This window comes from Streptomyces sp. NPDC060000, assembly GCF_042737375.1.
Taxonomy (GTDB): domain Bacteria; phylum Actinomycetota; class Actinomycetes; order Streptomycetales; family Streptomycetaceae; genus Streptomyces.
Map to the genome: position 1 here is coordinate 1 of NZ_JBHWUU010000041.1, position 55,955 is coordinate 55,955.

Here is a 55,955-nt window from a genome sequence, read left to right on the forward strand (position 1 = left end):
CATAATACTTGCAGCCCCTCGACGTTCGACGTGGTTCGTATGTGGGTGGTGCCGCGGTGTCAGTGACCGCCCTGCTCGTCACGGCGGCGCTGCCAGCGCTGCTCGATCCGGTCCATCACGGAGCGCTTCTGCCGACCCTGACCGCGAGTGTGCACGGCGCCCGGGGCTCCTGCCGCCGGTTGCTCGCCCGGCTTGGGAGCCTTGCGCCAGCCGGTCACCGCGAGAACCGCGCAGCCCAGCATGACAAGGAAACCCATCACGCTCAGCCAGACCTGCTTGGCGACCATACCGGCCATGAGGAGCGCGATACCCACGAGGAAGCCTGCGACCGCCTGGTAGACCCGCCGCCGGGTGTACGTACGCAGCCCGCTTCCCTCGAGCGCCGACGCGAACTTGGGATCTTCGGCGTACAGCGCTCGCTCCATCTGCTCGAGCATGCGCTGCTCGTGCTCCGAGAGCGGCACGGAGTCCTCCTCATCGTGCAGTCGCCGGGGGCGACCCGGGGGGTCCCTTCAGGATAGGCAGGGAATCGCCCCCGTGAAACCCGCCCCTCTACGCCAATTGGCCAACCGATGCCCGCCATGGACGTCCCGGCTCGCTGAGGACTAGATTCCCCAGCGGCCGACCCGTCATGCCGGGCGGTCTCCCTCGATCATACGGCGCACAGCGCCCGAACGGGGGGCCTGTGGCGTACTCCATGCGCGGCCAAGCCCCTGATCAGCGGCGCGCCCCGGGAGGCACTCAGGTCCCGTCTGCCCCCCGCGTCTCCGCCAACACGTGAAGCTGGGTGGCCACGGAGTGGAAGGCGGGGAGTGCGGCGGCGGCCTCCTCGAGCTTCAGCAGCGCTTCCAGGGCGCCGGGCTCGGTGTCCACGAGCACCCCGGGGACGAGATCGGCGAAGACCCGCACACCGTGCACCGACCCGGCCCGGAGGCCCGCGCCCTCGACCAGCTCGGTGAGCTGCTCGGCCGTGAAGCGGCGCGGCACGGGGTCGCCGGCGCCCCACCGCCCGTCCGGGCTGGTGAGTGCCTGGCGGGCCTCCTTGAAGTGGCCGGCGAGGGCGCGCGCGAGCACGGCTCCGCCGAGGCCGGCGGCGAGCAGGCTGAGAACACCCTCCGAGCGCAGCGCGGCCACCACGTTGCGGACACCCTCGGCCGGGTCGTCGACGTACTCCAGGACGCCGTGACACAGGACCGCGTCGAAGCCGCCCCGCTCCACCACGTCGAACAGCCCGTGGGCGTCGCCCTGGACGCCCTTCACCCGGTCGGCGACACCGGCCTCGGCGGTACGGCGCTCCAGGGCGAACAGCGCGTTGGGGCTGGGGTCGACGACGGTGACCCGGTGCCCGAGGAGGGCTACGGGCACCGCGAAGTTGCCGCTGCCGCCGCCGGTGTCGAGGACGTCGAGCGACTCCCGCCCGGTCGCCTTGACCCGGCGGTCGAGGGCGTCCTGGAGGACCTCCCAGACCACGGCGGTACGGAGCGCGGCGCGGGGTCGAAGGGCGTCGGAGCGTTGCGACGTCGTGCCAGGGCGGTGGGGGGAGACGGGCGGGCGCATCGGGTCCGACACGGCAGTTGACTCCTCGGCGCGGCACCGCCTCTTGCGCGGCGGAGCGAACGGGCTGCCGCCCCCGCCCCCGGTCCGGCCCGCAGAGCGGGCGGGTGGGCGCAGGGAAGGCTTCAGGCGTCTTCCACCCTATTGCCTCCGCACCTTGCCCGGTCACGGTGGTGCGCCACGGCGGCGGCGCATGTCAGCCCGTGTCCGGCAGGTCGCGCACCGCACCGGAGCCGTCCGGCTCGTCCCCCTCCTGGCGCGGCTGCGGAAGGACCGGCTGGAGCACCAGCATGCGCTCGACGAGGCGGAGGAACATCGCCACGTCGCGTATCAGGTCGTCGGCGTCCCGGCGGGTGGCCGCGCCCTGGATGCCCGCCTCGGCCCGGGCGCGGCGCCGGGCCCCGGAGGCGAACAGCGCACTCCACTCGGTGAGTTCGGGCGTTATCTCGGGGAGCACTTCCCATGCGCTCCGGATCCGGGCCCGACGGCGGGGGGAGGGATCCGGGCGGCCCCGGGCGGCGAGCACGGCCGCCGCGGTGCGCAGGGCCGCGAGATGGGCCGTCGCGTAGCGCTCGTTGGGGGTGTCGAGGACGGCCGCCTCGTCCAGCCCGGCGCGGGCCTGGGCGAGCAGGTCGAGGGCGGCGGGCGGGGCCGTGGTGCGGCGCAGCACGGGGTGCACGTCGCTCGCGGGGCCGTTCAGTGAGGGGGCAGGGCCGGGGGCGCGGCGCCGGTTTGCGGCGGCTGCGTGGTAGGTGGCCATGACGAACCTCCTGTCGTCTGTGTGACGGCACGTCCGATACGGGCTGCCGTATGTCCCCATCGTGCGGTATGCCACTGACAATCCATTCTGACCTGGGCTTTTGCTTCGATCGAAGGTTCGGGTTAGTTTTTGCACTGACCAGTCAGTTCAAATTGTCGTCAACCAGGGGGACCTGTGGACGGAGTCGGTGTCACCGCCGACGGCTTCGGGCTCCGAGGCCCTCGCGGATGGGCGTTCCGGGGTATCGGAGTCGACGCGGAGCCGGGCTCGCTGATCGCGGTCAAGGGGCCCTCCGGCTCCGGCCGGACCAGCCTGCTGCTCGCTCTCACCGGGCGGATGAAGGCCACCGAGGGGACGGCGACCGTGGGCGGGGCACGGCTGCCGAAGCAGTTGGCCGCCGCGCGGCGGATCGGCGCACTCGCGCACGTCGCCGGCGTGACCGACCTGGACCCCGCCCTGACCGTCGGGGAGCATCTGCGCGAACGGGCCCTGCTTGAGCGGCGGTTCGGCGGCCCCGTAAGGGAGATGCTGCGGCCTCGCGCGGAGCGGGCGGCCGGGGTGGGGCTGCGGATCGACACCGCGCTCGCCGCCGCCGGGCTCGACCAGGAGGCCCTGCCCAAGAGGTCACGGACCGCCGTCCGCGACCTGGAGCGGCTCGAGGCGCTGCGGCTGTCCGTGGCGCTGGCACTCATCGGGCGCCCCGGGCTGCTCGCCGTCGACGACGTCGACCTGAAGCTGACGGACGCCGAGCGGGAGGAGGTCTGGGTATTGCTCAGGTCCCTCGCCGAGGCGGGGACGACGGTCCTCGCCGTGTGCGGCGAGGCCCCCGAGGGCACCGTCACGGTCTCCACGGGCTCGGACGCCGTCCCGGCGGACCGGAAGACCGCTGCCGGGCCCCCTGGGGACACCGTCACGGAGCCCGCCGACCGGACCGCCGCCGAGTCCGACGCGGCCGGCGAACCTGCCGGGTCTGCCAGGCGCGACGACGACGCCGCGGCCGCCGACCCCACCGGGGCTGCCGGGTCCGACTCGGCCGGCGAATCCACCGGGTCAGCCGTGGCCGACAAGGCCACCAAGGCCACCAGGCCCACCCGTTCCACCGAGGCCGCCGGGCCTGCCGAGTCCACCCAGGCCGGCGAGTCCACCAGGTCCGCCCGGTCCACCAGGTCCGCCGGCGTCGAGCAGGAAGAGGAGAAGTCGGATGCGATCGCCGAGACTGGCCGCGCTTGAGCTGCGGCGCTTCGGGCGGGGCAGGCTCCCCCGGGCCGCCCTCGTCGCGCTTCTGCTGCTGCCCCTGCTGTACGGCGCGCTGTACCTGTGGTCCTTCTGGGACCCGTACGGCCGTCTCGACCGCATTCCCGTGGCGCTCGTGAACGACGACAAGGGGGCCACCGCGGACGGGAAGCGGATCAGCGCGGGGGACGAGATCACCAAGGGCCTGCGCGACAGCAAGGTGTTCGACTGGCGCGAGGTGAGTGCCGCCGAGGCACGCGCGGGCGTGGAGGACGGCAAGTACTACCTGTCGCTGACCATGCCGGCCGACTTCAGCACGCGGATCGCCTCCAGCGCCGGCGACTCCCCCGAGACGAGCGCCCTCCAGGTGCGCACGAACGACGCGAACAACTACATCGTCGGGCAGATCTCGCGCACGGTCTTCAGCGAGGTGCGCACGGCCGCGTCCACCAAGGCCTCGCGGTCCTTCCTGGACAAGATCTTCGTCTCCTTCTCCGACATCCACGGCGCGACCGCGAAGGCCGCCGACGGGGCCGACGACCTCACCGGCGGCATCGGGAAGGCAGAGAAGGGCTCCAAGGACCTCGCCGACGGGCTGAGCGACGCAAAGGACGGCAGCGGCAAACTGGCGAAGGGCCTGAAGAAGCTCGACAAGGGCGCCGACGACCTGGAGGACGGGTCGCAGAAGGTCGCGGACGGCACCCAGAGGCTCGCCGACAAGGTCAACGGGGTCGCCGACACCCTGGGGCCCTTCGTCAGGGACAACGAGAAGACCATCGGGGACACCGCCCAGCTGGTGGCCGACTCCGCCAAGGTGATCCGCGACAACCTCGCGACCCTGGTCAAGAGGGCGCCCACCGCCGCCGAGGGCGCCCACACGGCCTCGGACGCGCTCGCCGTCATCTACGAGGCGCGCTGCGAGACGCCGGTGCTGCCCGACACCGCATGCGCCGACCTGAAGAAGGCCAAGGACGCGGCCGCCGACGTGGCGAAGGTCGCCGACGACCTCAACACCCTCGTCGCCGACCAGGACGGCGACCTGAAGACACTCCGCACGAACCTCGCGACCCTCCAGAAGCAGGCGCAGTCGCTCGCCGACAGCTCCCCGCACCTCTCCGAGGACCTGAACGCCGCCGTGACCCAGGTCAACGCGCTCAACACGGGTGCCGCGAAGGTCGCCAAGGGCGCCAAGACGCTGCACACCGGGATCGGCACGGCCAAGACGGGGTCCGTCGACCTGGACGCCGGCGTCACCAAGCTGGAGACGGGCGCCCAGGACCTCAACGGCGGCATCTTCAAGCTCTCCGACGGCTCCGGAAAGCTCGCCGACGGCCTGCACGACGGCGCCGGGCAGATCCCCGACTACGACGCACAGCAGCGCGACGCGCGCACCGCCGTCATGGCCGACCCCGTGCAGCTGGCCTCCCACGACCTGCACAAGGCGCCCAACTACGGCACCGGGTTCGCCCCGTACTTCATCCCGCTGTCGCTGTGGGTGGGCGCGATGGTGGCGTACATGCTGATCGCGCCGATGAACCGGCGCGCGCTCGCCGCAGGCGCCCCGGCATGGCGGATCGCGCTGGCGGGCTGGCTGCCGGTGGTCGCGATCGGAGTGCTCCAGACGACGGCCCTGATGGCCGTGCTGCACTGGGCGATCGGCCTGGAGATGACGCACGCGGCCGGCACGGTGGGCTTCCTGTTCCTGGTGGCGGCGTGCTTCGCGGCCCTCGTGCAGTGGCTCAACGCGCGCTTCGGGGCGGCCGGCCGGATTCTCGTACTCGCTCTGCTGATGCTCCAGCTGACCTCGGCGGGCGGTACCTACCCGGTGCAGACCAGCCCCAGCTTCTTCAACGCCATCCACCCCTTCCTGCCGATGAGTTACGTCGTCGAGGCGCTGCGCAGGCTCATCACCGGCGGCGGCCAGGGACCGGTCTGGCACGCGTGCGTGGTGCTCACCGCGTTCACCCTGGGGGCCCTCGCGCTGACCGCCCTGTCGGCGCGGCGCCGCCAGGTGTGGACCATGGACCGGCTGCACCCGGAGCTGAGCCTGTGAGGATCCGGCATCCGGCGGGCGGGGTTCCTGTGACAATCAGGACCATGGAAAGCAGCACCACCCCGGGCGGCCGCACCCGCCGCGAGGCCACCCGGCAGAAGCTCTACGAGGCAGCCGTCACGCTCATCGCCGAGCAGGGCTTCTCCGCCACGACAGTGGACGAGATCGCCGAACGGGCCGGCGTCGCGAAGGGCACGGTCTATTACAACTTCGCGAGCAAGTCGGTCCTTTTCGAGGAGTTGCTGAGGCACGGCGTGGGCCTCCTCACCGCCTCGCTGCGAGAGGCGGCCGAGCGCACGGACCGGGAGGGCGGCAGCAGGGTCGACGCCCTGGACGCGATGGTCCGCGCGGGCCTCGTCTTCATCGACCGCTACCCGTCCTTCACCCAGCTCTACGTGGCCGAGCTGTGGCGCACCAACCGGGCCTGGCAGTCCACGCTCATGGTGGTCCGGCAGGAGGCGGTGGCCGTCGTCGAGGGGGTGCTGCGCGAGGGCGTCGAGACCGGCGAGTTCAGCGACGAGATCGATGTTCAGCTGACGGCGGCCGCGCTGGTGGGCATGGTGCTGGTGGCCGCGCTGGACTGGCAGGCCTTCCAGCCGGAGCGGTCCCTGGACGACGTCCACGCGGCGCTGTCCCGGCTGCTCCAGGGGCGGGTCAGCGGTAACCGTTAGTCAGCGGTGGCCACCGGAAGTCATCGGCGCATGCGCCCCCATCGACGCCGCGGCAGGCCGGCCGTCGTGGTCGTCGCCCGCCGCGCATGCAACTCGCACGCGCGCGTTCGGCGACGACCGCACCGCACACGAAAGCGCCGGTCCGCGGTGGCCACGTCCCCCGTGGGCCGCCTCGGACCGGCGCTCTCTCGTGCTCCCCCGTTCCCCCCGTCCCTCCCCCGTTGTCCCCCGTCGTTCCCCCGTGCGGTCGTTCCCCCGGGGTGCCCCCCGCGTCTCGCTCCCGCCTGACCAGCCGGCGGAAGGAGCGGATCGAGGGCGGCTCCGTTCCGGCGCCCCGTGTCGCCGGTGCCGGAGCCGCGCCCCCTTCCGTGCCACCACTCTCCCGTCCGCGCAGGTCCGCCCCCATCCGTGCGCGTACTCAACTCACCCACTAGGTACGCATGCTCAGCGCTGCGCACTCATCCCCAGGACGCCGAGCGGCCGACTGGTTACGATCACGTCCGTGTCCGTACTCCCCCTCGTGTTCACCAGCGGCTGGGCCAGCGGCATCAACGCCTACGCGGTGGTGCTGCTCCTCGGCGTGTTCGGCGCGACCGGACTGAGCGACGACGTCCCCGAATCCCTGCAGCGCCCCGAAGTGCTCATCGCCGCGGGCGTCCTGTTCCTGTGCGAGGCGGTCGCCGACAAGATCCCGTACCTGGACTCGGCGTGGGACACGGTGCACACGGTCGTCCGGCCGGCGGCCGGGGCCTGGGTGGGCGCACTGCTCGCCGGGCAGAGCGGTTCGCTCTCCGATGTGGCGGCCGGCCTGCTCGGCGGTTCGACGGCGCTGGCCAGCCATGCCGTCAAGGCCGGCACCCGGATGGCGGTCAACACCTCGCCGGAGCCGTTCAGCAACGTGATCGTGAGCCTGGCCGAGGATCTCGGGGTCGCCGGGGTCGTGACGTTCGCGATCTTCCATCCGGTCGCCGCCTCGGTCCTCGCGGGAGCCCTGCTGCTGGCCGGGCTGCTGATCCTGTTCCTCCTCGTCTCACGGATCCGCCGGTTCCTGCGGCGCAGGGGGCAACGGCGCGAGGAACGCCGGCTCGGCCGGCACCCGTGGCCGCCGCCACCGGGCTGATCGGGTGACTGTCGGTGGCGGCCGATAAAGTCACGGGCATGGCAGGGATTGCGGTGATCGGCGCCGGGATGGGCGCGCTGACGGCGGCCGCCCGGCTGGCCGTCGCGGGCCACCGGGTGACGGTGTACGAACGTACGACGACGTACGGCGGAGCGGTGCGCCGCTTCGAGCGGGACGGCTTCGGTTTCGACACCGGTCCCGGTCTGCTGCCCCTCCCCGCCGTCTACCGCGACCTCTTCGTCAAGACCGGCAAGGAGTCGCTGGAGGACCGCGTCGAGCTGGTCCAGGTCGATCCGTCCGCGCGGCACGTCTTCGCGGACGGCACCGAGGTGGCGCTGCCGAACGCCTCGCGCGCGGGCGTCGTCGCGGCGCTGGACGAGGCGCTCGGGGCGCACGCCGGGCAGCGCTGGGGCGACTTCCTGGTCCGGGCCCGGGAGGCCTGGGACCGCACCCGCCGGCCGCTCCTGGAGGAGCCCCTGTGGCCCGACTGGTCGGTGCTTGCCGCCCGCGAGCCCTACCCGGCGGTCCCGCACAAGCGGCTGCTGCGCACCCGCGCGGCGGGCACCCTCGCCGAGGTCGGCGCCTGGGAGCTGCGTGACCCCAGGCTCGCCGCGCTGGTCGAGGGCCACGCGCTCGCGTACGGCCTGGACCCGCGGGTCACCCCGGCGAGCGCGGCCGTCCTGCCGTACATGGAGCACGCCTTCGGCATGTGGTACGTGCGTGGGGGGATGCGGGAGCTGGCGCGCGCGGTCTACGAGCGGTGCCTGGCCCGCCGGGTGGAGTTCGTCTTCGGCGCCGGGGTCGTCCGGATCCTGGAGAAGGACGGCCGGGTGGCGGGCGTGGAGCTCGCCGAAGGCGCGGCACGGGAGGCGGACTTCGTGGTCGCCCCCGGCGGCGTGGACGGCCTGCCCGCCCGCGCGGACGGCGAGGTCGCCCCGCAGGGAGGCCTTCCGAGCCGGCTGACCGTACTGCTCGCGTTGCGCGGCGCCCGGCCGGAGGGAGCCGCGCACCGGACGGTGGTGCACACACAGGACCGCGACGCGGAGTTGGCGAGTCTCTTCGGGGCGACGCCGTCGGTGCCCGCGCGGCCGACGACGACGGTGCTGCGGCCCGACGACCCGGCCCTGGTCCCTGACGCCGACCATGAGGCGGTCACGCTCAGTGCCGTGGTCCCCGCCGGGTCGGAGATCCACGACGAGCACGTGGACGCACTGGTGGCCGTCGCCGAGCGAGCCGTCCCCGGTCTGCGCGACCGCGTTCTGTGGCGTGAGGTGCGCACCCCCGCCGACATCGCGCGGGAGACCGGCGCGGCGGGCGGATCGGTCCCTGCGCCGACGCTGGCGGCGGCCGGGGGGCGCCTGCTGCATCCCGCCAACTCCACCGGTCTGCAAGGCCTGTTCACCGTCGGCGGCTGGTCGCACCCGGGCGGTGGGCTGCCGCACTCGGGCATGTCGGGTGCGCTGGTGTCCGGACTGATCGTGGAGGGCCCGCAGTTCCGCGGCTCACAGTGAACCGCGGCGACACCCGCAGCGCCCGGCAGGGCGCGTGCCGAGGGGAACGCGGCCGTCAGAACCGGTACTGCTCGTCGTAGCCGTTGCCCTGGTGCCCCTGCTGCTGCCCGTCACCCTGGTACGGGTACTGCTGCTGCTCGGGCGGGAGTTCACCGCCGAGCGGGTCGTCGGTGTTGCGCTGCTGCGGGACCCAGACGCCGCCGGCCGGGGTCTCCCCGTAGCCGCCGGTGCCGTACTGCTCCTGGCCGTAGCCCTGCTGTCCGTACTGCTGCTGGCCGTAACCGCCGTCGTAGGAGCCGCCGCCGTAGGTCTGGGTGCCGATGTACGGGTCGGAGTAGGCCGCGTACTGCTGCTCGCCGGTGGCGTCGTAGCCGTACTGCTGCTGGTGGTACCCGGCGTACGTGTTGTCGTACCCGTAGTTCTGGTCGGCGCCCTGGGCGGCCGTCGCGTACTGGTCCTGAGGCTGGCCCTGAGGCTGGTCCTGGGACTGGCCCTGCGACTGGCCCTGGCCGGTCGCGGCCGCGTACGCGGCATCGCTGTAGACGCCGTAGGAGCCGGTGTCGTCGGGCATGGGCTGCGGCTCGTAGACGGACGTGGACTCGGCGGCGCGGGCCGTGGGCGTGAAGACGTCGTCGCGGTCGTAGTCCTCGTCACCGAGGGCGCTCTTGTCGCCGAAGGCGTTCCCGTCCTGGCCGAACGCCAGGTTGTCGGCGCCGTACCGCGGGCCGGCGCCGAATCCGGCCTCGCCCGTCTCCAGGCCGGAGACCTGGAGTGTCGGGTCCTTGCGCTCGGCCTTGCCGCGGCGGCGCTTGGTGACGGCCCCGTCGTCACCGTCCGTGTCCGCGTCCCCGCGCCGGAAGGCCCAGCCCTCGGCGAAGCCGCGCCGGAACGACAGCGTGACGTAGGTCTGGCCGACCGCGAAGGCGGCCGCGCCGAGCGCGATGACGACGACCGACGGGATCAGGACACCGAGGACGACGCCGAGGAAGCCGACGAAGGCCAGCAGCCGCCAGCGCAGCCGCGCCTTGTACTGCAGCAGAACCTCGCCGAGTAGCCACAGCGCGACGAAGCCAAACGCGATGTAGAGGACCGTCCAGCCCATGTACGCCCCTCTCCCAGTGGCCGCTACGCAGTGTGTCGTATACCGGTGCGACCGGTCTAGGCCTGCGGCGGGTGGTGCAGGCCCAGGTTCTCGTAGATTTCCAGCGTCGCCGTGGAGTTGTTGAGCGTGATGAAGTGCAGTCCGGGCACTCCCTCGGCCAGTAGCCGAGCGCAGAACTCCGTGGCGAAGTCGATGCCAATGGAGCGTACAGCGGCCGGATCGTCTTTGGCTGTGAGGATCCGCTCTTTCAGGGCGGCCGGGAAGTGGGCGTTGCTGAGCCTGGGCAGGCTCTCCAGCATCTTCACACTCGTCACCGGGAGGACCTCGGGGATGACCGGAGTCACACAGCCGGCCGCCCCGACCCGGTCGCGCAGACGCAGGTACGACTCGGGCTCGAAGAACATCTGCGTGATGGCGTAGTCCGCGCCGGCCCGGCACTTGTCGACGAAGTGCGAGACGTCGGTGTCCCAGTCCTCGGAGCGGGGGTGCATCTCGGGGAAGGCGGCGACGCCCACGCAGAAGTCGCCCGACTCCTTGATGAGCTGGACGAGTTCGGCGGCGTACGTGAGGCCCCGGGGGTGCGGCACCCACGCGCCCATGGGGTCGCCGGGCGGGTCGCCGCGCACGGCGAGCATGTTGCGGATCCCGGCGTCGGCGTACTGGCCGATGATGTTGCGCAGCTCCGCGATGGAGTGGTTCACGGCGGTGAGGTGCGCGACGGGCGTGAGGGTGGTGTCGGCGACGATCTGCTCGGTCTCCCTGACCGTGGTCGCCCGGGTGGAGCCGCCGGCCCCGTACGTCACCGAGACGAAGTCGGGGGCGACCGCCTCGACCCTGCGCAGCGCGTTCCACAGGCTCCGCTCACCCTTGGCGGTCTTCGGCGCGTAGAACTCGAACGAGTACGTCGTCTTGCCGGTCGCCAGGATGTCGCGCACGGTACGCGCGCGGTCCGTCCTGGTGGATGCGGTTCCTGAGGCCATACGGGCAGGTTAGTCAGGGGTGGCCCGTCCCCCAACCGCATGCGGGACATTTGCCCGGATTGTCGACTTGTTGTCCATCCCTTGGACAGCGGTACGGCCTGGTCACGCGGCGCTCAGCCGCTTCGCGAACTCCGTGGCCGCGGCACCCGGGTCGTCCGCGTCCGTGATCGCCCGGACGACGACGACCCGGCGGGCGCCGGCCGCCAGCACCTCGTCCAGGTTGCCGAGGTCGATACCGCCGATGGCGAACCAGGGGCGGTCGGTGGCGAGGGAGGCCGTGTGCCGGACCAGGTCCAGGCCGGGGGCGCTCCGGCCGGGTTTGGTCGGGGTGGGCCAGCACGGGCCGGTGCAGAAGTAGTCGACCCCCTCCTGGACGGCGGCCGCCCCGGCTTCCGCCTCCGCGTGCGTGGAGCGGCCGATGAGGATGTCCTCGCCGAGGATGGCGCGGGCCGCGGGGACCGGCAGGTCGCCCTGCCCGAGGTGGAGTACGCCGGCGGCGGCCGCGTGCGCGACGTCCGCGCGGTCGTTGACCGCGAGCAGCTTGCCGTGCCGGGCGCAGGCGTCGGCGAACACCTCGAGGTGCTCCAGCTCCTCGGCGGCCTCCATGCCCTTGTCACGCAACTGGACGATGTCGACACCGCCCGCGAGGACAGCGTCCAGGAACTCCGGGAGGTCACCCTGGCGGGTGCGGGCGTCCGTGCAGAGGTACAGCAGGGCGCCGGCCAGCCGGGCGCGGGCGGTGTCGGGCATACGGAAGTCCCCCAGGGCGGTGGCGTACGGGAGCGAGCGCCCCCGCACACCGGATCGGTTCGAATACGCGGGTCAGACGGCGAGCGCCTGGGCGCGGCGCTTCACCTCCGTGCCGCGATTCTCACTCAGGGCCTGCGCGGGCGTGCCTGGCAGGCTCGGGTCGGGGGTGAAGAGCCACTCGAGCATCTCTTCGTCCTTGAAGCCGTCGTCCCGCAGCAGGGTCAGGGTCCCAACCAGGCCCTTCACCACCTTGTCCCCGTCGATGAAGGCGGCGGGGATGTGCAGCGCGCGGTTCTCGCCACGGCGCACGGCGATGAGCTGGCCGTCCTTGATCAGCTGCCGGACGCGGATCACGTCGGAATCGAGCATCTCCGCGATGTCGGGCACGGTGAGCCAGGCGGGGACTAGAGCATCGGTCTTTGCGTCAATCTCGGTCACGGGAACAAGCCTGCCATCTGCCGCTGACAGTCGGAAGCCGGGACGGTCCGACCAGGGGTTCAGGCCTCGGCCGTCGCCGCCTTCATCGGCCGCGCCGGGTCCGCGAGGAGCCGTGGGTTCATGGGCGTGCCCGCCTCGATCAGCCGCCTGCCCTGGGCGAGGTCGCGCGGCCGCCCCACGGCCAGCAGGGCGACCACCCGGTCCTCGCGCAGCCAGCAGACCGTCCAGGCCGGACCGGACGGGTCGCCGCGCCACAGGACGCGGTCGGCGTCGGCGTGATGCCCGGCGTACTGGACGAAGCGGCCGAACTGCTCGGACCAGAAGTACGGGACGGGGTCGTAGACGGCCGGGGGCTCGTCGGTGGCCGTGCCGATGATGTTCGCCGCGACCGTGCGCGGTCCCTGGAGGGCGTTGTCCCAGTGGTGGACGAGGAGCCGCTCGCCGTACCTCCCCGAGGGGAAGGAGGCGCAGTCGCCGACCGCGTACACGTCGGGCAGGGAGGTGCGCAGGTGGGCATCGGCCACGACTTCCCGGTGGGCGCCCAGCGCGATGCCGGAGCCGGCCAGCCAGGCGGTGGCGGGGCGGGCGCCGATGCCGACCACGACGGCGCCGGCGGGCAGCCGCGAGCCGTCGTCGAGGACGACCGCGCCGGGTTCGACGCGCTCCACGCGTGCGTGGGTGCGCAGCACGGTGCCGTTGTCGGCGTACCAGGCGGCCATCGGGGCGGCGACCTCGGCGGGCAGCGCCCCGGCCAGCGGCCGGTCGGCGGCCTCGACGACGGTGACCGCGCAGCCGGCCTCCCGCGCGGCCGTGGCGAACTCGGCGCCGATCCAGCCGGCGCCGACGACCACGACGTCGTGCTGCTGGGCGAGGACCGGCCGTAGCCGTTCGGCGTCGTCCAGGGTGCGCAGCAGGTGCACGCCGGGCACCCCCTCGGCGCCGGGCAGCCGGACCGGTTCGGCTCCGGTGGCGAGGACGAGGACGTCGTACGGGACGGGCCCGGCCCCGGTGTCCAGCTCGTGGTCGGCCGGGCGAAGGCCGTCGACCTCGCGGCCGAGCACGAGGTCGATGCCGAGGCCCTCGAAGTCGACGTCGAAGGCGGAGCCCTCGGCGTTGCCGAGCAGCACGGCCTTGGACAACGGGGGCCGGTCGTAGGGCTGGTGGGGCTCCGCGCCGATCAGCGTCACCGTGCCGTCGAAGCCCTGTTCGCGCAGGGCGACGGCGGTCTGGACCCCGGCCATGCCCGCGCCGACGACCACCACGCGCCGCCCGGACGGGCCGCCTTCTTCCTGCCTCTGCTCACTCACCTGATCACCTTAGGCGGCTGACGAATCGTCAGTCAGCCGTCGTGCGCCGTGACCTGCTCCACAACGCTGGTGCCGCTGCCCTCCTGCGACTCCCACGCCCAGGCCTCCTCGAGCCGTACCCGTCCGTCCGCGAGCTCCACGACCGTCGACACACAGTGCCCCGAGGACGTCGTCCCGTCGTGCTTGAGCTGTACGTACCGGAAGTCGAGGCGGTCCCCCTCCCGGGTACCCACAAGATGCCCGCGTACGACGTCACCGCCCGTGTACTCCGCCCAGATCTCGCCGCCGCGCTCGTGGTACGTGAAGCGGGTGCGGGTGCCGACCTGGCCCGGCGCCTGGTCGGCGACGGGGGCGAGGACGAGGCCGTCGAGCGAGACGGGCCTGGGCATGGGTATGGGCATGGGCAAAGGCTCCCTTACCGAGGTGCGCGGCGTCCGGCTAGGGTGGCCAACGTAGAGCACTCGCGGGAGTCCGGACGCACCGGGCTGAGAGGGAGGCTGGCGGCCTCCGACCGTACGAACCTGATCCGGGTCATGCCGGCGAAGGGAGGGGCTGGACGCCCATGTCGTCTCCGCGTACGTCAGACGTCCTCGTCATCGGGGGCGGGATCATCGGCCTGGTCACGGCCTGGCGGGCCGCGCAGCGCGGCTTCGCCACGGCGGTGGCCGACCCGGCGCCGGGCGGCGGGGCAGCCCAGGTGGCGGCCGGGATGCTGGCCGCCGTCACGGAACTGCACCACGGCGAGCAGGGTCTGCTCGGCCTCAATCTGGCCTCCGCCCGCCGCTATCCGGACTTCGCGGCCGAGCTGACGGAGCTGACCGGACACGGCCTCGGCTACCGGCGCTGCGGCACGCTCGCGGTCGCGCTGGACTCCGACGACCGCGCCCATCTGCGCGAACTGCACGCCCTGCAGCAGCAGTCGGGACTGGAGTCGGAGTGGCTGTCCGGTCGGGAGTGCCGGCGCCTCGAGCCGCTGCTCGCGCCAGGGGTGCGCGGCGGTCTGCGGGTGGACGGCGACCACCAGATCGACCCGCGGCGGCTGACCGGGGCGCTGGTGGCCGCGTGCGAGCGGGCCGGGGTGGTCTTCCACCGTGTGTGGGCCGAACGCCTGTCCGTGGTGGGCGAGCGGGCCGCGGGGGTCGTCACACGGGACGGTACGGCGCTGGAGGCGGGGCAGGTGGTGCTCGCCGGTGGCAGCCTGAGCGGGCGGCTCGCGGGGGTGCCGCGGGACGTGCTGCCTCCCGTACGGCCGGTGAAGGGCCAGGTGCTGCGGCTGACCGTGCCACCGCGCTACGCGCCCTTCCTGAGCCGGACCGTGCGGGCCGTGGTGCGCGGCAGCCAGGTCTACCTGGTCCCCAGGGAGAACGGCGAGCTGGTGGTGGGCGCGACCAGCGAGGAGCTGGGCTGGGACACCACGGTGACGGCGGGGGGCGTGTACGAGCTGCTGCGCGACGCCCATGAGCTGATCCCGGGCATCACCGAGCTGCCCCTCACGGAGACGCGCGCGGGGCTGCGGCCCGGGTCCCCGGACAACGCGCCGCTGCTCGGGCCGACGGCGCTGCCGGGGTTGCTGCTGGCCACCGGTCACTACCGCAACGGCGTGCTGCTGACGCCGGTGACGGGTGACGCGATGGCGCATGTCCTGGCCACCGGGGAACTCCCGGACGAGGCCCGTCCCTTCACGCCCCGGCGCTTCGGCGCCGCCGTACTCTCGGAGCAGTCCGCATGAACGTCCGCATGAACGCCCGCTTGCACGTCTCGGTGAACGGGGAGCGGCGGGAGTTCCCTCCCGGTACGGCTCTCGACAGCGTCGTACGGTCCCTGACGGCGGCGCCCTCCGGGGTGGCCGCCGCGCTCAACGAAACCGTCGTCCCGCGCGCGCAGTGGCCGTCGACGGCTCTGCGCGACGGTGACCGGGTGGAAGTCCTCACCGCGGTCCAGGGAGGCTGAGCCAAGTCATGGCCGACGACACCTTCCTCCTCGCGGGCATGTCCTTCTCGTCCCGTCTGATCATGGGTACGGGGGGTGCGCCCAGCCTGGACGTGCTGGAGCGGGCCCTGGTGGCGTCCGGCACCGAACTGACGACGGTCGCCATGCGGCGGGTGGACCCCTCGGTGCACGGTTCCGTGCTGTCGGTGCTGGAGCGGCTCGGTATCCGGGTACTGCCGAACACGGCGGGGTGTTTCACCGCCGGGGAGGCCGTGCTGACGGCGCGGCTGGCCCGGGAGGCGCTGGGCACCGCTCTGGTCAAGCTGGAGGTCGTCGCCGACGAGCGCACGCTGCTGCCGGACCCGATCGAGCTGCTGGACGCGGCGGAGACGCTGGTGGACGACGGATTCACGGTGCTCCCGTACACCAACGACGATCCGGTGCTGGCCAGGAAACTGGAGGACGTGGGGTGCGCGGCGGTGATGCCGCTGGGCTCTCCGATCGGCTCCGGCCTGGGGATCCGCAACCCGCACAACTTCCGGCTGATCGTCGAGCACGCGCGTGTGCCGGTGATCCTGGACGCGGGGGCCGGTACGGCGTCGGATGTGGCGCTGGCCATGGAGCTGGGGTGCGCGGGAGTGATGCTGGCGTCGGCGGTCACGCGGGCGCGCGATCCCGAGCGGATGGCGTCGGCCATGCGGGCCGGCGTCGAGGCGGGAAGACTGGCCCGGCTGGCCGGCCGGATCCCGCCCCGGTACTTCGCCGAGGCGTCCTCTCCCGTGGAGGGCCGGGCGGTGCTGGACCCCGAGCGCCCCGCTTTCTGACCCCCGTGCGGCTACCGTCCGGTCTTCGGAGACGGGCGTCGCCCGGCCGGTGGGTTGCGTCACAGGTCGGCTCCAGTAGCGCTGCGATCGCGGTGGAACCGGCGGAGGTGTCAGCGGCGGCTCGTACACTCACCTGCGTGGACACGACCCTTCAGGACCCTCTGGTCGGGCAGCTGCTCGACGGCCGGTATCGCGTAGAGGCGCGGATCGCGGTCGGCGGGATGGCCACGGTCTACCGGGCCGTGGACACCCGCCTGGACCGCGTGCTCGCGCTCAAGGTGATGCACCCGGCGCTCGCCGCCGACGGGGCGTTCGTCGAGCGGTTCATCCGGGAGGCGAAGTCGGTCGCCCGGCTCGCCCACCCGAATGTCGTCCAGGTGTTCGACCAGGGCGCCGACGGGTCGTACGTCTATCTGGCCATGGAGTACATCGCCGGATGCACGCTGCGCGATGTGCTCCGCGAGCGCGGGGCGCTTCAGCCGCGCGCCGCGCTCGACATCCTGGAGCCCGTGCTGGCCGCGCTCGGCGCCGCGCACCGGGCCGGGTTCGTGCACCGGGACATGAAGCCCGAGAACGTGCTGATAGGCGATGACGGGCGGGTCAAGGTCGCTGATTTCGGACTGGTGCGGTCCGTCGACACGGTGACCAGCACCACGGGTGCCGTGCTCGGCACCGTCGCCTATCTCGCCCCCGAGCAGATCGAGCAGCCAGGTGCCGCCGACCCCCGCGTCGACGTGTACGCGTGCGGGGTGGTCCTCCACGAGATGCTCACGGGTGAGAAACCCCACGACGGGGACTCCCCCGCGATCGTGCTCTACAAGCACCTGCACGAGGACGTCCCGCCGCCGTCGGCCCTGGTGCCCGGGTTGCCGTTCGCACTGGACGAGCTCGTCGCGTCGGCCACCGTCCGCGATCCCGAGGCACGGGCGTACGACGCCGTCGCGCTGCTCGGACAGACGCTGGAGGCGCGCGCCGCGCTCAGCGAGGAGCAGCTGGACGCGCTGCCTCCGCAGGCCGTCTCCGCCGCGCACCACAACGCCGAGGACCGGACGAGTGTGATCCCGCGCTCGCTCACCTCCCCCGCGCTCGGCTTCGCTCGCGCGGGGGGACCCCCATCGCGGCCGCTGCCCGTCGACGAGGACGACCCCGACGGCGCCGAGGACCCGCTCAACCGCACCTCGCGGTTCCAGAGCCCGCCGCCCCTGCCGCCCCGGCGCCGTTCCGTACGGCCCCGGCGCGGCGTGCTCGCGCTCGTCACGGTCGTCCTGCTGGTGCTCGGTGTGGGCGCCGGGGTCTGGTACATCAACTCCGGCCAGTTCACCAAGGTCCCGGCGGTGCTGACGCAGAAGGAGGCGCAGGCCAAAACGCGGCTCGAGGCCGCCGGGCTCAAGGTCGGCAAGGTCGAGCACGAGCACAGCGACACGGTGAGACGCGGCACCGTCATGGACACCGACCCCGAGCCGGGCGCCCGGATCCGCAAGCACGACTCCGTGACGCTCACCGTCTCCGACGGCCCGGAGATCGTGAAGGTGCCGGATGTGAAGGGCTCCCGGCTGGACAAGGCCGAAGAGCTGCTGAAGGCGGACGGTCTGGAGCCGGGGCTGGTCGACAAGGCGTTCAGCGAGGACGTCATCAAGGGCTTCGTGATCAGCACCGACCCGGCGGCGGGCACGAAGCGCCGGGCGGGCACCGCGGTCTCGATCGTGGTCAGCAAGGGCAGCCCGGTCGACGTCCCGGACGTCACCGGCGAGGACCCGGCCGATGCCAGGGCCGAGCTCGAGGAGGCCGGCCTGAAGGTGAAGATCGCCCCCGGACAGATCAACTCCGAGTTCGACAAGGGCCAGGTCGCGGCACAGACCCCGGCGGCGGACAGCGAGGCCGCCGACGGCGACACGGTGACGCTGACGCTGTCCAAGGGTCCGCAGATGGTCGAGGTCCCGGACGTGGTCGGCGCGAGCGTCGACGACGCCAAATCGCTCCTGGAGCAGTCCGGGTTCGAGGTCAAGGAGGACCGGGGGCTGCTCGGGCTGTTCGGCGACACCGTGAAGAAGCAGTCCGTGGAGGGCGGCGAGTCGGCGCCCAAGGGGTCGACGATCACGATCACCATCCGGTGACCGGAGGGGTCCGGGGGCATGACACCCTGAACGGGTGAGTTCCGGATCCCCCTTCCCCTCCCGCAACCCCATCGGCGGTCATGTCCCCGTGGCCGGCGGTCTGCACGACGTGGGCATGTCCTACGCGCACGACCTCGGGGCCGAGACGGTCCAGGTGTTCGTCGCCAATCCGCGTGGCTGGGCCACTCCGGTCGGCAATCCGCGGCAGGACGAGGCCTTCCGGGAGGCGTGCGCGGCACGGTCGGTCCCGGCGTACGTGCACGCGCCGTACCTGATCAACTTCGGCTCGCACACCGAGGCGACGGCCGAGAGGTCGGTGGAGTCGATGCGGCACTCGCTGCGTCGCGGGCGGGAGATCGGCGCGCTCGGGGTGGTCGTGCACACGGGGAGCGCGACGGGCGGCCGGGACCGGTCCGTGGCGCTGAAGCAGGTGCGTGAGTACCTGCTTCCGCTGCTGGACGAGCTGACCCACGACGACGACCCGTTCCTGCTGCTCGAGTCCACCGCCGGGCAGGGCTCCTCGCTCTGCTCCCGGACCTGGGACTTCGGGCCGTACTTCGAGGCGCTGGACGCCCATCCCAAGCTGGGCGTCTGCCTCGACACCTGTCACATCTTCGCGGCCGGGCACGATCTGACCGGCCCGGCCGGGATGCACCGGACCCTCGACCTGCTGGTGGACACGGTCGGCGAGGGCCGGCTGAAGCTCGTCCACGCCAACGACTCCAAGGACGTGTCCGGCGCCCACAAGGACCGGCACGAGAACATCGGCGCCGGCCACATCGGCGAGGACCCGTTCCGGGAGCTGATGACGCACCCGGCCACCGCGGGCGTACCGCTGATCATCGAGACGCCCGGCGGTAAAGAGGGACACGCGGCGGACGTGGAGCGGCTGAAGAAACTCCGGGACTGCTGACGCCGTACCGCGGACGTCAGAGTTCCGGCCCGTCCCCCGGGCCCTCCTGGTACGAGTAGCGCTGTTCCTTCCAGGGGTCGCCGAGGTTGTGGTACCCGCGCTCCTCCCAGAAGCCGCGGCGGTCGGCGGTCATGTACTCGACGCCGCGGACCCACTTCGGGCCCTTCCAGGCGTAGAGGTGCGGAACGACCAGCCGCAGCGGGAAGCCGTGTTCGGCGGTGAGCAGCTCGCCGTCCTTGTGGGTGGCGAAGATCGTGCGCTCGGAGGCGAAGTCGGACAGGCGCAGGTTCGAGCTGAACCCGTACTCGGCCCACACCATCACATGGGTGACGTTCGGGGCGGGCGGTGCGCTCCGCAGGATCGTGCGGGCCGGGACCCCGCCCCACTCGGCGCCGAGCATGCTGAACTTCGTCACACAGTGCAGATCGGCCACGACGGACGCGTACGGGAGGGCGGTGAACTCGTCGTGGTTCCAGCAGCGCTTCTCACCGTCGGCGGTGGCGCCGAAGACCCGGAACTCCCAGCGTTCGGGCCGGAACCTGGGGACCGGACCGTAGTGCGTGACCGGCCAGCCCCGCTGGAGTCGCTGTCCCGGCGGAAGCTCGGACACTGCTTCTTCCCCAGATTCGCGCTCCACCGGATGCCCCATGTCTCCATCCTGACAGACCCTGGACGGTGCACATGACCAGCCATGACCGGGCATATCCCGAATCGGGCAACTGCTACCAAGCATGCACTAACTTACTAAGTACGCACTTACTGGACGATCTTCGACGCCGATGCAATCATGCGGCGGCAACCTCCCCGATTCCCCACCCCGATCCCCCACGTGGAAGGAGCCTCTGCGATGCAGGGCGACCCCGAGGTCATCGAGTTCCTCAACGAGCAGCTCACCGGCGAGCTCACCGCGATCAACCAGTACTTCCTCCACGCCAAGATGCAGGAGAACTTCGGCTGGACGAAGCTCGCCAAGTACACGCGGCACGAGTCGTTCGACGAGATGAAGCACGCCGAGGTGCTCACCGACCGGATCCTGTTCCTGGAGGGGCTGCCGAACTACCAGCGGCTGTTCCACGTGCGCGTCGGACAGACGGTCAAGGAGATGTTCGAGGCCGACCGGCAGGTCGAGGTCGAGGCGATCGACCGGCTGAAGCGCGGGATCAAGGTGATGCGCGAGAAGGGTGACGTCACGTCCGCGAACATCTTCGAGTCGATCCTCGCGGACGAGGAGCACCACATCGACTACCTCGACACACAGCTGGACCTGGTGGAGAAGCTCGGCGAGCCGCTGTATCTCGCACAGCTGATCGAGCAGCCGGAGAGCTGACACCCGGCAGGAACCGGGCGCGGTCGGGCTCAGGCGGCTTCTTCGAGCACCTCGGTGTCGGCCGCCACCAGCCTGCCCTGGTCGGCGCGGTCGCGCCGGGGAAGGGTGCCCCGGCCGAGGATCGCCTGGATGCGACGGACGCACGAGCCGCAGTCCGTGCCCGCCTTGCAGGCGGAGGCTATCTGGCGGGGTGTGCAGGCGCCGCTCTCCGCGTGCTGCTGGACCTGCGCCTCGGTCACACCGAAGCAGCTGCAGACGAACACGCGGATCCACCTCCCGCCGAGATCAATAAGGCTAACCTAACCTTACCCGGCACTCGGTGACGACAAAAGTGGAGTGGGGCGCGGATCGTATGTGATCCGCGCCCCACTTCATGACCTACGTCTCTACTGGTCCCGGTACATCTCCGCGACCAGGAAGGCCAGGTCCAGGGACTGGCTCCGGTTCAGGCGGGGGTCGCAGGCCGTCTCGTAGCGCTGGTGGAGGTCGTCGACGAAGATCTCGTCACCGCCGCCCACGCACTCGGTGACATCGTCGCCGGTCAGCTCCACATGGATGCCGCCCGGGTGCGTGCCGAGGCCCTTGTGGACCTCGAAGAAGCCCTTGACCTCGTCGAGCACGTCGTCGAACCGGCGGGTCTTGTGACCCGAGGCCGCCTCGTAGGTGTTGCCGTGCATCGGGTCGGTGATCCAGGCGACGGTCGCGCCCGAGGCGCTGACCTTCTCGACCAGCTCGGGCAGCTTGTCGCGGACCTTGTCGGCGCCCATGCGGACGATGAAGGTCAGCCGGCCCGGCTCGCGGTCCGGGTCGAGGCGCTCGATGTACTTCAGCGCCTCCTCGGCCGTGGTCGTCGGGCCGAGCTTGATGCCGATCGGGTTGCGGATCTTCGAGGCGAACTCGATGTGCGCGTGGTCCAGCTGCCGGGTGCGCTCACCGATCCACACCATGTGCGCCGAGACGTCGTACAGCCGCCCGGTGCGGGAGTCGACCCTGGTCAGGGCGGACTCGTAGTCGAGCAGCAGCGCCTCGTGCGAGGAGAAGAACTCGACCGTCTTGAACTCTTCCGGGTCGGTCCCGCAGGCGTGCATGAAGTTCAGCGCCTGGTCGATCTCACGCGCGAGCTGCTCGTAGCGCTGGCCGGACGGGGACGACTTCACGAAGTCCTGGTTCCAGGCGTGCACCTGGCGCAGGTCGGCGTAGCCGCCGGTGGTGAAGGCGCGCACCAGGTTGAGCGTCGAGGCGGAGGCGTTGTACATCCGCTTCAGCCGCTCGGGGTCCGGGATGCGGGACTTCTCGTCGAAGTCGAAGCCGTTGACCGAGTCGCCGCGGTACGTCGGCAGGGTCACGCCGTCGCGGGTCTCGGTGCCCTTGGAGCGCGGCTTGGAGTACTGGCCGGCGATCCGGCCGACCTTGACGACCGGCACGGAGGCCGCGTACGTCAGCACGGCGCCCATCTGGAGCAGCGTCTTGAGCTTGTTGCGGATGTGATCTGCGGACACGCCGTCGAAGGCCTCGGCGCAGTCGCCGCCCTGGAGCAGGAACGCCTCTCCCTTGGCGACGGCCGCCATCCGGGCGCGCAGCTGGTCGCACTCGCCCGCGAAGACGAGCGGCGGATACGACTCGAGGTCCGCGATCACTGCGCGCAGAGCCTCGGGGTCGGGGTACTCGGGCTGCTGCGCCGCGGGCAGGTCTCGCCAGGTGTTGCCAGCGCTCGCGCTGGTCTTAGCGTTCACGGTCACGCCCTCAACATTACGGGGTCGTGTCGAGTCGTTTTCGCCCGGCTCGACAGGTGAGACGCCCTCCCGCTCAGGTGCGCGTGGGATAGGGTGCGTCGCATGTTCGCGCTTTCGACCCAGAACTGGTGGTGGACCGCTCCCCAGGCGGCCCACTGAACTGCGCGTACGCAGGACTTCGCGAAGGCCGCCCCGAGGGGCGGCCTTCGGCGTGTCCGGGGCCGTTCCTCACCGATATCGACGTCTGTCGGCATCGCCATCGAGATCGAGATCGACGGAAGAGGAACCCCATGGACCTGGCACGGCTGCTCCACGACGACCGCCCGTTCGCCCTGCTGCGCCGCCGCACCCCCGGCCATGACGCGGACACGGTGGAGGTGCTGGTCGGCCCGGTCGGTACGTACGACCGGCTCGCCGACCTTCCCGAGGAGGGCCTGGCGCTCGTGCCCTTCCGGCAGATCCGCGAGCGCGGCTTCGACGTCCGCGACGACGGCACCCCGCTGGCGGCGCTGGTGCCCGAGGAGACGCACGTCCTGCCTCTGGCGGACGCCCTCGCCCAGCTCCCCGCCCACGACGTGCGCGTCGAGGACGGTGGCTTCGACGTGGCCGACGAGCGGTACGCGGAGATCGTCGGACGGGTGCTGCGGGACGAGATCGGGCGCGGCGAGGGCGCCAACTTCGTGATCCGGCGGACGTACGAGGGGCGGATCGCGGGGTTCGGCCGGGCCGACGCGCTGGCCCTGTTCCGGCGGCTGCTCGAAGGCGAGCGGGGCGCCTACTGGACGTTCGTCGTGCACACCGGGGACCGGACGCTGGTGGGCGCCAGCCCGGAGGTGCACGTGCGGATGTCCGGCGGCACGGTCGTGATGAACCCGATCAGCGGGACGTACCGGTATCCGGCGGAGGGCCCGACGCCCGAGCGGCTGCTGGACTTCCTCGCCGACGGCAAGGAGATCGAGGAGCTGTCGATGGTCGTCGACGAGGAGCTCAAGATGATGTGCACCGTCGGCGATATGGGCGGGGTGGTGATCGGACCCAGGCTGAAGGAGATGGCGCATCTCGCGCACACGGAGTACGAGCTGCGCGGCAGGTCCTCGCTGGACGTGCGGGAGGTCCTGAGGGAGACCATGTTCGCGGCGACCGTCACCGGCTCGCCCGTGCAGAACGCGTGCCGGGTCATCGAGCGGCACGAGGCCGGTGGGCGCGGGTACTACGCCGGTGCGCTGGCACTTCTGGGCAGGGACTCGGGCGGCGCGCAGACCCTCGACTCCCCCATTCTCATCCGCACGGCCGACATCGACGCGGCCGGGCGGCTGCGGGTGCCGGTCGGCGCCACGCTCGTACGGGGGTCGGATCCGGCCGGTGAGGTGGCGGAGACGCACGCGAAGGCGGCGGGTGTGCTGGCCGCGCTCGGTGTACGGCCGGGCAGGTCCCGCACGGAGGGCACGCGGCCCCGGCTGGCCGACGATCCCCGGGTGCGGGCGGCGCTGGACGGGCGGCGGGCCTCGCTGGCGCCGTTCTGGCTGCGGATGCAGGAGCCGAAGCGGGAGCTGACCGGGCACGCGCTGGTCGTCGACGGCGAGGACACCTTCACCGCGATGCTCGCGCATGTGCTGCGGTCGATCGGTCTGGAGGTGAGCGTGCGGCGGTACGACGAGCCCGGGCTGACGGCGGCGGTGCTCGCGCACGAGGGGCCTGTCGTACTGGGCCCGGGCCCCGGTGACCCGTCCGATCCGACCGATCCGAAGATGCGGTCGCTGCGGGAGCTGACAGCGCGGGTGATCAGGGAGCACCGGCACGGCGTCCTCGGGGTCTGCCTCGGGCACGAGCTGATCGCGGCGGAGCTGGGGCTGGACGTCGTACGCAAGGAGGTGCCGTACCAGGGGGCGCAGACGACGGTGGACCTGTTCGGGCGGCGGGAGACCGTGGGGTTCTACAACAGCTTCGTGGCGCGGTGCGACGACGAGGCGCTGCGGGAGCTGGCCGCGCACGGGGTGGAGGTGAGCCGGGCCGCGAACGGCGAGGTGCACGCGCTGCGCGGGCCCGGTCGTGCCGAAGGCGCGCCCATGAACGCGGTCGCCGGGGTCCAGTTCCATCCGGAGTCGGTGCTGACGCTGAACGGGCCTTTTGTGGTGCGTGAGTTGATGGGCCGGGTGAGCGCCGAGCCACGGCCGGCCCGTTAGCGGTCCGTCAGCCGAAGAACACTCCGACCTCCGTGTACAGCGCGGGATCCACCGTCTTCAGTTTCGCGGTGGCCTCGGCGATCGGTACGCGGACGATGTCCGTGCCGCGCAGGGCGACCATGGTGCCGTAGTCGCCCTCGTGGACGGCGTCGATGGCGTGCAGGCCGAAGCGGGTGGCGAGCCAGCGGTCGAAGGCGCTCGGTGTGCCGCCGCGCTGGACGTGCCCGAGGACCGTCGTACGGGCCTCCTTCCCTGTCCGGCGCTCGATCTCCTTGGCGAGCCACTCGCCGACGCCGGACAGCCGGACGTGGCCGAAGGAGTCCAGCGACCCGTCCTTCAGCACCACGTCACCGTCCCTGGGCATGGCGCCCTCGGCGACGACCACGATCGGGGCGTACGACGCCCGGAAGCGGGAGGTGACCCAGGCACAGACCTGCTCGATGTCGAAGCGCTGCTCGGGGATGAGGATGACGTTGGCGCCGCCGGCCAGGCCCGAGTGCAGGGCGATCCACCCGGCGTGACGGCCCATCACCTCGACGACCAGGACCCGCATATGGGACTCGGCGGTGGTGTGCAGCCGGTCGATGGCCTCGGTCGCGATACCCACGGCGGTGTCGAAGCCGAAGGTGTAGTCGGTGGCGGACAGGTCGTTGTCTATGGTCTTCGGGACGCCGACGCACGGCACCTGGTACTCGCCGTAGAGGCGGGCGGCGACTCCGAGGGTGTCCTCGCCGCCGATGGTGACGAGGGCCCCGATCTCCTGCCGGGCAAGGGTGTCCTTGATGCGGCGGACACCGTCCTCCTCCTTGAGGGGGTTGGTCCGCGAGGAGCCGAGGATGGTGCCGCCGCGGGGCAGGATGCCGCGCACGGAGGGGATGCCGAGGCGGATCGACCTCCCTTCCAGGGGACCCCGCCAGCCGTCCCGGAATCCGACGAACTCATGGCCGTACTCCTGGACGCCCTTGCGGACGACCGCCCGGATGACGGCGTTGAGGCCGGGGCAGTCCCCGCCTCCGGTCAGTACTCCTACGCGCATGGAAGTGTCCCTTCGCCGCGGTTGGCCGACGAAGGTCACGGTAATGGTGATCCAGGTCACACAGATATGCCCCGGCGGGTGCAATTCCGGTGGATCACCGGGGAGTTGGCCGCCCCGGCCGCCGCTTCACTCGTCGTCGAGGCCGCGCTCTATCGCGTACCGGACCAGTTCCACCCTGTTGTGCAGCTGGAGCTTTCCCAGCGTGTTCTGGACGTGGTTCTGGACCGTGCGGTGGGAGATGACGAGGCGTTCGGCGATCTGCTTGTAGCTCAGCCCCTTGGCGACCAGCCGCAGCACCTCGGTCTCCCGGTCGGTCAGCCGGGGCGCGTTCGGTTCGTCGCCGCCGCCGGCCGTGGGACCGGGGTCGGAGGCCAGCCGCCGGTACTCGCCGAGGACCAGTCCGGCCAGGCCGGGAGTGAACACCGGGTCGCCGATGGCGGTACGGCGCACCGCGTCCAGCAGCTCCTCCGTGGACGCCGACTTCAGCAGGTAGCCGGTCGCGCCGGACTTCACCGCCTCCAGTACGTCGGCGTGCTCACCGCTCGCCGACAGCACCAGGACCCGCAGCGCCGGGTTCGCGGCGACGACCTCCTTGCAGACCTGGACGCCGGGCTTGGCCGGCAGGTTCAGGTCCAGCACCAGCACGTCGGGGACCGCCGCCTTGGCCCGGCGCACGGCCTGCTCGCCGTCGCCCGCGGTGGCGACCACGTCGAGACCCGCCTCGGCCAGGTCCCGGGCGACCGCGTCGCGCCACATGGGGTGGTCGTCGACCACCATGACCCTGATCGGATCCTGCTGCCTGCTCATCGCTGTTCCGCCTTCCCCCGCCGCACGTTCTTCTCCTTCTTCTCCTTCGGCACCGTCAGTTCGACCTCGGTGCCCTGTCCCGGGGTGGAGACCAGCTCGGCGCTGCCGCCGAGGTCGCGCAGCCGGCCCCGGATCGACTGGGCGACCCCGAGCCGCCCCTCGCCCTCGGCCTGTGCGAGCCGCCCCTCGGGGATGCCGGGCCCGTCGTCCCGCACGGTGACGATCACCTCGCCGGGCTCGTCCTCGACGAGGATCCAGGCCCGGGCGTCCCCTCCCGCGTGCCGGCGCACATTGTCCAGGGCGGCCCCGACCGCCGCGGCCAGCTCCTTCGCGGCGGGCCCGGGCAGCAGCACCGGGGCACCCGGCTCGGCGAGGTTGACGCGGGCGGCGGCGAAGGGGGCCAGCAGTACGCGCAGGTCGACCGGCCCGGCCTGGTCCACCGGCTCCTCCACCGCCCGCACGAAAGCACCCTCGGCCGCGTCCTGCGACACCCGGGACACGGGCACCAGGCCGCCGGCCACCAGGGTGCGCAGCGCGACCTCCTGCTCGCCGGCCATGCGGCCCAGTTCGGCCGCCTCACCGCCGAGGACCAGGCCCCGCCGCTGCACCATCGCCAGCACCTGGAGCACGCCGTCGTGGATGTCCCGGGCGAGCCGCTCCCGCTCCCGGGTCGCGGCCTCGATCTCCAGCGCGCGGGCGAGGGTGCGCTCGGAGGCGCGGGCGACCTCGACGACGTAGCCGATGGCGATGGAGGCGACCCACACGAGGATCACGTTGTGGATGGTGTCGCGGGCCGGGGTGCCGCGCTCGACCAGGTTGGCGACCGCGACCGCCGTGGACGCGAACGCCGCCCAGCGCCAGCCGCCCTTGATGGCGAACGCCAGCACCGAGCCGGCGGTCCATATCGAGGGCAGCGTCGGGCCGCCCGACTGGATGCGTGCGTGGCTGTCCGCGACGGTCGTGAGCATGATGCCGGTGAGCGCGACGGTGAGGTCGGCGGCGAGGAAGCGCTTGGTGCAGCTCGCCGCGTTCGCGACCTTGGGCAGGGTGGCCAGGGTCCAGACGAACAGGACGCAGTAGTAGACGACGGCGACCCAGGGACGGGCGAATCCGTCGTAGGCGGTGGCGAAGAACCCCACCGCGTACAGCATGGTGAGCACCCGGTAGCCGGCGAGCGCGCGCCACAGCGGCAGCTCGACCGACATCCTCATGACTCTCTCGCGCCTGGCCATCCGTCCCCCGCCCCCGGGCCCCGACTACTGACCGCCTACCGCCGACCGCCGACCGCCGACTACTGATCACCGGCTACCGCGATGGCCGGCTACTGCTCCATGTCCTTCTTCGCCTGGTCCTTCTCGGCCTGCGCGAGAGCCGCCTTCGCGGCCTTCTCCGCTTCCCTGTCGGCCTTCGCCGCCTCCGCGATCTGCCGCTTGGCGGCGGTCGCGTACATGTCGACGTACTCCTGGCCGGAGAGCTTCATGATCTCGTACATGACCTCGTCGGTCAGGGCGCGCAGCACGAAACGGTCGTGTTCCATGCCCTGGTAGCGGTCGAAGTTCAGCGGCTCGCCGATCCGGATGCCGGGCCGCATGACCTTCGGCAGGACCTTCCCCGGCGGCTGGATCTTCTCGGTGTCGATCATCGCGACCGGGATCACTGGCGCGCCGGCGGCGAGCGCCACGCGCGCGAGGCCGCCCGGTTTGCCGCGGTAGAGCCGGCCGTCGGGCGAACGCGTGCCCTCCGGGTAGATGCCGAACAGCTCGCCCCGCTCCAGTACCTCGATACCGCTGCGGACCGCTGCCTCGCCGGCCCCGCGACCGCCGGAGCGGTCCACCGGGAGCTGGCCGACGCCCTTGAAGAAGGCCGCCGTCAGCCGGCCCTTCACGCCGGGCGTGGTGAAGTACTCGGCCTTCGCGATGAAGGTGACCTTGCGGTCGAGGATCGCGGGCAGGAAGAACGAGTCCGAGAAGGACAGATGGTTGCTCGCCAGGATCGCGGGGCCCTCGGCGGGAATGTTCTCGAGGCCTTCCACCCAGGGCCTGAAGGTGACCTTCAGCGGTCCCCCGATAGCGACCTTCATCGCGCCGTACAACAAGCGAGTGCCTCCTGTTGGTGTCGCTCAGACCTTAACCCGGAGTGGCCGCAAAGGATCCGACGGCCCTGGTCGGTGTCAGTGCGGTCGCGTACGGTGAAGCACACGTCCCTCCCATGAAGAACAGACGAAGACGGGAGACCGAAGGTGCCGCTCCTTCCTGGAGCCGAGCCGTACCGCCATGAGGGCGGAGAGGTCGGGGTGCTCCTCTGTCACGGCTTCACCGGTTCCCCGCAGTCGCTGCGCCCCTGGGCCCGGTACCTGGCCGGGCAGGACCTGACCGTCTCCCTTCCGCTGCTGCCGGGACACGGCACGCGCTGGGAGGACCTGGCCCCGACCGGCTGGCCGGACTGGTACGCGGGGGTGGACCGCGAGCTGCGCGCGCTGCGCGACCGGTGCGCGCGGGTGTTCGTGGCCGGTCTGTCGATGGGCGGCGCGCTGGCCCTGCGACTGGCCGCGAAACACGGTGAGGGGGTGGACGGCGTCATCGTCGTCAACCCGGCGAACAGGGTGCACGGCCTGTCCGCGTACGCCCTTCCGGTGGTCCGCCACCTCGTCCGGTCGGCGAAGGGGATCACCGGCGACATCGCCGAGGAGGGCGCGCTGGAGAGCGGGTACGGCCGGGTGCCGCTGCACTCGGCGCACTCCCTGCGGACTTTCCTGCGGCTGGTCGACGGCGAACTGCCGCAGGTCACCCAGCCGCTGCTGCTTCTGCGCAGCGTCCAGGACCATGTCGTGCCGTCGGCCGACCCGGCCCGGATCCTCGGCCGGGTGTCCTCGACGGACGTGACCGAGATCCTGCTGGAACAGAGCTACCACGTGGCAACGTTGGACCACGATGCGGACCGGATCTTCGAGGAGAGCTACGCGTTCATCGCCCGGATCGCGCCCAGTGTCGGCAAGGAAGGGACGGCCGTAGGTGGCTGAGCACGACTCCGACCGTGAGGACCGGGAGAACCGGGACGAGCGGGACGGCCCGGAGGGCCGGGCGGGCCGCGAGCCGGAGGAGCAGAGCGTGCCCTTCGACGAGGACGCCGCGTGGGCGGCGATCGTCGCGGGGTACGGCGAGGAGCCGACGGACCCGCCGGGCGCCAAGCCGTTCAAGTCGATCGAGGACCTGGCGCTGCTCGAGGTCGAGCCGAATGGCGACAGGTCCGGGACGGGAGCCGCCGAGGAACCCGCGAAGGACCCCGCCGAGGATCCTGCGAAGAACTCCGTCAAGGACCCCGACGAGGAGCGGAAACCGGTCGGGCCGCTGGGCAGCTCCATCGCCTTCGCGCCCGGTGTCGGACCACGCGACTACCCGGCGCCCGAGCCCGCGGAGGAGGACTTCGACGGGGACGACGAGGGTCACTTCGTCCCGCCGGAGCCCCCACCGCTGCCCGCCGCGGACACCACGGCCAAGTTCGCCTGGCTCGGGGTGATCGGCGGCCCGTTGCTGCTCCTGCTCGCGGTGCTGCTGGGCTGGGAGATGACCTGGTGGCTGTCGACCGTCGGCATCGGCGGCCTCCTCGGCGGTTTCGCCACGCTCGTGATGCGGATGCGCGCGGACGACGAGGAGGACGGGGACCCCGGGCGGGGAGCGGTCGTCTAGGCCGGACACGGGCCAGGACCCGGGAACCCGGGACCGGTCCTGACCAGCGGGGATTCCGGGGACGGCCCAGCGGGGATTCCGGGGGCGGCCCAGCGGGGATTCCGGGGGCGGCAAGGACCGGAAGGTGGTCCGCGGCCGCCCTCGAGGCGGAAGTTCCCGATGCGGGATTCAGGCCGCGGGCACGCGAAGCGCGGCCAGCACGGGCAGGTGATCGGTGGCCGCGCGCAGATCGGCACCGGTGACTCCGGGGAGTCCGACCGGCACCCCGCAGCCCAGTACCTCCACGCCCTTCGTCACGAAGATCCCGTCGATGCGGCGGTTCGGATGCGTGGCCGGGAAGGTGTACTCGGCGCCCCAGGGGGCGGTGGCGCGGCAGTCCTGGAGGACGGAGGCCAGCCGGCCGAAGGTGCGTCCGTCGGGGCCCTCGTTGATGTCGCCGCCCGCGATCGCGTGCGTCACGCCCATCCCGGCCAGGCGGTCGAGCAGCATGCCCGCCTGCTCGTAGCGCTCGGCGGCGGTCAGACCGAGGTGGCAGGCGGCCACGCCGAGCCGGGCACCCGCGAAGCGGACCACGGCGGTCGCCAGGCCCCGGCGGAACTGGCCCGGGGTGAGCGGCAGCAGGACGTCCTCGGTGCGTTCGACGATCGCCCGCAGCGAGCACAGGACGGCGGGGCCGGCCGCCGTGCCGCCACCGGTGAGGATCACCTGGCCGGAGGCGGCCGCGAGACGGGCGAGCTGCTTGCGCCAGCGGAAGAACAGGGGTGCTTCCTGGATGAGGACCAGGTCGGGGGCGCAGGCCGTGATGACCCGGGCGAGGGCGTCGGTGTCGTCCCGCATGGAACGGATGTTGTAGCTGAGGACCCGGATGACGGCCGAACCGTCGGGTTCGGTGCGGGAGTTGGGAAGGGACGAGGTCGTCGGCATGGTGATCAAGATACGCCGCTCCGTACCGTACGTCCGGAAAAGCGAACGGGGGCCGCGAGCAGCCCCCGTGTTACCGCTATGTGCAGTACGACCAGCAATACGACAAGTAGACGACGCGTAGTACGGCGAACAACATGACGATCAGTGCGACTACATGATCGGGTCGGGCTCTCTCGCCAGGTCCGCCGCCCCCACCATGCCCGCCTTGTTGCCCAGCTGGGCCGCGATGACGTCCGCCACCGGGCGCCAGTTGCCGCCGACCAGCCAGCGCTTGTAGGACTTGCGGATCGGGTCGAGCACCAGCTCGCCCTCGTCGGAGAGCCCGCCGCCGACGATGAAGGCCGACGGGTCGAAGAGGGAGGCGAGATCGGCCAGGCCGGCGCCGGCCCAGCGGGCGAGCTCACGGTAGGAGTCGACGGCGACCGGGTCGCCCTGGCGGGCGGCCATGGAGATGTGCTTGCCCTCGATGCCGTCGGGGCTGCCGTCGCCCAGGCCGAGCAGGATCTCGGCGTTCTCCGGGGTGGCGTTGGCGCGCTGCTTGGCGTAGCGCACCAGGGCGCGGCCCGAGGCGTACTGCTCCCAGCAGCCCTGCGAGCCGCAGCCGCACAGCAGGCCGTCCGGCACCATACGGATGTGGCCGAACTCGGCGGCCACGCCGAAGTGGCCCCGGCGCAGCTTGTTGCCGATGATGATGCCGCCGCCGAGGCCGGTGCCGAGGGTGATGCAGATGACGTTGCGGTGGCCCTTGCCCGCGCCGAACCTGTACTCGCCCCACGCCGCGGCGTTGGCGTCGTTCTCCACCACGACGGGGAGACCCACCCGGGCCTCGACCGCGTCCTTCAGCGGCTCCTGGCGCCAGTCGATGTTGGGGGCGAAGTAGACCGTCGAGCGCTGTCGGTTGACATAGCCGGCGGCGCCGATGCCCACGCCGACGATGTCGTGCCCCACGCGCGCGCCGTCGACGGCGGCGGCGATGGCGTCCACGATGCCCTCCGGCGTACCCGGGGTCGGCACCTGGTGGGTCGAGAGGATGTTGCCTTCCTCGTCGACCACGCCGGCCGCGATCTTCGTGCCGCCGATGTCGACGCCGATGGTGAGTCCCATGAATCCCTCAGTTCCGGTCGAGCCCCGCTACGGCCAACCGTACCCGAGGCCCTGCCCCCGAAGGGCTTCAGTCCAAGTCGATGCGCTGGCCGGGACCGGTGTCGTCGCCGTCGCGGCCTTGGTCGCGCGGGGTGGCCCCGGGGTCGTTCGCGCCGGTCGTCCAGCGTCGTTCCTGGGTCTGGACGGCGGAGCGGTAGGCGGCGAGGAGTTCGGTGCCTGCTGCCGCGAGGTGGTCGAAGACATCCGGGTTGCGCTCTATGACGGGCTCCACGGCGGCCTTGGCCTGCTGCACGACCTGGCGGACCACCTGCTGGGCGGCGGGTCCGGCGACCGCCCCGAGCAGCGGGGACTGGATCGAGGACAGCTTGTCGCCGACGGCGTCGACGAGCCTGCGCAGTTCCTCGGCGGCCGACCCCGGGGGCCGGTCGTCCCGGGCCCGGCGACGGGCCTTCTCCGCCGCCAGGTCCTCGGCGGCGGCGGTGGCCCAGGCGTCGGCGTCGGTCGCGCGGGGCTGCTCGTCGGCGGCTGCGGTCCCGGCGGGCTCCCCGGCGGCGTCGGGCGTGGGGCGCTCTTCGCTCATGGCGGACTCCTGATGACTCCTGGTCGACGACGCCTGATGACGGCTCGTCCCTACGACGGTACCCGAACGGCGGAACGTCGTTCAGTGCGTCCGTGGCCAGAGCCCGGGATCCGGCGCGAACCGCACGCACAGCTCGCCGTCGCGCAGGGCTGCGCCGTCGACGGTGCAGCGGCGCAGGACGGAGGGCAGCGCGACGATGCGGCGGAACGGCCCCGCCGTGACGACGAGTTCGTCGCCGCGCCGGACGAGGTCGAGTTCGTCGCGTATGGCGCCGGGCAGCGGGAGGTGCCAGACGAGCACGCCGTCCTGCGCGAGCCGGTCGGCGACGGGCCACTCGACCGGGGAAGCCGCCGGGTTGACGGCGGGCACGGCGAGGGTGGCGAGGTCGTCGGCGCCGCGGGGGTCGTGCCCGAGGTGGGCGACGGGGCGGGCCGCCTCGCCCCACTCCCCGAGGGCCTTGCGCTGCTGGGTGACGAGCCGGCCGAGCGGGCCGTCGTCGGGCGTCTCGGGCAGGACCCGGTTGGCGACCAGCGACTCGACGGGCAGGGCACGCAGAGCGAGGCCCAGGCGGGCGTCGCGAACGGCGTCGGCGCCGGCCGGTCCCGGCTCGGCGACCAGGCGTACGGAGGTGCCGGGGTCGGCGAGGACGGCCTCGACGGCGGCCAGTTCCAGGTCCCAGCGGGCGGTCGTCTCGTACAGCCACTCGGCGGGCATCGGCACCCCGGCGAGCCGGCCGAGCAGGGGGCGCAGGGCGCGGGCGGCCTGCCGTTCCGGCGGGAGCAGCCGGCGCAGGTAGCGGCGCAGCTCCTCCGGGAGGGCCAGCAGGGCGAGGGCCTGCGGGACGGGCGGGAGGTCGACGACGAGCAGTTCGTGCAGCTCACCGCCGTCCGCGAGGGCGGCGTCCCGCAGCGCGCGGAGCAGGGTCAGTTCCTCGGCGCCGGGGAGGGGGGTGACCTCCTCCGGGTCGAGCCGGGAGGCCCCGAGGAGGTCGAGGACGGTGGTGGCACGGTCCTGGAAACCGGCGAGGTCGTCCCGGAAACCGGCGGTGGCGTCGGGACGCCAGGCGGTGAGGTTCGGGGCGACGGTGACGGGCCTGGCCCCGGTCCGCGCGCCGAGCGCCGCGCCGAGGGTGTCGGTGCGGTCGGCGCTGAGGACGAGGGTGCGGGTGCCTTCCGCTGCCGCGCGCTGTGCGGTGGCGGCCGCGACGGTCGTGCGTCCGCTGCCGCCAGGGCCGGTGATCAGGATGGTGCGCATGAGGCTGAACCGTAACGGAGCCCGCGCCGGGCCCCCGACCCACCGGCTCCCGCACCGGGCCCGCCTCCACCGGCCGCCCGCCAGAACGTGCCCGGGCACCCCCCCGACTGCGGCCGGGGGCCCACCGACCGGATTCAGGGCCCACCGACGAGGGTGGGGGCTCACCGACGGGGGTGGGAACCCACCGACGGGGGTGAGGGCTCACCGACGGGATTTGGCACCTACCGACCGGATGTGGGGCGACCGACCGGGTTGGAGCCCACCAGCCGGATGTGGGGGCCCACCGCCTCCACCCGAGCGGAACCGACCGCCGCCCGCTGCTTGCGGCGCAGCCGCGACGGCGCTCCACGGCTCCAGGCCACCGGGCCACCGGGCCACCGGGCCACCGGGCCACCGGGCCACCGGGCCACCGGGCCACCGGGCCACCGGGCCACCGGGCCACCGGGCCACCGGCCGGGCATCCCACCCACCGTGCCGGTGCCGGGACCGGGCATCCCGGCCGCCGGGGCCGGCGCCCGGGGGCGGGGGTGTGGGGCTGCTTCCGCGCCGGGGCCGGGCTACTTCTCGGGCGCTTCGGGGACGGCGTCGCCCGATTCCACGCGCTTCTTCAGGCCTGCCAGGGCGCGGTCGATGATGACCTTCTCCGCCTTGCGCTTGATCATGCCCAGCATGGGGATCTTGACGTCCACGGTCAGCTGGTAGGTGACCTCGGTCGCGCCCGCGCCGGCGGCCTTGAGGAGGTAGGAGCCGTCGAGCTGACGCAGCATCTGGGACTTCACCAGCGTCCAGGACACCTCGTTCTCGCCGGTCCAGGTGTAGCCCAGGACCTGGTCGTCCTTGATGGCGCCGGCGTCCATGACCAGACGGACCTGCTCGGCCCGGCCCTGCACGTCCGTCCCGAGGACCTCCGCCTGCTTCACCTCTCCGGTCCAGTCCGGGTAGCGGGCGAAGTCGGCGATCACCGCCATGACCTCGGCCGGTGCCGCCTCGATCGTGATGCTCGAGCTGGTGTGTTCCGCCATCGCCGTGGCTCCTCCGGATGCGGGCCGGTCAAGGTAGAGAAGAGGACACCGTGCGCCAGCCGCCGCGCACGTGTGTGCAGCGTGAAGGCTACCGCGCGCCCGACCTGCCGCCTTCACCCGGAGTCGGGACACCGGCCGGACGGCGTCGGGTCACCACTCCAGCACCCATGGCTTCCCGCTTCCCGCGAAGTGCCCCACGTTCACGCACTCGGTCGCGCCGACCCGCATCCGGGGGGCGAGCGGCTGGTGGACGTGCCCGAAGAGCGAGTAGCGGGGCCGGGTACGGCGGATGGCGTCCAGCAGCGCCCGGCTGCCCCGCTCGAAACGGCGGGCCACGGTGTCGTAGACGAGCTCCGGCACCTCCGGCGGGATGTGGGTGCACAGCACGTCCACCTCACCCACGGCCTCGATCTTCGCCGCGTACTCCTCGTCGCTGATCTCGTACGGCGTGCGCATCGGGGTCTTCAGCCCGCCGCCCACGAAGCCGAAGACCCGGCCGCCGATCTCCACCCGCTGCCCGTCCAGCACGGTCGTGCCGGGCCCGGCGAACTCTGGCCACAGCTGCGGCATGTCGACGTTGCCGTAGGTCGCGTACGTCGGGGTCGGGAACGCCGGGAACAGCTCGGCGTACTGCTTGCGGACCGCCTGCTCGATCAGCGCGGCCCGGTCGCCGCCGACGCCGGCCCACAGCCGGCCGCCCAGTGCGCGGGCCTCCTCGAAACGGCGGGCCGTGCGCAGCTCGACGAGGCGGTCGGCGTTCTCCACGCCGAAGAGGTCGGGGAAGATGCCGCGGGTGTGGTCGGCGTAGTCCAGGAACAGGACCAGGTCGCCCAGACAGATCAGTGCGTCCGCGCCCTCTCCGGCCCGGGCCAGATCGCGCGCGTTGCCGTGCACGTCGCTGACCACGTGGATGCGTGTCCTGCGGTTTCCGGGAGGTGTGGATGCCATGCCGATCAAGGGTAGGCGTGTGCGGCATACGTGAACAGTGGCGACCGGGATACCGGTTACTGGCCAGTCAGTAAAGCGGTGGACTACTGTCAGCCGGGAAACATCAGTCTGTGTGACGCAGCGAACATCTCGCGGACCCCCCTGTCGAAGAAGCCATACCGGCGGGTAACGTCCGGGCAGTCCAGTCGTACTCAGGATTTCAACCACCGAGATCACCGGTATCCGCCGGATCTCCGGTACCCACGATCCACCGAGATGCCTGAGTACCGCCCGAGCCTTGGACCGCACCGTCGCATCGCACAACGTCGTGGCGCCGGCGCCCTATGAGGAGCAGCAGTTTTGCGCGAGTTCAGCCTTCCGGCTTTGTACGAGGTCCCTGCGGACGGCAATCTGACCGACATCGTCCGCAGAAACGCCGCGCAGCATCCCGATGTCGCCGTCATCGCCCGCAAGGTGGGCGGCGCCTGGCAGGACGTGACGGCCACCGACTTCCTGGCCGAGGTGCACGCCGCCGCCAAGGGCCTCATCGCCTCCGGCGTCCAGCCCGGCGACCGGGTCGGCCTGATGTCGCGCACGCGCTACGAGTGGACGCTGCTCGACTTCGCGATCTGGTGCGCCGGCGCCGTCACCGTCCCGGTGTACGAGACCAGCTCCGCGGAGCAGGTGCAGTGGATCCTCTCCGACTCGGGCGCGACCGCCGTCGTCGTCGAACTGGACAGTCACGCGGCGGCCGTGGAGTCGGTCCGCGAGTCGCTGCCGGCGCTCAAGCACGTGTGGCAGATCGAGGCCGGGGGCGTCGAGGAGCTCGGGCGGCTCGGCAGGGACGTCTCCGACCAGGTCGTCGAGGAGCGCAGCTCGCAGGCCAAAGCCGACGACCCGGCGACGATCGTGTACACCTCCGGTACGACCGGCCGGCCCAAGGGCTGTGTGCTCACCCACCGCAGCTTCTTCGCCGAGTGCGGGAACGTGGTGGAGCGGCTGCGGCCACTGTTCCGCACGGGCGAGTGCAGCGTCCTGCTCTTCCTCCCGCTCGCGCACGTCTTCGGCCGGCTGGTGCAGATCGCCCCGATGATGGCGCCGATCAAACTGGGCACGGTCCCGGACATCAAGAACCTCACCGACGAGCTGGCGTCCTTCCGCCCGACGCTGATCCTGGGCGTGCCGCGGGTCTTCGAGAAGGTCTACAACTCGGCGCGTGCCAAGGCGCAGGCGGACGGCAAGGGCGCGATCTTCGACAAGGCGGCTGACACCGCGATCGCCTACAGCAAGGCGCTGGAGCTCCCGGCCGGACCGCCCCTCGGTCTGAAGATCAAGCACAAGGTCTTCGACCGGCTGGTCTACAGCAAGCTGCGCGCGGTCCTCGGCGGCAGGGGCGAGTACGCGATCTCCGGCGGCGCCCCGCTGGGCGAGCGCCTCGGTCACTTCTTCCGCGGCATCGGCTTCACCGTCCTGGAGGGCTACGGCCTGACGGAGTCCTGTGCCGCCACCGCCTTCAACCCCTGGGACCGGCAGAAGATCGGCACGGTCGGCCAGCCGCTGCCCGGCTCGGTCGTGCGGATCGCGGACGACGGGGAGGTGCTGCTGCACGGCGAGCACCTCTTCAAGGAGTACTGGAACAACCCGGGCGCGACCGCGGAGGCGCTGGCCGACGGCTGGTTCCACACCGGTGACATCGGCACCCTCGACGAGGACGGCTACCTCCGGATCACCGGGCGCAAGAAGGAGATCATCGTCACCGCGGGCGGCAAGAACGTCGCACCGGCCGTGATCGAGGACCGGATCCGGGCGCACGCGCTGGTCGCGGAGTGCATGGTGGTGGGCGACGGGCGGCCGTTCGTGGGCGCGCTGGTCACCATCGACGAGGAGTTCCTGGGCCGTTGGGCCTCCGATCATGGCAAGCCGGTGGGCTCGACCGCGGCGTCGCTGCACGGGGACGCCGACCTTCAGGCCGCCATCCAGTCGGCGATCGACGACGGCAACGCCGCGGTCTCGAAGGCGGAATCGGTGCGGAAGTTCCGCATTCTCTCCTCCCAGTTCACGGAGGACTCGGGCCACCTCACGCCGTCGCTGAAGCTCAAGCGCAATGTCGTGGCGAAGGACTACGCGGGCGAGATCGAAGCGATCTACGCCAAGTAGCCGCTGCGACAGCGGCAGTAGCAACGGCTGCGGCTGCGGCAACGGCTGTCGTAGCGGCTGTGCAGCACCTCCTGACGGAGTGTCATGGCGCGGTGTCCTCCACGAGGACCCGCGCCATCGTGCGTTCGGCGAGCGCGGTGATGGTGACGAACGGGTTCACCCCGATGTTGCCCGGCACCAGCGAGCCGTCGGTGACGTACAGCCTCGAATATCCCTTCACCCGGCCGTAGTTGTCGGTCGCCTTGCCCAGCACACAGCCGCCGAGCGGGTGGTAGGTGAAGTCGTCGGCGAAGACCTTGTTGGACGAGCCGAAGAGGTCGTAGCGGTAGATGGTGGAGTTCGCCGCGTTGATCCGGTCGAACAGCTTCTTGGCCATGCCCGAGGAGACGGCGCTCTGCGCGGCGCTCCAGCCGAGCTTCACCCCACCCGAGGCGGCGTCGTACGTGAACGAGGCCCGCTGCGGGTTCTTGGTGATCGCCAGGTAGAGGCTGACCCAGTGCTCGAGCCCCGTGGGCAGCGGGGCGATCTCCGCGAAGACGGGGTTGGCGGTGTTCGCCCAGTCGTCGATGCCCATGACCGGCATGGTCGACTGGTTGGCGCCGACGGTGTCCCACAGGTGGTTGGCCCGCCCGAGCATCACGTTCCCGTTGTTGCCCCAGCCCGCCCCGACGGATCCGTCCAGCGCGGGCAGTGTGCCGGTGTCCCTGGCCCGGACGAGGAGTTCGCTGGTCCCGAGGCTGCCGCCGCCGAGGAAGAGGTACGTACAGCCGTACTGCTTGGTCTCGACGACCTTGCCCGTGTCGTCGATGCGGTCGGCGGTCAGGACGTACGTCCCGTCGTTCGCCCGGCTGATCGCGCGCACCTTCTCCATGGTGTGGATGGTGACGTTCCCGGTGCCCAGCGCCGAGGCCAGATACGTCTTGTCGAGGCTCTTCTTGCCGTAGTTGTTGCCGTAGATGACCTCCTGGCCGAGGGCGGACCTGGTGGCGGTGCCGGCCGCCTCGCGCTGCATGTAGTCGAAGTCGTAGACGCTGGGCACGAAGGTGGTCTTCAGGCCGGTGTTCGCCGCGTGCTTCCGGGAGACGCGCGTGAACCTGTACCACTCGGTCGACTCGAACCAGGCCGGGTCGACGGTGTTGACGCCGAGCATGGCGCGGGCCCGCGGGTAGTACGTCGAGTACATCTCCGCCGTGTCGACGGTGGGGAACTGCTCGGCGAAGTACGACTGGAGCGGGGTGACCGCCATGGAGCCGTTGACCAGGGAGCCGCCGCCGACCCCGCGGCCCACGAAGACCGACATGCTGTCGAAGTGCACGCGGTCCAGGACACCCGGGTAGAGGCTGATGTCCTTGTTGACGAGGTCCAGCCACAGGAAGGTGGCCAGCGGCGCCTCGGTGCGGGTGCGGAACCACATGGACCGCTGGTCGGGGCCGGCGGTGTTGCAGAAGACCTTGCCGTCGGCGCCGGCCGTGTTCCACAGCCGGCCCATCTCGAGGACGAGGGTGCGGATGCCGGCCTGGCCGAGGCGCAGGGCGGCGACGGCGGCGCCGTAGCCGGAGCCTACGACGATGGCGGGGGCGGATTCGACCGCCGCGGGCTCCGCCGCGCGAGCCGACTGGAGGCCGACGCGGGTGAAGCCGAGCGCGGCCGCCGTCTGGAGGGCTGCCATGCCCAGGATTTGACGTCTCGTCAGTTGACTGCCAGTCAGCTGACGCTGTATCAGTTCTGCTGTCATGTGCGCAGCATCGGCGGATTATGCGCCTCCGCCTAGGGCGCGGAGGGAAAAGCTAGAGCAACGTCCTCAACTTCTCCGCCAGCAGGTCCCACCGCCACTTCTCCTCCACCCAGCCGCGCCCCCGCTCCCCCATCCGGCGGCGCAGCTCCGCGTCCCCGAGCAGGGCGACGATGCGTTCGGCCGTGTCGGCCGGTGAACCGCCGCGCACGACCCACCCCGTCTCCCCGTCCAACACGGCGTCGGGCGCTCCGCCCGAGTCCCCGGCGACGACCGGCAGCCCGGTCGCCGACGCCTCCAGATAGACGATCCCGAGCCCCTCCACGTCGAGTCCACCCCGCCGCGTCCGGCAGGGCATCGCGAAGACGTCCCCGGCGCCGTAGTGGGCGGGCAGCTCCGACCAGGGCACCGATCCGGTGAAGCGCACCGCGTCCGCCACCCCGCGCTCGTGGGCGAGCCTGCGCAGGTCCTTCTCGTACGGGCCGCCTCCGACGATCAGCAGGACCGCCTCCGGTTCGGCGGCCAGGATCCGCGGCATGGCGAGGATCAGCGTGTCCTGGCCCTTGCGCGGCACGAGCCGCGAGACGCACACCACCACCGGCCGGTCGGTCAGCCCGAGCCGCGCCCGGACCTCCTCGCCGCCCGAGCCCGGGTGGAAGGTCTTCTCGTCGACGCCCGGCGGCAGCTGTGTCATACGCCCGGCCGCGTCGGCGCTCAGCGCCGTCGCGATCCGCGAGCGGGTGTACTCGCCGAGGTAGGTGATCGTGTCCGTGCTCTCGCCGATCCGGGCGAGCAGCTGCCGGGCGGCGGGCAGCTGCGCCCATCCGGCCTCGTGCCCGTGGGTGGTGGCCACCAGCCGCTCGGCGCCCGCCCTGCGCAGCGCCGGCGCCATCAGCCCGAGCGGCGCGGCCGCCCCGAACCACACGGACGTGCACCCGTGCTCCCGCAGCAGCCCGACGGCCCGGCGGGTCGCCCCGGGCGTCGGCAGCAGCATCGTCGTGGAGTCCCGTACGACGGTGAAGGGCTGCTCGGCGTCGAAGGCGGCCGTCGCCTCGACGCCCTCACGGGAACGCTTCCAGGTGGACGCGTAGACGACGAGCCGGTCGGGGTCGAGCCGGAGCGCCATGTTGTGCAGGAACGCCTGGATGCCGCCCGGTCGGGGCGGGAAGTCGTTCGTCACGATCAGGGTCTTGTGCATCGCAGCCGACCTTATCCAAACGTCATTCACAGCCGCGCCCGACGGCGCTTCACGGCCCGGAGGGAGATCATGTGCGCCATGGACACGACGGCTGCGAGGCGGCCCCTGACCTGCCTGCTGACGACCTGGGGCGTGACCCGGCTCGCCCTGCTGCTCTTCGTCTTCAAGGTGTTCGTCTTCCCCGGCCCGGACGTCACCAGCGACGTGTCCGGCACCTACCGGGGCTGGTACGAGGTGCTGAGCACCGGCGCGTTCCCGGCCGCCGATGTCACCTGGCAGTACCCGCCCGCCGCCGCCCTCGCCATCCTCTCCCCCGGTCTGCTGCCCTTCCTCGGCTACGCGTCGGCCTTCTTCCTCCTGGCCTTCGTCGCCGACCTGGCCGTCCTGATGCTGCTGCTGAACACGGGCCTGCGTCCCGGCCGGTCGCTGCGCGGCGCCTGGATGTGGGTGGCGGGCCTGCCGCTGCTCGGCCCCACCGTCTACTCCCGCTACGACGTGATGGTGACCGCGGTCGCGGTCGCCGCCCTGGTCGCCGGCGCCCGGCACCCCCGGGTGATGGGTGCGCTGACGGGTTTCGCGGTGCTGCTGAAGGTGTGGCCCGTGCTGCTGCTGGCGGGCGCCGTGCGCAGGCGGGCCTGGGGCGCCGCGGCGGTGACCGCCGGCGCCCTGGCCGCGCTGTTCGCCCTCGCCGTGCCGGGCGCCTTCGCCTTCCTCACCTTCCAGCGCGACCGGGGCACCGAGGTGGAGTCGGTGGGCGCCCTCGCCCTGCACGTGGCCCGGGGGTTCGGCTGGCGGGGCGAGGTGCTGCTCAACTACGGCTCGCTGGAGTTCCTCGGCCCGTACGTCGGTGTGGTGAGCGACGTGGCCCTGGGGCTCACGGTGCTCGCGTTCGGCTGGCTGCTGCTGTGGCGGCTGACGGCGAGGCGCTTCGCGCCGCAGACGCTCGCGGAGGCGGCGTTCACGGCGGTCCTGCTGTTCACGGTCACCAGCCGCGTGATCAGCCCGCAGTACCTGGTGTGGCTGATCGGTCTCGCGGCGGTCTGCCTGTGCTTCCGGGCCGGCCGTATGACGCTGCCCGCCGTCCTGGTGCTTGCCGCGTCCTTCGTGACGGTGCTGGAGTTCCCCGTCTTCTTCGCGGACGTCGTGGCGAGCAGCCCGCTCGGTGTCACGCTGATGTTCCTGCGCAACGGCCTGCTGGTCGCCGCCGCGCTCACCGCGGCCGTACGGCTGTGGCGCTCGACGGTGCCGGGGGCCGCCCCCGCTTCCCCGTCCGGTCAGGCCGCCCGCACCAACGAGCCCGCGGTCTCTTCCTGACGGCCGGGCCAGGCCCGCCGCAGCACCAGTCCCACCGCCAGGCACTGGACGCCCATCGCGAGCGCCATCGCCAGACACACGCCCGCCGGCCCGAGCCCCGACAGCGCGTACGCCAGCGGCAACTGGACGGCCGTGCCGAGCACGGTCACCCGCAGCAGCACAGGCGCTCCCCCGCTCCCCTCGAAGACCCCGCCCACCGCGATGAACCCCGCCATGAGCAGCAGATACGGCCCGGCGCAGCGCAGGAACAGCACGCCCTCGTGGGCCACACCGGGCCCGGAGCCGAAGGCGGCCAGGATCCAGGGGGCCGCCGCGCACAGCAGTACGGCGGCCCCCAGGCCGACGGTCCCGGAGACCAGTACGGCCTGCCGCCCGATCGCCCGGCGCTCCTCCCGGCCCTCGCCCCGGGTGTGCGCCGTGTGGATGGAGGCGGCCCGACGGACGGCGTAGAAGGCCATGGTCGCCACGTACATGACCTTGTACGCGACCGAGTAGGCGGCCACCGCCGTCACCCCGAGCCGTGCCACCACGGCGACCAGGGCGAGCGCCCCGCCCTGGCGCAGGGTGAAGTCGGCGGACATCGGCAGTCCGGTCGTCAGCGTGCGCCGCAGCGAGGCGCCGGCGGAGAGCGTGGGCGTCACCCGGGCGGCCGTCCGCAGCACGGCGTCGCGGCGCAGGGCCCACAGCCCGGCCCCGAGCGCCACGCCCCGGCACAGCACCGTGGCGGAGCGGTCCTGGCTGCGCGAGGCGATCGAGCAGCTGACCGGGGCGGGCGCGGCCGGGCACCCGGCTCAGGCGAGCTGAGCCCGTAGGTAGTCCTGCCAGGCCCCCGTGAACTCCACGAGGGAGGTGCCGAGCACACTCTTGAGCGCGCCCTCCACCGCCCCCGGCCGCTTCTCGTGCTCCCCCACGGCCCGGTAGAACGCGTCCAGCTTCACCTCGCCCCACCGCTCGGCGATCATCCGGCAGGCCAGCCAGCCGCCCTCGTACGCCTTCGCCAGCCGGACGGCGTCCCCCGAGAAGCCGAAGTCGCCGTCTTCGGGCAGCGCCGCCGGGACGGTGCCCTGCGTGACGGCGTGCTGGAGTTCGGGGGCGGCCTCGGCGGGAGCGCGGCCGGTACCGCGGTAGCCGACCCAGTCGGCGTACCCCTCGGACAGCCACAGCGGGGTGGCCGCGTCGGTGTGGGCGCGAGTGGCGACATGGGTGGCCTCATGGGTGAGGACCACCTGCCGGCCGACCCGGCCGAGCATGCCGTACGCGTCCGGGTTGACGATGATCCGGTCCGCGGGCGCCTTGGTGCCGCCGCCCGTCTCCCCCGTGGTGACCGCGGCGATCCCCCGGTAGGAGGAGGCGGGCGAGCCGAGCAGCCCCGCCATGCCGTCCAGCGACTTCGGTACGAGGACGACGACACGCCCCGCCCAGTCGGTGCCCCAGGCCGCCGAGACCGCCGGGACTGCGTCGTCGGCCAGCTCGGCGAAGGACCGCAGCCGTGCGCCGGCCTGCCCGACCCCCAGCACGAGACTGTGCTCGCCCCGTACGACGTTCACCGTGCCCTGGTCCCAGAGCTGCTCGCCGGCCTTCTTCGCGGGCCTGTCGGAGGTCACCGACCACCGCCCGGACCCGTCCCGGGTCAGGCGCAGGGTGCGGGCCGCGGTCACCGGCGCCTTGTCGTAGCCCTCGACGCGGTAGCTCAGTGCGGCGTCGGCGGTGGCCGTGTCCCCGCTGCGGTGCAGGGCCGTCACCCGGTACGACCAGGCCGCCAGCGGAACGGCCCGCACGGCGGCGTATCCGGCGGCGGCGCCGGTGGCCGCGTAGGCGCTCGGGTCATGGCCGAGGACCGCGGCGGCGCGCCGGTCGAGGACCCGCTGCACATCGGCCTTCGCGTGGTCCACGGCGGAGCGCCCGCCGCAGCCGACCAGGGGGACGAGCAGCGAGACGAGCAGCAGACAGAACCCCAGCACCCCGGGTCCGCGCGCCCGCCCTCGACCAGCCATCGTCCCGATCGTACGGCGGCGACCCCGCGCGGGCGCCCGTCAGGGCCTGGTGACGGACGACACCGGCATCATCCCGACCGGGTCGTAGCGCACCGGCGCACCCGGGTAGGGGGCGTGGATGACCTGTCCGTTGCCCACGTACATGCCGACATGACTGGCGTCGGAGCGGTAGGTGACGATGTCGCCGGGCCGGGCCTCGGAGAGCGGGACCCGCCGGCCGGCGTGCGCCTGGGCCTGCGAGGTGCGCGGCAGCGAGATCCCGGCCTGCGCGTACGACCACTGCATCAGGCCCGAACAGTCGAAACCGGTGGGCCCGTTGGCGCCCCAGACGTACGGCCTGCCGAGCGCGGAGCGCACCGCGGCGACGGCGGCGCCCGCGCGGCCGGAGGCCGGGACGGCATCCGGGAGGCCGTCCATGTCGTAGCGGCCGGAGCGGGAGGCCCGGTCGTAGGCGGCCCGGTCGGCCGACGGCAGGGCGTTGAGCAGCTGCCGCGCCCTGGCGAGCTTCTGCTCCACGGTCCGCTTGTGGCTCACCACGGCCTTGCGGCTCTTCTCCAGCTCGGCGAGCTTGCCGGCCGCCTCGGCGCGCTCCTGGGCGAGTTCGCGCATGGCGCCCTGGAGTTCCCTCAGCTCGCCGGCCTGGTGCGTGGTGATCCGGTCGAGGACGGACGCCTTGGCGAGATACTCCTCCGGGTCGTCGGAGAACAGGAGCGCCACGGAGGGGTCGAGGCCGCCGGAGCGGTACTGCGCGCCCGCCAGCGAACCGAGCCGGTCGCGCAGGCCGTTGACGCGCTCCTGCTGCCGGGCGATGTGGTCCTGGGCCGCGCCGACCTGCCCCCGAAGGGTGTCGGCGCGTTCGTCGGCCGTGTTGTAGGCCTCGGTGGCCTTCTCGGCCTCTTCGTAGAGACGGTCCACCTCGGCGCGGGTGCCGTCGTGCGGGGCGGCGGTGGCCGGTACGGCGGACACGGCGCCGACCGCGGCGGCCGCGACGGACAGCACGCTCAGGGCGCTGGAGGCGCCCCGGTCGAACCCGGACTGTGCAAGGCGGCGATGGGACCCCACGGGAAGCCGCGCTCCTTCCACCGGTGGACAGGGAAACGCGGCAGACAGTAGCCCCGCTGCAGGGGGTCGGCCAAAGACCTCGGCGACGACGCACAGTGACGCCCCGCCGCTGACGCAGGTCACCGGCGGGGCGTGGGGTCACTTCTGGTTGTCATGATTCGCCCGTTCGGGCGGTGTGGTGTCCCGATCCCGGAGTTGGCCGGACCCGGACGATCAGACCCGGACGATCAGACCCGGACGCCGAACATGAACGGGCCGCCGATCGTGCTCATCGACTCGTAGCGGACGACCGTACCGGTGCGCGGGGCGTGCAGGACCTGGCCGTTGCCCGCGTAGAGGCCGACGTGGTGCAGGTCGTTGAAGAAGAACACCAGGTCGCCGACCTTGAGGTCGCTCTGCGAGTAGATGCGCGTCCCGGCGTTGGCCTGCGCCTCCGAGGTCCGCGGGATACCGACGCCGGCCTGCGCGTAGGCCCAGGAGGTCAGGCCCGAGCAGTCGTACATGGCGGTGCCGGTGGAGCCGTAGTGGTAGGGCTTGCCGAGCTGGCTCTGCGCGGCCTGGAAGGCGGCCATGGCCCGGCCGGAGCCGGTGGGGGCGTCGCCGAGGTCGACACGCTCACCGGAGTCCCGGCTGGCGCGGTTGTCGGCGGCGGTGAGGGCGGCCTTCTCCTTGGCCGTCAGCGTGTTGAGGAGCTCGCGCGCCTCGACGAGCTTGGCCTGGACTTCCTTCTTCTTCTTGCCCAGTTCGGTACGGGTGGTCGCGAGGTCCTTGAGCTTGCCGGAGGCCTCGGTGCGCTGCTGCGCGAGTTCGCGCTGCTTCTCCTGGATCTTCTTGAGCGCCTCGACCTGCTGGGCGCTCAACTGGTCGGCGGCGGACGCCTTGTCCAGGAAGTCGTCCGGGTTCGAGGAGAGGAGGAGCTGCAGGGAGGCATCTATGGACCCGGTGCGGTACTGGGCGGCGGCCGCCAGGCCCATGGAGTCGCGCAGCTCGTTGAGATCCGCCTGCCCCCGGGCCACGTTGTCCTGGATGGTGGAGATCTCCTTCTGGAGCTTCTCCTGCTTCTCCTGGGCGCCGACGTACTTCTCGGTGGCCTGCTCCGCCTCTTCGTAGAGCTTGTCGACCTTGGTCTTGACCTCGTCCTTGGTGAGCTTCTCGCTGGGCGCCGCGTTGGCGGCCTGCGAGCTCAGCACGACGGCGGCTGCGGCTGCGGTGGTCAGCACGGTCACGCGCGCGCGGCTCGGCTGCTTCGGTCGACGGTGGGACGCCACGGAGACGGGCTCCTTCTTTAGAGTGATCACCCGTTTGGAGATTCGAGCCCTGACCTTAGTGACCTCGCCGTGATCAGTTCAAATCCTCAGGAGAAAAAAACACATCACGCAACGCGTTTTTTTCACGCAACTCACGTGCAGTCATGCTCGATTGACGCTACGTTGCGTGACGATTCCACCAATTCGGTCATTAAACCCGGAACTTCGACCTTCAGGACAGTCGCTTCAGAAGTACCGCGGAAGCCACCGGTCGGGCACCCGCCTTGGCGATCCCGTCGGCCACCTCACGGTCGGTCGAGGCGACGATGACCGGCCGACCGGGCGGCTCGGCCCGCACCAGCTGACGGATCACCTCGTCGGCCGTGACGCCCGGCCTGGAGAACAGCACCCGCACCCCGCGCGGCGGCGCGAGCAGCACCGGAGCGGCCAGTTCGGCCCCGTCGAAGACACAGGTGACCTCGGCACCGGTCTGCGCGGCGAGCTGCGAGAGCTGCCCGAGGAGCCGCAACCGCTGCTTCTCCAACGGCATCTGCGGATAGCCGGTCTTGGTGACGTTGTAGCCGTCGACGACGAGATGGGCCTGGGGCAGCGCGAGCAACTGGTCGAGAATGGCCGGATCGTTCTCCGACAGGGCTCGGGTGGCGATGTCCTTCGGGGTCATCCGTCCCGGTTCGACCGCGTCGACGGTCTCCGCCGGACGCACCGACACCGGCGGCAACGCCAGTTCCCGCCGCAGCCCCTGGGCCGCGTCGAGCACCGTGTCCAGCAGCAGCCGTACCCGCATGTCCTCGACGCTGCGGCCCTCGCGCGCCGCGCGCCGGGTGGCCTCCAGCGCCGCCTCCACCTCCCCGAGCCGTCCCTTCAGCCGCCGGGACTCGCTCTCCGCGGCGGACACCTGGGTCTGCCCCTCGGCGCGCACGCCCTCCAGCTCGGCCCGCGCCTTGCGCAGCGCGGCCTCGCCCCGCTTGACGTCACTGAGGGCCGAACGCAGCTTGCGGTGGAGCGACTCGGCCTCCTTCTTCGCCGCGTCCAGTTCGGTGCGCAGCGAGGCGGTGTCCGTCCGGGTCTGCTCACGGGCCCGGTCCAGTTCCTCACGCAGCCGCTCCAGTTCGGCCCGGCTCTCCTCACCGACCCGCTCGGCGTCCGCGCGCTGAGCCTCCTCACCGGCCGCGGTGACCAGCTTCACCCAGCCGGCGGGCCGCAGCACATAGGCCGCGGCCGCCACTTCGTGCGGGTCCGCGGCCGGAGTCGGCGAGCCGGAGTCGAGAGCTCCGGCGAGTTCCGGCTGGGCCTCTCTGAACTTCTCGGCGATGCGCTGCCTGAAGAGCGGATCGGTCTCCAGCGCGGCCGCCATCGCGTTGCCCGCGAACTTCGCCCGCCGGTTCGGCGCGAACCGGGCGTACTGGCGCAACTGGACCGGCAGTTCACCGACGGTCAGCCCGCCGAAGCCGTCGGAGACGATCTGTACGACCCTGCGCCGCACGCCGTCCGGCAGCGGACGGTCGAGCATCTCGGCGGCGCCGTCGCCCGGCCCCTCGCCTGCGCTCTCCACCATCCGTCACACCCCAATACTGTGCGGGGCCTCCCCCACCCTCGACTTCGCTCGAGCGGGGGGACCGCCGTCGTCAGGAACCGGCGCCCGGCCGATCCACGAGTTCCACCTGGTCCACGGCGTTGCACCAGCGGCACCGCACCGACTCGATGGTCTCATCGACCACCTCGCGCTCCTCGACCTTCGGCTCACCCGCGAGGTCGAGGTGCACGTACTCGACGACCTTCGACGAGCGCGTCACGTCGAACCGCGTGAGGTTGCCGCAGAGCGTGCAGCGCCACCGCGTCGAGGCGGTCGGCAGGGGAACCGTCATCGTGACTTTCCGCTTCCTTCTAGTGTCGTACTCGCCGTCGCCCGGGGCAGGCCGGAGGCTCCCCGCGCGTGTGGCTCGTAACCCTACGGCCTGGCGGGTACTCGCCGCCCATCCGTCCACGGCGGCGAGGCGGTCCGGAGGGATGCGTCCCGTTACGTCATGCTCTGTACTCATGCTCAGCAACTGGAACCGGACGGTCGGCAGGACGGTCCGGAACACCCCGGCGCCGGTGACCTACGGACTGATCGCCCTGTGCTGTCTGATCTTCCTGATCGGCCCCGCCTCGGGCTTCGATCCGGTCTACGGCTCCGGCGACGAACTACTGGCCGCGCAGCGCGCCTACTTCCGGCGCTGGGGCGTGGTTCCCGCCGAGCTCTTCGAGGGCGCGCCACGGGCCGTGCTGACCCCGGCCACGGCTCTCTTCGTGCACGGCAGCTGGGTGCACCTGCTGGGCAACATGCTCTTCCTCTACGTCTTCGGGACGATGACCGAGGACCGGATGGGCCACGTGGAGTTCGCGCTCTTCTACCTCGGCTGCGGCTACCTGGCCCTGCTGGGCTACGCCGCCGCCAACGCCGAGTCGTCGCAGTCCCTGGTCGGGGCCTCCGGGGCGATCTCCGCGGTCCTCGGCGCGTTTCTGTACCTGTTCCCCCGAGCGCGGGTGACCAGTCTGCTGCCGTTCCTGTTCTTCCTGCCGCTGCGCTTCCCGGCGTGGGTCGTGCTGCCCTTCTGGGCGGCCCTGCAGTGGGTGGCGGCCGGTCGGGCCGCCCAGGGGCCCGGGGTGGCGTATCTGGCCCACCTGGTGGGCTTCGGCCTGGGACTCCTCTACGCGTGGGCCCGTTTCGGACGCAGGACGACCGGGATGGTGCCCGATTCCGGCGCGGGATGAGACGGGTGCGCGAAGAGGGGAGCGTCGCCGCTCCCCTCTTACGTCTCCTACGCCTTCTGCTCCTGGCGGCCGTCGCCGACGGTGTCAGAGCCCCATGGACTTGGCGACGATGGTGCGCATGATCTCGCTGGTGCCGCCGAAGATCCGGCTCGCCCTGTTGTCGGCGTACAGGCGGGTGATCGGGTTGTCCATCGTGAAGCCGAGACCGCCGTGCAGCTGAAGGCACTTGTCGAGCACCCCGGTCGCCGCCTCCGTGCAGTACAGCTTGGTCGCGGCCGCCTCCTCGGCGGTCAGTTCCCCGGCGTCGAACGCCTCCAGGGCCTGGTCGACGACCGCCTGCAGGGCGTTCACCGTGACCTTGCAGTCGGCGAGCACGAACTTGGTGTTCTGGAAGGCAGCGACGGGCTTGCCGAAGGCGGTGCGCTCACGGACGAAGGCGGTGGCGAGGCGGACCGCCGCGGCGGCGTGGGCGTATGCGCCGACGGCGATGCCCAGCCGCTCCTGCGGGAAGATGCCGGCCAGACAGGCGAAGGCGTCACCCGGGCCGCCCACCACGTCACCTACGGGGACCCGTACGTCCGTGAAGGTCATCCCGACGATGTCGGACGAGCGCAGGCCGAGCGTGGCCGGCTCCGAGTCGACCGCCACACCCGGGGCCCGGGTGTCCACGGCCAGCAGGGACATACCGCCGCGCCGGTCGGTCCCGTCGGTGGAGGTACGGCAGGCGACGAGCACCAGATCGGCCTGGGCGCCCCCCGACACGTACGCCTTGCTGCCGTTGAGGACGTAGTGCGTGCCGTCCTCGGACAGCTCGGCCGCCGACCGGATGCCGGCCACGTCGGAGCCGGCCTCCGGCTCCGTGATCGCGATGGCCGTCATCAGCTCACCCGTGACGAACCCCGGCAGCCAGCGCCGCTTCTGCTCGTCGGTGGTGTGGTCCACCAGGGTGGCCGGAAGCGCCAGGTGCGCGCTGGCGCCGCCGAAGGTCACGCCGGCTCTCGCGCACTCCTCGGCGATGACGGCGTTGAACTTGAAGCTCCTGGGACCGGCCCCGCCGAACTCCTCCGGGACACCGAACCCGAAGATGCCGAGTTTGCCCAGTTTGCGATAGAAATCACGTGGCACACGGCCGGCGGTTTCCCATTCCGAATAGACGGGTACGACCTCCGCCCCGATTAACTCGCGCAGCTGCGTGCGGAAGGCTTCGTGCTCGTCCTGGAAAACAGTGCGTCGCACCGCTCATCCCCCTACTGCTCTGATCGGTGGCCTCGCCAACGACTCGAACGTAATACGGAGTTGAGGGCGGTGTCCAGACGGGCAGCCCTTGTCACCCACGGCCGCCGTGTGCCTAGTATTCGACCACCGGGATCTCGGCCGCTTCGACGGGCCGGCGGTCCGGCCTGCCGATTTCATGGGGGAGACTGGCATGGAACCACCGGGCAACGAACCTCTATTCAATGCACGCGATCCGCGATTGCGCACCGATCCGTATCCGCTCTACAAGCGCCTCCGCGACGCGGAGCCGGTCCACCGGACGCCGTACGGGCACTGGGTGGTCTCCGGATACGACGAGGTCGCCGCGCTCCTGCGAAATCCCGAGTTATCGAGCGAATATCCGCAAGACCCCAAATGGGCCGCACAACGGGGCGGACAGGACAGCCCGATCGTGCAGGCCACCCGCAGCTGGATGCTGATGCGGGACGGCGACGCTCATCGCCGGCTGCGCGGCCTGGCCAACCCCGTGTTCACGGCCCGAGCCATCCGCGAGACGGCTCCCCGCATCGCCGGCATCGTCCACCGGATCATGGACGAGATGGACGAGAGGGGCGACGGCCGGGACGTCGATCTCATCGAGTCCCTGGCGGCCCTCGTGCCCGTGACCGTCTTCTGCGGCCTGGGCGGTCTGCCGGTCGAGGACCGTGACCTGTGCCGGAAGTGGACCGACGCGCTGGGCCACGTCATCGACCCGGCCACCGACGAGACCACCCGCCGGGCCATGAACGACGCGGCGCGGGAGTTCGGCGCTTACATCGCCGAGCATGTGGCGAAACGCCGCGCGGACCCGCACAACGACATCATCTCCCGCCTGCTGCTGGCGGACTTCGACGGCGGGAAGCTCTCCGACGACGAGATCATCGCCAACGTCATGATGTTCTTCATGGGCGGTCATGAGACGACCGTCAACCTCATCGGCAACGGCATGCTCGCCCTGCTGCGCCACCCCGACCAGCTGCGCGCCCTGCGCGAGGAGCCCGGCCTCGTCGACAACGCCCTCGACGAACTGCTCCGGTACGACGCGCCCATCCAGCTGGTGGCCCGCATCACGACCGCCGACATCGAGGTCGGGGGCACCACGATCCCGGCCGGCGCCAAGGTGATGATCCTGCTCGGCGCCGCCAACCGGGACCCGCGGCGCTACGCCGAGCCCGACCGCCTCGACCTGCGGCGCCCTGACATCCGCCCGCTGTCCTTCGGGGGCGGTCCGCACTACTGCATCGGCGCGCTCCTGGCGAAGGCCGAGGCCCGCCTGGTCTTCACCGAGCTGCTGCGCCGTCACCCCGACATCAGACCGGCCCGCCAGGACGTCGTCTGGCGCGCCCAGGTCAACATCCGCGGGCTCAGGGAACTCCGCGTCGATCTGGTCCCCTGACGCCGGCCGACCGCCCCCTTTGCCCGCCCATCATCCGGCCCGCCTCCGGTATTTCCGCCCTGACGCCGTTCCGTCCTGTGCGCGGAACCGATTTCGCGGGCCCTACGAGTGGGGATGTAGCGCAGAAACATGAGCATCCATACCATATCTCCCGACATACTGGACCCGGTTGCCACGAGGGCCGCCGTGGACACCGTCCTCTTCGATTTCCTGGAGAATCATCGAAAGAATTCTGGGCAACGACAGTTGACCCGCCTTGTGAAATTACTTGAAGAATTCTTGGTGGGCGGCAAACGAATACGTCCGATTCTCGCCGTACTGGGGTGGCAGGCGACCGGCGGGAAAAATGACTTGACGGCCGTGATACGAGTGGCCGCCTCACTCGAGATGTTTCACGCGTTCGCTCTCATCCATGACGACATCATGGACGACAGCGATACCCGGCGCGGCCGTCCGACCATCCACCGGATACTCGCCGGAAAACGCGGCGACGACCGCACCGAGCGGTCCGGAATCGGCGGCGCCGTACTGCTGGGGGATCTCGCCTTCGCGTGGTCGGACCACCTGCTGCACACGGCCGGCCTCACCCCCGCACAATCGGCGGCGGTGTATCCGATCCTCACCGAGATGCGCACCGAGGTCATGCTCGGCCAGTACCTGGACCTGCGGGCGACCGGCGAGCTCACCGACGACGTCGAAGCCACGCTGACCGTCAACCGCTACAAGACCGCCAAGTACACGGTCGAACGGCCACTGCACATCGGCGCCGCCCTCGCAGGAGCCGACGCGCGGGCCCTGGCCGCCTGTACGGCGTACGCGCTTCCTCTGGGAGAGGCCTTCCAGCTCCGCGACGATCTGCTGGGCGTGTACGGCGACGTCCGTGACACCGGCAAGTCGCGTCTGGACGACCTGCGGGCCGGCAAGAACACCACCCTGGTCGCGCTGGCGCTGCGGGCTGGCGACGCGGCACAGCGCTCCCGGCTGCGCACGCTGATCGGCGATCCCGGTCTGGACGAGACCGGCGCCGAGGAGGTCCGCGCGATCTTCGCGGCCACCGGCGCCCGGGACGCCGTCGAACGCATGATCGACGACCGCTACCGGCGGGCGCTGGGCGTGCTGGACTCCGCCCCCTTCACCACCGACGCGGTCACCGCCCTCAAGCACCTCTCCGCCACGGCCACCAGGAGGAACTCATGACCACGGATCTGACCGCACCGACCGCACCGGCCCCGGCGGGGACGGCCCGCCGCTGGCAGGAGTGCACCGACCGGTTCGCCGCCCTGTTCGACCGGCACATCGGCCACGAGGCCCAGAAGGTGCCGATGACGGACGCCGAGCTGCGCGAGGTCATCGACGCCTGCAACCGCGCCGTCGCTCCACTCGGCAAGAGCGTCTCGGACAAGCGCTGGATCTCCTACATGGACGTCGTGCGCTGGTCGCAGAGCGCCCGCCACATAAAGGACATGGAAGCCTTCAAGGCCGTCTGCGTACTGAACTGCGTGACCTTCGTGTGGGACGACATGGACCCCGGCCTGCACGACTTCGACCTCTTCCTGCCCCAGCTGCGCGCGGTGTGCGAGCGCTACTACGCCCCGCAGGACGCGGAGTTCGCGTACGAGGGCGCCCGCGCCTTCGTCACCAGCGACCACATGTTCCGTGACTCGGCGCTCAAGACCGTGCTCTGCAGCACCTCGCCCGAGCAGTACTTCCGCTTCCGCGTCACCGACGTCGGCGTGGACTTCTGGATGCGGATGTCCTACCCGATCTACCGCCACCCCGAGCTGACCGAGCACTCCAAGACGGGGCTGGCCGCCCGGATGACCGCCCGCGGTCTGGCCATCGTCAACGACTTCTACTCCTACGAACGCGAGCACGCCCTCGGGCAGATCACCAACTGCTTCCGCCTGTGCGACATGGCCGACGAGGCCGACTTCCAGGCGTTCTTCCAGGCCCGCCTCGACGACATGGCCGAGGACATGGAATGCATCAAGGCCTTCGACCCCCTCACCCGGGACGTGCTGCTCGACCTCATCCAGGGCAACTTCGTGTGGACCACCCGGGACCGGCGCTACCAGGCCGCGGTCAACGACGTCAACTCACGGATCCAGTAGGGGCCCCGGATGCGCACCCCGAAGTCGCCCCCGGTGGAACGGTCCTGGCGGATCGGCACCGCGCCCGGTGCCGTGCCGCTGCTCGGGCACGTCCCCGCGCTGTGGCGCCGCCCCCTGGAGTTCCTCGCCTCGCTCCCCGCACACGGCGACCTGGTCGAACTCCGGCTCGGTCCCTCCCGCGCCTATCTCGCGGCCCACCCCGAACTGGTCCGGCACGTCCTGCTCAACCCGCGCGTCTTCGACAAGGGCGGCGTCTTCGACAAGGCACGGCAGCTCCTCGGCAACAGCCTGTCGGTCTCCCGCGGCGAGGAGCACCGCTTCCAGCGCCGGCTCATCCAGCCCGCCTTCCACACCACGAAGATCGCCGCCTACACGACGGCGGTGGCCGCGGACACCCGCACCGTCACCGACACCTGGCGGGCCGGCGAGACCCGGGACATCGGCGACGCCATGCACGCCCTGCTCATGCGGGTCGCCGCCCGCACCCTTTTCTCCACCGGGCTCGACCACGACACCATCGAAGAGGCCCGGCAGTGCCTGCGGACGGTCTCGCACGGCATCTACCGGCGGACCGTCGCCCCGCTGGGCGTCCTGGAGAGGCTGCCCACTCCGGGAAACCGCGCCTACGACCACGCCAACACACGGCTGCGGCAGATCGTCGCGGACATGATCGGGCTGCGGCGCAGGTCCGACGCGGACCACGGTGACCTGCTGTCCACCCTGCTGCGGGCGGAGCATCCCGACACCGGAGAGAAGCTGGACGACGGCCAGATCCTGGACCAGGTCGTCACCTTCCTGGTCGCCGGCAGCGAGACCACCGCCTCCACCCTGGCCTTCGTCTTCCATCTGATGGGCACGCTGCCCGAGGTGGAGCGGCGCGTGCACGCCGAGGTGGACACGGCTCTGCAGGGACGCACACCGGTCTACGAAGACCTGCCCGCGCTGCCGTACACCCGCAACGTCATCACCGAGGCGCTGCGGCTCTACCCGCCGTCCTGGATGGCGATGCGGGTCGCGGCCGAGGACGTCGAGCTCGGCGGCCGGACGGTCCCCGCCGGAACGATGATCCTGTACAGCGCCTACGCCCTGCATCACAATCCCGAGCTCTTCCCGGACCCCGAGACCTTCGACCCGGGGCGCTGGGAGGGCGAGCGGGCGGCCCAGGTGCCGCGCGGGGCCCTGCTGCCGTTCGGCGCGGGCAGCCACAAGTGCATCGGCGACGTCCTCGCGCTCACCGAGACCGCGCTGATCGTGGCGACCGTCGCCGCCCGCTGGCGGCTGCTCCCGGCCGCCGGGAGCCGGTTGCGCCCGGAGCCGAAGGCCACCCTGGAGGCGGGCCCGCTGCCCATGGTCCTGGAACGCCGCTGACCTCTCTGCTCCCTTGCCTTCTCCCTTCTCCCTTCTCCTTCTCCTCCCTCCCTCACGTCCGTCCGTCTTCCCTTCTCGTTCATCCGTACCGCTTCAGGGGGCGCATCCGGCATGAAGACCGATTCCGACCTGGCCAGGCGCAGTTGGCGGATCACCAAGGCGCCGGGCCGGCTTCCGCTGGTGGGCCATGCGCTGCAGCTGGCGCGGCGCCCGCTGGAGTACCTCTCCTCGCTGGCCGACCTGGGCGACCTGGTCGAGCTGCGGCTGGGCAGCCGGCTCACCTATCTGCCCTGCCATCCGGAACTGGTGCAGGACGTGCTGCTGAACGCGCGGGTCTACGACACCGGAGGCCCGGTGAAGGAGAAGGCCCGTCCCATCCTCGGCAACGGACTGATCACGTCCGACTGGGCCGACCACCGCAGGCAGCGGCGGATGGTCCAGCCGGCCTTCCACACCGCGCGCATCGCGACGTACGCCGAGGTGATGCGGGAGGAGTGCGCGGCAC

General features: G+C 71.7%; 53 protein-coding genes, 1 pseudogene and 1 riboswitch (1 of these 55 running past the window's edge). Of the genes and pseudogenes, 23 read left to right on the plus strand and 31 right to left on the minus strand.

Going from position 1 to position 55,955, the window contains the following annotated elements; translation table 11 throughout:
* Positions 1 to 59 precede the first annotated feature (59 nt).
* The 3 genes from ACFWBB_RS21790 to ACFWBB_RS21800 all read right to left on the minus strand — a co-directional run bounded on the left by ACFWBB_RS21790 (position 60) and on the right by ACFWBB_RS21800 (position 2,314).
* A complete protein-coding gene (locus ACFWBB_RS21790) occupies positions 60 to 464 on the minus strand; it encodes a DUF3040 domain-containing protein (protein WP_385274838.1) in 405 nt (134 codons plus the stop codon).
* 277 nt (positions 465 to 741) lie between these two features.
* On the minus strand, positions 742 to 1,569 hold the full coding sequence (locus ACFWBB_RS21795) for a methyltransferase (RefSeq protein WP_385274841.1): 828 nt from the start codon (positions 1,567 to 1,569) through the stop codon (positions 742 to 744).
* A 181-nt stretch (positions 1,570 to 1,750) separates the two neighbouring features.
* A complete protein-coding gene (locus ACFWBB_RS21800; protein WP_385274844.1) occupies positions 1,751 to 2,314 on the minus strand; it encodes an SAV_6107 family HEPN domain-containing protein in 564 nt (187 codons plus the stop codon).
* A gap of 174 nt (positions 2,315 to 2,488) precedes the next feature.
* Here ACFWBB_RS21800 and ACFWBB_RS21805 point away from each other — a divergent pair, with 174 nt between their 5' ends.
* The 5 genes from ACFWBB_RS21805 to ACFWBB_RS21825 all read left to right on the plus strand — a co-directional run bounded on the left by ACFWBB_RS21805 (position 2,489) and on the right by ACFWBB_RS21825 (position 8,902).
* The gene (locus ACFWBB_RS21805; protein WP_385274847.1) at positions 2,489 to 3,544 is read left to right on the plus strand and encodes an ATP-binding cassette domain-containing protein; all 1,056 of its coding nucleotides are present in this window, start codon (positions 2,489 to 2,491) and stop codon (positions 3,542 to 3,544) included.
* Complete coding sequence (locus tag ACFWBB_RS21810) at positions 3,516 to 5,600, plus strand: YhgE/Pip family protein (RefSeq protein WP_385274850.1); 2,085 nt, start codon at positions 3,516 to 3,518, stop codon at positions 5,598 to 5,600. Before ACFWBB_RS21805 ends, ACFWBB_RS21810 begins: the two co-directional genes overlap by 29 nt.
* Before the next feature lie 44 nt (positions 5,601 to 5,644).
* The gene (locus ACFWBB_RS21815) at positions 5,645 to 6,271 is read left to right on the plus strand and encodes a TetR/AcrR family transcriptional regulator (protein ID WP_385274853.1); all 627 of its coding nucleotides are present in this window, start codon (positions 5,645 to 5,647) and stop codon (positions 6,269 to 6,271) included.
* Between the two features lie 502 nt (positions 6,272 to 6,773).
* Positions 6,774 to 7,391: a DUF4126 domain-containing protein gene (locus tag ACFWBB_RS21820; RefSeq protein ID WP_385274856.1), complete on the plus strand. Its 618-nt coding sequence runs from the start codon at positions 6,774 to 6,776 to the stop codon at positions 7,389 to 7,391.
* A gap of 38 nt (positions 7,392 to 7,429) precedes the next feature.
* A complete protein-coding gene (locus tag ACFWBB_RS21825) occupies positions 7,430 to 8,902 on the plus strand; it encodes a phytoene desaturase family protein (RefSeq protein ID WP_385274859.1) in 1,473 nt (490 codons plus the stop codon).
* A gap of 55 nt (positions 8,903 to 8,957) precedes the next feature.
* Here ACFWBB_RS21825 and ACFWBB_RS21830 read toward each other — a convergent pair whose 3' ends face one another.
* The 6 genes from ACFWBB_RS21830 to ACFWBB_RS21855 form a co-directional block, all read right to left on the minus strand.
* The gene (locus ACFWBB_RS21830) at positions 8,958 to 10,004 is read right to left on the minus strand and encodes a hypothetical protein (RefSeq protein ID WP_385274862.1); all 1,047 of its coding nucleotides are present in this window, start codon (positions 10,002 to 10,004) and stop codon (positions 8,958 to 8,960) included.
* Positions 10,005 to 10,060: 56 nt separating this feature from the next.
* Positions 10,061 to 10,984 carry a methylenetetrahydrofolate reductase [NAD(P)H] gene (gene metF, locus ACFWBB_RS21835; protein ID WP_385274865.1) on the minus strand — a complete coding sequence of 308 codons (924 nt, stop codon included), beginning with the start codon at positions 10,982 to 10,984 and terminating at the stop codon, positions 10,061 to 10,063.
* Between the two features lie 102 nt (positions 10,985 to 11,086).
* On the minus strand, positions 11,087 to 11,734 hold the full coding sequence (gene thiE, locus ACFWBB_RS21840; protein ID WP_385274869.1) for a thiamine phosphate synthase: 648 nt from the start codon (positions 11,732 to 11,734) through the stop codon (positions 11,087 to 11,089).
* Between the two features lie 72 nt (positions 11,735 to 11,806).
* Positions 11,807 to 12,172: an Rv2175c family DNA-binding protein gene (locus tag ACFWBB_RS21845; RefSeq protein WP_385274872.1), complete on the minus strand. Its 366-nt coding sequence runs from the start codon at positions 12,170 to 12,172 to the stop codon at positions 11,807 to 11,809.
* A gap of 59 nt (positions 12,173 to 12,231) precedes the next feature.
* On the minus strand, positions 12,232 to 13,479 hold the full coding sequence (locus ACFWBB_RS21850; RefSeq protein WP_385274875.1) for an NAD(P)/FAD-dependent oxidoreductase: 1,248 nt from the start codon (positions 13,477 to 13,479) through the stop codon (positions 12,232 to 12,234).
* A gap of 32 nt (positions 13,480 to 13,511) precedes the next feature.
* Positions 13,512 to 13,880, minus strand: coding sequence for a hypothetical protein (locus ACFWBB_RS21855; RefSeq protein ID WP_385274878.1), 369 nt, complete (start codon positions 13,878 to 13,880; stop codon positions 13,512 to 13,514).
* Positions 13,881 to 13,932: 52 nt separating this feature from the next.
* A riboswitch (TPP riboswitch) is annotated at positions 13,933 to 14,044 on the plus strand.
* Between ACFWBB_RS21855 and thiO the strand changes: the two genes are divergently transcribed.
* From thiO to ACFWBB_RS21880, 5 genes are all read left to right on the plus strand, one after another.
* Positions 14,042 to 15,208, plus strand: a complete 1,167-nt coding sequence (gene thiO / locus ACFWBB_RS21860) for a glycine oxidase ThiO (RefSeq protein WP_385274881.1) — start codon at positions 14,042 to 14,044, stop codon at positions 15,206 to 15,208. (Overlaps the previous riboswitch by 3 nt.)
* A gap of 8 nt (positions 15,209 to 15,216) precedes the next feature.
* The gene (thiS, locus tag ACFWBB_RS21865) at positions 15,217 to 15,429 is read left to right on the plus strand and encodes a sulfur carrier protein ThiS (protein WP_385274884.1); all 213 of its coding nucleotides are present in this window, start codon (positions 15,217 to 15,219) and stop codon (positions 15,427 to 15,429) included.
* An 8-nt stretch (positions 15,430 to 15,437) separates the two neighbouring features.
* Entirely contained in the window at positions 15,438 to 16,232 is a 795-nt protein-coding gene (locus ACFWBB_RS21870; RefSeq protein ID WP_385274887.1) for a thiazole synthase, read from the plus strand.
* A 137-nt stretch (positions 16,233 to 16,369) separates the two neighbouring features.
* Complete coding sequence (gene pknB, locus ACFWBB_RS21875; RefSeq protein WP_385274891.1) at positions 16,370 to 18,346, plus strand: Stk1 family PASTA domain-containing Ser/Thr kinase; 1,977 nt, start codon at positions 16,370 to 16,372, stop codon at positions 18,344 to 18,346.
* Between the two features lie 34 nt (positions 18,347 to 18,380).
* Positions 18,381 to 19,259: a deoxyribonuclease IV gene (locus ACFWBB_RS21880; protein ID WP_385274894.1), complete on the plus strand. Its 879-nt coding sequence runs from the start codon at positions 18,381 to 18,383 to the stop codon at positions 19,257 to 19,259.
* A 16-nt stretch (positions 19,260 to 19,275) separates the two neighbouring features.
* Here ACFWBB_RS21880 and ACFWBB_RS21885 read toward each other — a convergent pair whose 3' ends face one another.
* Positions 19,276 to 19,908 carry a sulfite oxidase-like oxidoreductase gene (locus ACFWBB_RS21885; protein WP_385274897.1) on the minus strand — a complete coding sequence of 211 codons (633 nt, stop codon included), beginning with the start codon at positions 19,906 to 19,908 and terminating at the stop codon, positions 19,276 to 19,278.
* 198 nt (positions 19,909 to 20,106) lie between these two features.
* On the opposite strand from ACFWBB_RS21885, the gene bfr reads away from it, so the two are divergent.
* Positions 20,107 to 20,586, plus strand: coding sequence for a bacterioferritin (gene bfr / locus ACFWBB_RS21890; protein WP_385274900.1), 480 nt, complete (start codon positions 20,107 to 20,109; stop codon positions 20,584 to 20,586).
* A 29-nt stretch (positions 20,587 to 20,615) separates the two neighbouring features.
* Here the strand turns inward: bfr and ACFWBB_RS21895 are convergent, their stop codons facing one another.
* Together ACFWBB_RS21895 and ACFWBB_RS21900 are read right to left on the minus strand one after the other, a co-directional pair.
* Complete coding sequence (locus ACFWBB_RS21895) at positions 20,616 to 20,849, minus strand: bacterioferritin-associated ferredoxin (protein ID WP_385274903.1); 234 nt, start codon at positions 20,847 to 20,849, stop codon at positions 20,616 to 20,618.
* Between the two features lie 123 nt (positions 20,850 to 20,972).
* Positions 20,973 to 22,325: a class II 3-deoxy-7-phosphoheptulonate synthase gene (locus ACFWBB_RS21900; RefSeq protein ID WP_385274906.1), complete on the minus strand. Its 1,353-nt coding sequence runs from the start codon at positions 22,323 to 22,325 to the stop codon at positions 20,973 to 20,975.
* 96 nt (positions 22,326 to 22,421) lie between these two features.
* On the opposite strand from ACFWBB_RS21900, the gene ACFWBB_RS21905 reads away from it, so the two are divergent.
* A complete protein-coding gene (locus tag ACFWBB_RS21905) occupies positions 22,422 to 22,478 on the plus strand; it encodes a trp operon leader peptide (RefSeq protein WP_385275053.1) in 57 nt (18 codons plus the stop codon).
* Between the two features lie 131 nt (positions 22,479 to 22,609).
* Positions 22,610 to 24,502, plus strand: coding sequence for an anthranilate synthase family protein (locus ACFWBB_RS21910; protein WP_385274909.1), 1,893 nt, complete (start codon positions 22,610 to 22,612; stop codon positions 24,500 to 24,502).
* Positions 24,503 to 24,509: 7 nt separating this feature from the next.
* Here ACFWBB_RS21910 and ACFWBB_RS21915 read toward each other — a convergent pair whose 3' ends face one another.
* The 4 genes from ACFWBB_RS21915 to ACFWBB_RS21930 form a co-directional block, all read right to left on the minus strand.
* Positions 24,510 to 25,538 (minus strand): 6-phosphofructokinase, encoded by a 1,029-nt coding sequence (locus tag ACFWBB_RS21915; protein WP_385274911.1) that lies wholly within the window; start codon positions 25,536 to 25,538, stop codon positions 24,510 to 24,512.
* 126 nt (positions 25,539 to 25,664) lie between these two features.
* Positions 25,665 to 26,345, minus strand: a complete 681-nt coding sequence (locus tag ACFWBB_RS21920; protein WP_385274914.1) for a response regulator — start codon at positions 26,343 to 26,345, stop codon at positions 25,665 to 25,667.
* Positions 26,342 to 27,577 (minus strand): MacS family sensor histidine kinase, encoded by a 1,236-nt coding sequence (gene macS, locus ACFWBB_RS21925; RefSeq protein ID WP_385274917.1) that lies wholly within the window; start codon positions 27,575 to 27,577, stop codon positions 26,342 to 26,344. Before macS ends, ACFWBB_RS21920 begins: the two co-directional genes overlap by 4 nt.
* An 89-nt stretch (positions 27,578 to 27,666) precedes the next feature.
* The gene (locus ACFWBB_RS21930; protein WP_385274920.1) at positions 27,667 to 28,425 is read right to left on the minus strand and encodes a lysophospholipid acyltransferase family protein; all 759 of its coding nucleotides are present in this window, start codon (positions 28,423 to 28,425) and stop codon (positions 27,667 to 27,669) included.
* 159 nt (positions 28,426 to 28,584) lie between these two features.
* On the opposite strand from ACFWBB_RS21930, the gene ACFWBB_RS21935 reads away from it, so the two are divergent.
* Together ACFWBB_RS21935 and ACFWBB_RS21940 are read left to right on the plus strand one after the other, a co-directional pair.
* Complete coding sequence (locus ACFWBB_RS21935) at positions 28,585 to 29,364, plus strand: alpha/beta hydrolase (protein ID WP_385274923.1); 780 nt, start codon at positions 28,585 to 28,587, stop codon at positions 29,362 to 29,364.
* On the plus strand, positions 29,357 to 30,031 hold the full coding sequence (locus ACFWBB_RS21940; RefSeq protein ID WP_385274926.1) for a hypothetical protein: 675 nt from the start codon (positions 29,357 to 29,359) through the stop codon (positions 30,029 to 30,031). Before ACFWBB_RS21935 ends, ACFWBB_RS21940 begins: the two co-directional genes overlap by 8 nt.
* A 168-nt stretch (positions 30,032 to 30,199) precedes the next feature.
* On the opposite strand, the gene ACFWBB_RS21945 is transcribed toward ACFWBB_RS21940, so the two are convergent.
* The 6 genes from ACFWBB_RS21945 to ACFWBB_RS21970 all read right to left on the minus strand — a co-directional run bounded on the left by ACFWBB_RS21945 (position 30,200) and on the right by ACFWBB_RS21970 (position 35,821).
* Entirely contained in the window at positions 30,200 to 30,955 is a 756-nt protein-coding gene (locus ACFWBB_RS21945) for an endonuclease/exonuclease/phosphatase family protein (RefSeq protein WP_385274929.1), read from the minus strand.
* 150 nt (positions 30,956 to 31,105) lie between these two features.
* Positions 31,106 to 32,059, minus strand: a complete 954-nt coding sequence (locus tag ACFWBB_RS21950; protein ID WP_385274932.1) for an ROK family glucokinase — start codon at positions 32,057 to 32,059, stop codon at positions 31,106 to 31,108.
* Positions 32,060 to 32,126: 67 nt separating this feature from the next.
* Positions 32,127 to 32,639, minus strand: a complete 513-nt coding sequence (locus ACFWBB_RS21955) for a DUF5304 family protein (protein ID WP_385274935.1) — start codon at positions 32,637 to 32,639, stop codon at positions 32,127 to 32,129.
* Between the two features lie 81 nt (positions 32,640 to 32,720).
* Positions 32,721 to 33,893, minus strand: a complete 1,173-nt coding sequence (locus ACFWBB_RS21960; protein WP_385274938.1) for an ArsA family ATPase — start codon at positions 33,891 to 33,893, stop codon at positions 32,721 to 32,723.
* 557 nt (positions 33,894 to 34,450) lie between these two features.
* Complete coding sequence (locus ACFWBB_RS21965; RefSeq protein ID WP_385274941.1) at positions 34,451 to 34,915, minus strand: SRPBCC family protein; 465 nt, start codon at positions 34,913 to 34,915, stop codon at positions 34,451 to 34,453.
* A gap of 150 nt (positions 34,916 to 35,065) precedes the next feature.
* Positions 35,066 to 35,821: a metallophosphoesterase gene (locus ACFWBB_RS21970; RefSeq protein ID WP_385275056.1), complete on the minus strand. Its 756-nt coding sequence runs from the start codon at positions 35,819 to 35,821 to the stop codon at positions 35,066 to 35,068.
* A gap of 381 nt (positions 35,822 to 36,202) precedes the next feature.
* Here ACFWBB_RS21970 and ACFWBB_RS21975 point away from each other — a divergent pair, with 381 nt between their 5' ends.
* Positions 36,203 to 37,999 carry an AMP-dependent synthetase/ligase gene (locus tag ACFWBB_RS21975; RefSeq protein ID WP_385274944.1) on the plus strand — a complete coding sequence of 599 codons (1,797 nt, stop codon included), beginning with the start codon at positions 36,203 to 36,205 and terminating at the stop codon, positions 37,997 to 37,999.
* An 82-nt stretch (positions 38,000 to 38,081) separates the two neighbouring features.
* Here the strand turns inward: ACFWBB_RS21975 and ACFWBB_RS21980 are convergent, their stop codons facing one another.
* Both ACFWBB_RS21980 and ACFWBB_RS21985 read right to left on the minus strand, forming a co-directional pair.
* Positions 38,082 to 39,668: a GMC oxidoreductase gene (locus ACFWBB_RS21980; protein ID WP_385274947.1), complete on the minus strand. Its 1,587-nt coding sequence runs from the start codon at positions 39,666 to 39,668 to the stop codon at positions 38,082 to 38,084.
* Between the two features lie 118 nt (positions 39,669 to 39,786).
* Positions 39,787 to 40,929, minus strand: a complete 1,143-nt coding sequence (locus tag ACFWBB_RS21985; RefSeq protein ID WP_385274950.1) for a glycosyltransferase family 4 protein — start codon at positions 40,927 to 40,929, stop codon at positions 39,787 to 39,789.
* A gap of 78 nt (positions 40,930 to 41,007) precedes the next feature.
* Between ACFWBB_RS21985 and ACFWBB_RS21990 the strand changes: the two genes are divergently transcribed.
* Positions 41,008 to 42,243 (plus strand): glycosyltransferase 87 family protein, encoded by a 1,236-nt coding sequence (locus tag ACFWBB_RS21990; protein WP_385274953.1) that lies wholly within the window; start codon positions 41,008 to 41,010, stop codon positions 42,241 to 42,243.
* Here the strand turns inward: ACFWBB_RS21990 and ACFWBB_RS21995 are convergent.
* The 6 genes and pseudogenes from ACFWBB_RS21995 to ACFWBB_RS22020 form a co-directional block, all read right to left on the minus strand.
* Positions 42,204 to 42,968: pseudogene (locus ACFWBB_RS21995) on the minus strand (MATE family efflux transporter); the annotation flags it as partial. The gene ACFWBB_RS21990 and the pseudogene ACFWBB_RS21995 sit on opposite strands and share 40 nt — an antisense overlap.
* 66 nt (positions 42,969 to 43,034) lie before the next feature.
* Positions 43,035 to 44,237 (minus strand): hypothetical protein, encoded by a 1,203-nt coding sequence (locus tag ACFWBB_RS22000; protein WP_385274956.1) that lies wholly within the window; start codon positions 44,235 to 44,237, stop codon positions 43,035 to 43,037.
* Positions 44,238 to 44,276: 39 nt separating this feature from the next.
* Positions 44,277 to 45,299, minus strand: coding sequence for an NlpC/P60 family protein (locus ACFWBB_RS22005; protein WP_385274958.1), 1,023 nt, complete (start codon positions 45,297 to 45,299; stop codon positions 44,277 to 44,279).
* A 227-nt stretch (positions 45,300 to 45,526) separates the two neighbouring features.
* The gene (locus ACFWBB_RS22010) at positions 45,527 to 46,567 is read right to left on the minus strand and encodes an NlpC/P60 family protein (RefSeq protein WP_385274961.1); all 1,041 of its coding nucleotides are present in this window, start codon (positions 46,565 to 46,567) and stop codon (positions 45,527 to 45,529) included.
* A 211-nt stretch (positions 46,568 to 46,778) separates the two neighbouring features.
* A complete protein-coding gene (locus tag ACFWBB_RS22015) occupies positions 46,779 to 48,122 on the minus strand; it encodes an NYN domain-containing protein (protein WP_385274964.1) in 1,344 nt (447 codons plus the stop codon).
* Positions 48,123 to 48,192: 70 nt separating this feature from the next.
* Positions 48,193 to 48,432, minus strand: coding sequence for a hypothetical protein (locus ACFWBB_RS22020; RefSeq protein WP_385274968.1), 240 nt, complete (start codon positions 48,430 to 48,432; stop codon positions 48,193 to 48,195).
* Between the two features lie 172 nt (positions 48,433 to 48,604).
* On the opposite strand from ACFWBB_RS22020, the gene ACFWBB_RS22025 reads away from it, so the two are divergent.
* Positions 48,605 to 49,321, plus strand: a complete 717-nt coding sequence (locus ACFWBB_RS22025) for a rhomboid family intramembrane serine protease (RefSeq protein ID WP_385274971.1) — start codon at positions 48,605 to 48,607, stop codon at positions 49,319 to 49,321.
* 84 nt (positions 49,322 to 49,405) lie between these two features.
* On the opposite strand, the gene ACFWBB_RS22030 is transcribed toward ACFWBB_RS22025, so the two are convergent.
* On the minus strand, positions 49,406 to 50,557 hold the full coding sequence (locus tag ACFWBB_RS22030; RefSeq protein WP_385274974.1) for an acyl-CoA dehydrogenase family protein: 1,152 nt from the start codon (positions 50,555 to 50,557) through the stop codon (positions 49,406 to 49,408).
* A 238-nt stretch (positions 50,558 to 50,795) separates the two neighbouring features.
* On the opposite strand from ACFWBB_RS22030, the gene ACFWBB_RS22035 reads away from it, so the two are divergent.
* The 5 genes from ACFWBB_RS22035 to ACFWBB_RS22055 all read left to right on the plus strand — a co-directional run.
* A complete protein-coding gene (locus ACFWBB_RS22035; RefSeq protein ID WP_385274977.1) occupies positions 50,796 to 51,971 on the plus strand; it encodes a cytochrome P450 in 1,176 nt (391 codons plus the stop codon).
* A 129-nt stretch (positions 51,972 to 52,100) separates the two neighbouring features.
* Entirely contained in the window at positions 52,101 to 53,168 is a 1,068-nt protein-coding gene (locus ACFWBB_RS22040) for a polyprenyl synthetase family protein (RefSeq protein WP_385274980.1), read from the plus strand.
* Positions 53,165 to 54,082: a hypothetical protein gene (locus ACFWBB_RS22045; protein ID WP_385274983.1), complete on the plus strand. Its 918-nt coding sequence runs from the start codon at positions 53,165 to 53,167 to the stop codon at positions 54,080 to 54,082. The genes ACFWBB_RS22040 and ACFWBB_RS22045 overlap by 4 nt, the downstream gene beginning before the upstream one ends.
* Before the next feature lie 9 nt (positions 54,083 to 54,091).
* The gene (locus tag ACFWBB_RS22050) at positions 54,092 to 55,450 is read left to right on the plus strand and encodes a cytochrome P450 (RefSeq protein ID WP_385274986.1); all 1,359 of its coding nucleotides are present in this window, start codon (positions 54,092 to 54,094) and stop codon (positions 55,448 to 55,450) included.
* Positions 55,451 to 55,561: 111 nt separating this feature from the next.
* On the plus strand, positions 55,562 to 55,955 hold the beginning of the coding sequence (locus ACFWBB_RS22055) for a cytochrome P450 (RefSeq protein WP_385274989.1). Its footprint extends 965 nt past the window's final position; only the first 394 of its 1,359 coding nucleotides appear in the window; the start codon lies at positions 55,562 to 55,564; the stop codon falls past the right edge of the window.

Excerpts from the sequence above, each read along its gene's own strand:
- ACFWBB_RS21800 (WP_385274844.1), bottom strand. The coding sequence starts at position 2,314 with ATGGCCACCTACCACGCAGCCGCCGCAAACCGGCGCCGCGCCCCCGGC.
- ACFWBB_RS21810 (WP_385274850.1), top strand. The coding sequence starts at position 3,516 with ATGCGATCGCCGAGACTGGCCGCGCTTGAGCTGCGGCGCTTCGGGCGG.
- ACFWBB_RS21815 (WP_385274853.1), top strand. The coding sequence starts at position 5,645 with ATGGAAAGCAGCACCACCCCGGGCGGCCGCACCCGCCGCGAGGCCACC.
- ACFWBB_RS21825 (WP_385274859.1), top strand. The coding sequence starts at position 7,430 with ATGGCAGGGATTGCGGTGATCGGCGCCGGGATGGGCGCGCTGACGGCG.
- ACFWBB_RS21830 (WP_385274862.1), bottom strand. The coding sequence starts at position 10,004 with ATGGGCTGGACGGTCCTCTACATCGCGTTTGGCTTCGTCGCGCTGTGG.
- metF (WP_385274865.1), bottom strand. The coding sequence starts at position 10,984 with ATGGCCTCAGGAACCGCATCCACCAGGACGGACCGCGCGCGTACCGTG.
- thiE (WP_385274869.1), bottom strand. The coding sequence starts at position 11,734 with ATGCCCGACACCGCCCGCGCCCGGCTGGCCGGCGCCCTGCTGTACCTC.
- ACFWBB_RS21855 (WP_385274878.1), bottom strand. The coding sequence starts at position 13,880 with ATGCCCATACCCATGCCCAGGCCCGTCTCGCTCGACGGCCTCGTCCTC.
- thiO (WP_385274881.1), top strand. The coding sequence starts at position 14,042 with ATGTCGTCTCCGCGTACGTCAGACGTCCTCGTCATCGGGGGCGGGATC.
- thiS (WP_385274884.1), top strand. The coding sequence starts at position 15,217 with ATGAACGCCCGCTTGCACGTCTCGGTGAACGGGGAGCGGCGGGAGTTC.
- ACFWBB_RS21870 (WP_385274887.1), top strand. The coding sequence starts at position 15,438 with ATGGCCGACGACACCTTCCTCCTCGCGGGCATGTCCTTCTCGTCCCGT.
- ACFWBB_RS21885 (WP_385274897.1), bottom strand. The coding sequence starts at position 19,908 with ATGGGGCATCCGGTGGAGCGCGAATCTGGGGAAGAAGCAGTGTCCGAG.
- bfr (WP_385274900.1), top strand. The coding sequence starts at position 20,107 with ATGCAGGGCGACCCCGAGGTCATCGAGTTCCTCAACGAGCAGCTCACC.
- ACFWBB_RS21910 (WP_385274909.1), top strand. The coding sequence starts at position 22,610 with ATGGACCTGGCACGGCTGCTCCACGACGACCGCCCGTTCGCCCTGCTG.
- ACFWBB_RS21915 (WP_385274911.1), bottom strand. The coding sequence starts at position 25,538 with ATGCGCGTAGGAGTACTGACCGGAGGCGGGGACTGCCCCGGCCTCAAC.
- ACFWBB_RS21920 (WP_385274914.1), bottom strand. The coding sequence starts at position 26,345 with ATGAGCAGGCAGCAGGATCCGATCAGGGTCATGGTGGTCGACGACCAC.
- macS (WP_385274917.1), bottom strand. The coding sequence starts at position 27,577 with ATGGCCAGGCGCGAGAGAGTCATGAGGATGTCGGTCGAGCTGCCGCTG.
- ACFWBB_RS21930 (WP_385274920.1), bottom strand. The coding sequence starts at position 28,425 with ATGAAGGTCGCTATCGGGGGACCGCTGAAGGTCACCTTCAGGCCCTGG.
- ACFWBB_RS21945 (WP_385274929.1), bottom strand. The coding sequence starts at position 30,955 with ATGCCGACGACCTCGTCCCTTCCCAACTCCCGCACCGAACCCGACGGT.
- ACFWBB_RS21950 (WP_385274932.1), bottom strand. The coding sequence starts at position 32,059 with ATGGGACTCACCATCGGCGTCGACATCGGCGGCACGAAGATCGCGGCC.
- ACFWBB_RS21955 (WP_385274935.1), bottom strand. The coding sequence starts at position 32,639 with ATGAGCGAAGAGCGCCCCACGCCCGACGCCGCCGGGGAGCCCGCCGGG.
- ACFWBB_RS21960 (WP_385274938.1), bottom strand. The coding sequence starts at position 33,893 with ATGCGCACCATCCTGATCACCGGCCCTGGCGGCAGCGGACGCACGACC.
- ACFWBB_RS21965 (WP_385274941.1), bottom strand. The coding sequence starts at position 34,915 with ATGGCGGAACACACCAGCTCGAGCATCACGATCGAGGCGGCACCGGCC.
- ACFWBB_RS21980 (WP_385274947.1), bottom strand. The coding sequence starts at position 39,668 with ATGGCAGCCCTCCAGACGGCGGCCGCGCTCGGCTTCACCCGCGTCGGC.
- ACFWBB_RS21985 (WP_385274950.1), bottom strand. The coding sequence starts at position 40,929 with ATGCACAAGACCCTGATCGTGACGAACGACTTCCCGCCCCGACCGGGC.
- ACFWBB_RS21990 (WP_385274953.1), top strand. The coding sequence starts at position 41,008 with ATGGACACGACGGCTGCGAGGCGGCCCCTGACCTGCCTGCTGACGACC.
- ACFWBB_RS22000 (WP_385274956.1), bottom strand. The coding sequence starts at position 44,237 with ATGGCTGGTCGAGGGCGGGCGCGCGGACCCGGGGTGCTGGGGTTCTGT.
- ACFWBB_RS22015 (WP_385274964.1), bottom strand. The coding sequence starts at position 48,122 with ATGGTGGAGAGCGCAGGCGAGGGGCCGGGCGACGGCGCCGCCGAGATG.
- ACFWBB_RS22020 (WP_385274968.1), bottom strand. The coding sequence starts at position 48,432 with ATGACGGTTCCCCTGCCGACCGCCTCGACGCGGTGGCGCTGCACGCTC.
- ACFWBB_RS22025 (WP_385274971.1), top strand. The coding sequence starts at position 48,605 with ATGCTCAGCAACTGGAACCGGACGGTCGGCAGGACGGTCCGGAACACC.
- ACFWBB_RS22040 (WP_385274980.1), top strand. The coding sequence starts at position 52,101 with ATGAGCATCCATACCATATCTCCCGACATACTGGACCCGGTTGCCACG.
- ACFWBB_RS22045 (WP_385274983.1), top strand. The coding sequence starts at position 53,165 with ATGACCACGGATCTGACCGCACCGACCGCACCGGCCCCGGCGGGGACG.
- ACFWBB_RS22050 (WP_385274986.1), top strand. The coding sequence starts at position 54,092 with ATGCGCACCCCGAAGTCGCCCCCGGTGGAACGGTCCTGGCGGATCGGC.